The organism is Nesterenkonia sp. AN1 (genome assembly GCF_000582475.1).
GTDB classification, from domain to species: Bacteria; Actinomycetota; Actinomycetes; order Actinomycetales; family Micrococcaceae; genus Nesterenkonia; species Nesterenkonia aurantiaca.
Genome location: NZ_JEMO01000023.1, coordinates 56470 through 113646, shown reverse-complemented (window position 1 = coordinate 113646; position 57177 = coordinate 56470). Strand labels below are relative to the sequence as shown.

Sequence of the window (57177 nt, the reverse complement as noted above, 5' to 3'; positions counted from 1 at the left end):
ACACCTCGCCGGTGAGTGTCGCCCGCACCCGCGAGGGAGTGAGGCTGGAGACCTCGGCCGGTGACGCGCTGCACGTGGACGAGGCGCTCGCCGCCACGGGTCGCACCCCGCGCACCGGGGACCTGGGTCTGGAGAGCATCGGTCTGGAGTCGGGGAGCTGGATTCCGACCGATGACACCATGCGGGTCCCGGGGTTCGACTGGCTCTACGCCCTCGGCGATGTCACGCATCGGGCGCTGCTGACCCATCAGGGCAAGTACCAGGCCCGGGCGGCCGGGGACGTCATCGTCGCGCGTGCCCGGGGGGCCCAGATCGATGATGCCCCCTGGGGTGCACATGTCGCCACGGCAGATCACGCGGCCGTGCCTCAGGTGCCTTCACCGACCCGGAGGTCGCTACGGTCGGGCTCACCGCGGCGGAGGCCCGTGAGGCCGGATATGAGATCCGGGTGGTGGACCGCGAGCTGGGCGACGTCGCAGGTGCGGCACTGTATGCCGATGGGTACTCGGGCCGGGCGCGCATGATCGTCGATGAACAGCGTCGGGTGATCCTGGGGATGACCTTCCTGGGTCCCGACGTGGCTGAGCTGCTGCATGCCGCGACGATCGCGGTCAGTGCCGAGGTCCCGCTGGATCGTCTCTGGCACGCGGTCCCGGCCTATCCCACGATCAGCGAGGTCTGGCTGCGGCTGCTCGAGGCCTACGGCCGCCCCGCAAGGACGGGGACCTAGGCGTCGGATGGCTCCTGGGACGCCTTGGCCGCCTCCACGGAAGGGTCCTTCCACCTGCCCGAACGCACTCCGCGGAAGTAGATCCGGCCGACCACCAGGGAGGCGATGAACAACACGATCATCGGGATCAGGACGATATAGACATTGCCGGTGGCGACCATGATCGGGATCGCCAGGGCGGTGACCAGCCCGCCTCCGAAGAACGGCTCGAAGAACAGCTGCTTATAGCCGAAGGCTCCAGGGCTGGGGACTCGTCGTAGGGATCGGCCACTCGCAGCAGCACCAGACCGGTGGCCGTGACGCCCATGGACTGGCCGAAGTCAGCGATGCCGCGCTCGAGCCAGAACTCCGGGATGATGCGTGGGGTGCAGATCAGCAGGATCGTGGTGCAGAACAGGATCCCCGCGACCGAGAGGATCAGGAAGGTCTCCCAGAAGTTCGCGATGACCTCCAAGGAGATGGTCGCCAGTGCGGCCACGATCAGGATGTCCAGGGCGAGCCCCTGGATGCGCTTCATCGTCTCGTGGTCGACCAGGTTGGTGTTATCGGTGCGATCCAGGATCAGCTGGATGATCACTCCACCGATCATCGCCAGCGGGAACAGCGGGACGTAGCCCAGCAGGGTCAGGCCCTCCTCGGAGAAGACCGATCCCGGCTGGCCCCAGAGCTGGTCCTCGACCCAGACCAGCCCTTCCAGGAGGAGCCACCCGATGATGATGGCCAGTCCCACGATGGCCACGTGCAGCGTCAGCGGTTCGATCGAGCTGGGACGCGCGGTCATCCGGCCGGTGGAGACGTTCTCCTTCTTGCTGTAGAGCCCGCGCAGTTCGGCCTTGGACTGCTTGGAGACGTTCTTGATCACTCGGGTCCGCCCGGTGCGCACGCCCCAGTTGATGACCGAGATGCCGATCAGGATGCCGAAGACGAGTCCCACAGTGGCGATGGCCAGGGCGAGGTCTGTGGCTTCTGGGATTCCCATGTCGTCGAAGGCGGGCTGCATGCCGGCCGCGGTGCCATGTCCACCCTCGAAAGCGATCTCGAGCAGCGCACCGAAGATCGGGTCCACCCCGAGCAGCGGAGAGAGCACCAGGAGTCCCAGCGTGATGCCTACGACGTACTGCCCGGAGCCGTAGGCCACTCCGATGGAGAGCTGCGGGCCGACCAGCTTTGCTGCCCGCACCGGGGACGGAATCCTCGATCCCAGGAACAAGGTGGCGAAGACCACTGAGATCAGCAGGCCGGGCAGTTCGGCCCAGACGTCGAAGATTCCAGTGGTCAGTAGGCCCCCGTCCTCCAACCAGCCCCAGCCCAGGGGCTCGCCGAGACGGCCCAAGACCTGGGGGCCGATGATGAGTCCGATGAAACCCGCGATGATGGCGCTGGGCAGCAGGAGCTTCTGAATGAATGGCACTTTGACCCGGACGTATTTGCCGATCAGCATCACTGCTGCCAGCAGCACGATCGCAAACCCGACGACCTCTGGACTCATCCGATACCCCTCTCCGAAGTGGACCGCCCAGGACGGCCGCACGTGTGAAGAGAAGCACACCACAATTCAGGCCCTGTGGCGAGGACCTGACCGGGCCCGGCTGATGAGGGGTTGGGTTCAGTTCCCGAGTCCTGCGGTGTTCCTGGCTTCACAGGTTGTGATCGGACATACGACCTGCGCCAGGATCATGGGACCGATGTCGAACGGTGCTGTCATCCAAGACTCTTCGCAAGAGGGCGTGCCTGGAGCACAGATCCATTCCCCTCCAGACGTTTCGAAGCACGTCGCTGCAGCTGCAGCTGGCGACGGGAAGGCGCTCCCGGGCCGGTGCAGTCATGCCCCCTTGAGTTCGCGGTCTTCATCGGCGAGGTCCGCACTCTTGGTCTGTGAGGATCGATCGGGGTGTGACGGTCCTGGGCTTTGGGTGCTTTGCTCGGGTGTGGGGATATGGAAGATGGGCAGTGCCAGGTGGACCAGCGGGCCGATGAGCAGGACCACGGCGACCGTTCCAACTCCGACAGGGCCACCAAGGAGCCAGCCGAGGAGAAGAACTGTGCCTTCGATCGCGGTGCGCACGAACCAGATGGGCAATCCGAAGCGGCGGTGCATTCCAGTCATGAGCCCGTCTCTGGGCCCGGGTCCGTATTGCGCACCGATGTAGAGCCCGCTCGCCACGGCGAGGAGGATCAGGCCGCCGGCAAACAACAGGATGCGTGCCCATAGGGTCTCGGGTTCCCGGAGGACCGCCAGGCCGACCTCCGCACTGGGGCCTACGAGGAGGACATTGAGGATGGTGCCGACTCCGGGCTTCTGCCGAAGCGGGATCCACAGCAGCAGCACGATCAGGCCGATGATGTTGGTCATGACGCCGAAAGGGAGGCCTGTCTGCAGTGCGGAGCCTAGACCCAGGACGTCCCAGGGCGAGACGCCGAGGGTGGCTCTGATCATCATCGCGAGCGAGAACCCGTAGAGGAACAACCCGATCAAGAGTTGGGTGCTGCGCCACGCGCTGAGAAGACTCATGAGAGAAGTTCACCAGCCGATTGGCATTACGACAAGATGCCAATTGTGGCAGGGTGGACTGATGATGGTTCTCACTGCTCGCCGGTTGGCCGCTGAGCTCGGTGCCTGGCGCGTGGCCGGGCCCGCCTATAGCGCGCTCGCGGATCGCATCAGGCTTCTCACCCTGGATGGACGGATTCCGCTCGGCACGCGGCTGCCCGCGGAACGTGAGCTTGCCTCCGAGCTGGGGGTGAGCCGCACGACCGTCGCCGCGGCCTATGCGCGTCTTCGAGAGGCTGGGTACCTCCACAGCACCCGTGGATCGGGCAGCGTGGTCGCGATTCCGGGACGTTTTAGCCCGGTGGAGGACGTCGAGGCGCGCACCACCACCACTCTCGACTTCAGCAAGGCCGCGCTCCCCGCGGCCCCGCAGGTCGGGGAGGCCTCGCTGCGAGCCGCCCGAGCGTTGCCGGCCTACTTGAGCGGCACGGGCTATGATCCACTCGGGCTGCCACGACTCCGCCAGGCGCTGGCCGAACGGTACACGGCTAAAGGCCTACCGACCGACCCTGAGAACATCATGGTGACGCTGGGTGCCCAGCATGCGATCTCACTGATCACCAAGACCTTCCTGTCCCGTGCAGATACCGCTCTGGTGGAGGCTCCGAGCTACCCCCACGCCTACGACGCCTTGGGACTCGCTGCTCGCAAACTCGTGACCGTCACGGTCGACCCTCGACGGGGCTGGGACGATCACGGGCTCATGCAGGCTTTCCGCAGCGCGAATCCGGCGCTCGCGTATGTCATGCCAGATTTCCACAACCCCACGGGCGCCGTCATGCCGGCTTGCCAGCGCGAGCTGCTCATGGACCTCGCCACCCGCCACGACTCGCTGGTGGTCGCAGATGAGACGACGGCGGACCTGCGTATCGACGGGGCCGCGGGAGCGCCGCTGGCGGCGTATGGGCCGGCGATTCTTGTGGGGTCTATGGGCAAGACGGTGTGGGGAGGGCTGAGGATCGGGTGGATCCGCGCGCAGCCCGAGAAGATCAGACGACTCGAGCAAGCACGATACGCCCAGGACCTGGGCACCCCGATCCTCGAACAGCTCATCGCCCTTGAGCTGCTCGGGCAGTACGACGAGATCCTGCGCTTCCGGACCGTTCAGCTCACCGAGGGGCGCGATCACGTCGAGCACCTGCTCCGAGCGAACTTCCCCCAGTGGGAGGTGCCGCACGTCGCGGGTGGGCTGTGCACCTGGGTCAACATCGGAGAACCTGTCAGTTCTCAGCTCGCCCTGGCGGCGCGCGACGGCGGCCTCCCCATCGGTGCCGGCCCACGGTTCGGACTCGGGGGAGCCTTCGAGCGCTTCCTCCGCTTCCCACTCAGCTACCCCGCGGAGGAGACCAGCCTTGCGGTGGAGATCTTGGCCGAGGCCTGGCGCCGCGTGGACCAAAGCCGCGCGGTGGGAACAGAGTTCAAGCCTGCCCTGGTCTGAGGTGCGGCTGAGAGCTTCACTGCTCGCAACTCGACGACGTGGCCGAAACGATGAATCAGACAGAGTTGCCGGAATGCCGCCGTCTGCCGCTGTCATCCACAGGTCCTCTGTGCTGGAAGGGGCCGAACTTGCGAGGACGAAGAAGTCGACCTTAGAAGGGTTCAAGCCGTGGGTGAAAACCTCAATACAGTCGGGTCCTACGCCGACGACTCCTACATTGGAAGCAGGAACAGCTCCGTCGGAGCCTCTTGAAAAATGCCGCCCAGGAGCACCTTGCACACCGTCCGATACAGGTCAGGTCACCCGCAGGAGTGTCGATCCCAGCGGCGCGAGACCAGGCTCACCAACCGGCGCCGTCAGCCATGCACCGCCTGTCGAGGTGCGTCGAGGATACTGAGGATTCCACAGTGGTCGGCGCGGCTGCGCGTGTGGGTCTTCTTCGTCGTGTGCCGATCGGCGGCTAGGTGGCTAGGTGGCCGAAGGGTCTGCCCGCCGAAACGTCAGGGACCATGGTTGCTTCCCTCTGGTCAGCTGCTCCCACCCGTCTCGGGCCAGATCGTCTCGCAGCTCATCCAACGCGGCGGTGAGTCCCGGTGCCCACTGCTCCTGGGGAGGGATGGAGTTGGTTGACCCTGCCACAGGGAACGTGGAGCTCTTGTACCGCGTTTCACCATTGACCTGACCCACAAAGCGCTGTTGCGTGCTTCCGGACTGTGAGGCCAAGACGGTCAGCAGTCCGGCCCACCATGAGGTGTCCCCGACGTTCTCCAGGACCGCGGTCAGCGTCTCTGTTCCAGGAGTCATCCACCCATGGTTGTGCTGCAGCCTTGAGGCGTAAAGGCTCGCCGTCCACTCAACCCCACCAGCACCGCCCTGGCTCACTCCTCTAGTCGCGGCATCCGTACCTCAGCGAAGGGGTCGTAGCTGGCGGCGCTGGGCTGCCAGGCGGACCGGGGCATTGGCCGCGCCGTAGCCGTCGTAGGTCCCCGTGCGCTGGACCATCTCCAGGAAGAGCCCCCCGATCGTGGGGGTGTAGAAGTGGATGAACTCGCCGTCGGCGTCTCGGTCATAGAGCAGGTTCAGCGTCTTCAGCTGGGACAAGTAGTCCTCATCCAGCCCGAAGCGGGCGTGGAGATCGGCGTAATAGTTGTCCGGGATGGACAGGAAGCGCAGTCCGCGCTCCTGCGCTCGCGCGCCAGTTCAAGGATGTCCGTGCAGGTCACCGCGATGTGACGCGGGGGCAGCGGGGCAGTGGGTGGGGCCAGGTTCAGCGGCAGCCGCACCGTGGCATCGGCGGTGCGCATGACCTGGCTGCGCACCAGGCCCTGTGGGCTGGGCACGTTCTCCGGGGTCTGCGCCTGCAGCCCGAGCACGCTGTGGAAGAAGAGCACCGTCTCTTCGAACTCATGCCAGCGGTAGGACAGGTTGATGTGATCCACCGCGTGGCTGGACTCCACGGCAGCCTGCCCACCCTCGAACTCGGTGACCCAGGTGTCTTCAGCCGGCGCATCGTTGAAGTAGATGACCGTCCCGTCCGGGGCGCCGAGGGCTCGGAGCTCGTGGTCCCCGGCGTAGGTGCGGCGGAACACCACCGGCGCGCCCAGCGCAGCTCCGCGGGCAAGGGCCTGGCCGGCGTCGTCGACCAGCAGTCCGATCGCTGAGAGGTGCGGTGCCGGTTGCTGGCTCTGCTCATTGAGGATGATCCGGGTGGAGCCCAGGGTCCACAGGCGCACCTGTTTCGTGCGGTGTTTGCCGCGGAAGGTGAAGCCGAGCTGGTCCAGGGTCTCATCCGCCGCCCCGAGATCGGATCCGGTGATCTCCACGAAGTCCACGCTGCGCGGGCTCTGCGCGGAGGGGAGCCGGTCGGTGCTCCACCCATTGGCTGCCGAGGCGCGGTCCGCCAGCCAGGTCAGCGACCGTCGTGCATGGGCGGCGGTGCTGGTGACATCGGTCTGCCGAAAGGTGTCGTTGAAGACCTCGAGTGAGAGCGGACCTGTGTAGCCGGCCTTGAGCACATGGGTCAGGAAGCCGCTGAGGTCGAAGGAGCCTTCGCCGGGGAACAGTCGGTGATGCCTGCTCCAGGAGAGCACGTCCATATCGAGCTGCGGTGCGTCGGCAAGCTGGAGGAAGAAGATCTTCTCCCCGTCGATGTGCTCGATCTCCGCCGGGTCGTGGCCGCGGGCCAGGATGTGGAAGCTGTCCAGGCAGGTGCCGAGATTCGGGCGGTCGGCGAGCTGGACCAGCCGCCAGGCGTGTCGGTAGTCGTTGACGTAGCGGCCCCAGGCCAGTGCCTCATAGGCGATCCGGATTCCGTAGCCGGCGGCGAGGTCGGCCAGCGCGGCCAGTTGTTGGGCGACCACCGCGTCGTCGTCGACGGTGGCCGTGCCGGCGTTGCTGCACACCAGGATGGTCTCCGCGCCCAGGCGGTTCATCAGCTGGAACTTCGCCTCGGCGCGGCGCAGGTTCTCCGCGAGCAGCTCTTCGCTGACGCCTTCGAAGTCGCGGAAGGGCTGGAACAGGTCGATGCGCAGCCCCAGGCGCTGGCACAGCGCGCGAATCTCTTCCGGAGATTCGTAGGAGACCGTGAGGTCGGTGTCCATGATCTCGACGCCGTCGAACCCCGCATCGGCACAGGCCTGCAGCTTGTCGGTGAGACTTCCGGAGAGGCAGACGGTGGCGATTGAGGTGCGCATAGCGGCAATGTACCAAACATTACATTGCGCGGTCAGCGTTGAGAGGCGGATTCAGCGTGCATTCTGACCCGAGAACCGCGTCAACCACTCGGAGAATCCGCCCCTCAGCGAAGGGAGGGGAGGTTCAGCGGATGGATAGGATCACTGCATGGATCAGGAGCCCCCCGCGCAGCCCGGCGTCAATCGCAACGAGTTCGTTCGATCACTCTCGACCGGGCTCCGGGTCCTTGAGTCCTTCTCCGCCACGGAGCCCAGGCTGACGCTCTCCGATGTCGCCCGGCGCGCCGAGATCAGCCGGGCCACCGCACGGCGCATGCTGCTCACCCTGGTCCATGAGGGTTACGCCTATACCGATGGCCGGTTCTTCGAGCTCACGCCCAAGGTGCTCGGGCTCGGGCAGGGCTACTGGTCCGGGCGCGGCTGGCATGAGCTGCTGCAGCCCTCGCTCGGTGAGCTCTCCGGGAAGCTCGGCGAATCCTGCTCGGCGGCGCTGCTTCTCGGCGATGAGGTGATGTATGTCTGCCGGGTGCACACCCGCCGGATCATGCGGATCGACCTCGGACTGGGCACCAAGCTGCCGGCGTTGGCCACCTCGATGGGGCGGGTGCTGCTCGCCGGGCTGGGGGAGGAGGCGCTCGAGGAGCGTCTGCGCACCGCAGACCATCGGGCCTACACCTCGCGCACCGTCACCGACCCGACCCGGCTGCGCGAGATCATCGCGGAGGTCCGCGCCACAGGCTATGCGGTGGTCGATGAAGAGCTCGAGGACGGGCTGCGCTCGGTGGCGGTTCCGGTCCGCGACGCCGCCGGGAACACCGTGCTCGCGCTGAACACCTCGCTCTCGGCCGGCAGGGAGTCCGCTCAGGAGTCCTTGGCTCGGACGCTGCCTGATCTGCAGCGCTGCGCCGCGGCGGTGGAGGACCTGATCCGATCCCTGGGTGAGGACGTCCGTCGGCTCACCGTGCCCCAGGGCCTCTGACCCGCACCTCTGGAAAAACCAGGAAGCGCCGACTATGCTTCCTGGTACATAGCGCACACATGTTTGCATAGCGAACATAGGTGTGGCTTCGTCCAGGGATCAGGGAGCTCATATGCAGGACGTCTTCGTCTATCAGGGTCTTCGGACCCCCTTCGGCAAGGTCGGCGGGGCCCTGGCCGGTCAGCGTCCGGATGACCTCGCCGCGCTGGTGATCTCCGAACTGGTGGCACAGGCCCCCGGGCTGACCCCGGAGAACGCCGGGGAGGTCGTCGGGGAAGTGGTCTTCGGCAACGCCAACGGCGCCGGCGAGGAGAACCGCAATGTGGCGCGCATGGCCTGGCTGCTCGCGAAGCTGCCGGTCCACGTGCCCGCCACCACGATCAACCGACTCTGCGGATCCTCCCTGGACGCCGCGATCTCCGGGGCTCGGCAGATCGCGCTGGGGGAGACCGATGTGATCCTCGCCGGCGGTGTGGAATCCATGTCGCGGGCTCCCTGGGTGCTGCCCAAGACCGAACGCCCCTTCCCGATGGCCAACCTCGAGCTGGCCAACACCACACTGGGCTGGCGGCTGATCAACGAGCGCATGCCCAAGGAGTGGACCGTCTCGCTCGGGGAGGCCACCGAGCAGCTGCGCGAGCGCCACGGTATCGGCCGCGAACGGCAGGACGCCTTCGCGGCCCGCTCCCATGAGCTTGCCGCCCGCGCCTGGGCCCAGGGCCACCTCGCCGACCTCACCGTGGCCGTGCCCGGCGTGGACCTGGACACCGATGAGACCATCCGGGCCGGTGTCACGAGTGAGAAGCTCGCCGGGCTGCGGACGGTCTTCCGCTCCGAGAACGGCACCGTCACCGCCGGCAATGCCTCCCCGATGAACGACGGCGCCTCCGCCGTCTGGCTCGGATCCGCGGCCGGCGGAGAGAAGCTGGGCCTGACCCCACAGGTGCGGATCGCCGGCTGGGCCGCCGCCGCCAATGAGCCGCAGTACTTCGGCTACGCCCCGGTTGATGCCAGCAACAAGGCGCTGGCCCGGGCCGGGATCGGCTGGGCCGAGGTCGGTGCGGTGGAGCTCAATGAAGCGTTCGCCGCGCAGTCCCTGGCCTGCCTCGACGCCTGGGATATCGACCCGGAGATCGTCAACGCCTGGGGCGGCGCCATCGCGATCGGCCATCCGCTGGGCGCTTCGGGCACCCGTGTGCTGGCCACTCTGGCGAAGCGGATGCAGCTCAGCGGCGAACGCTGGGGCGTGGCAACACTGTGCATCGGCGTGGGTCAGGGCCTCGCCGTCGTGCTGGAGAACGCAACCACCCATCCCACCCAGAACTAGAGGGAAGAATCGATGACTGAATTCGTAGACACCGCCGCCGAGGCCGTCGCCGGCGTGCGCGACGGCGCCACGGTGCTGCTCGGCGGCTTCGGCAACGCCGGGCAGCCCATGGAGCTCATCGACGCGCTCCTGGACTCCGGCACCACCGACCTGACCGTCGTGAGCAACAATGCCGGGCAGGGGGACCGCGGTCTCGCGCTGCTGATCAAGGAGCGTCGGGTGCGCAAGGTGATCTGCTCCTTCCCGAGGCAGTCGGACTCCTGGCACTTCGATGCGGCATACCGCGCCGGGGAGCTCGAGCTGGAGCTGGTGCCGCAGGGCAACCTCGCCGAGCGGCTGCGCGCCGCCGGTGCCGGCATCGGCGCCTTCTTCACCCCCACCGGCTATGGCACAAGCCTTGCCGAGGGTAAGGAGACCCGCGAGATCGAGGGCCGGAACTACGTGCTGGAACACCCGATCCGCGGCGACGTCGCGCTGATCAAGGCGCTCAAAGCCGACGACGTCGGCAACCTGGTCTTCCGCAAGACCGCCCGGAACTTCGGCCCGGTGATGGCCGCCGCCGCCTCGCATACGGTCGTCCAGGTCGCGGAGCTGGTGCCGAGCGGCTCCCTTGATCCGGAGAATGTCGTCACCCCGGGCATCTACGTGGACACGGTGACGGCCCTGACTCCGCGCACCAGCCAGACCCAGGAAGTGAAGGAAGCATGAGCAGCCAGAACAGCACCGCCAGCCAGATGGGCCAGCAGCCGCTCTCCCGCGAAGACCTCGCGAAGCTCGTCGCGGCCGACATCGCGCCCGGCTCCTACGTGAACCTCGGGATCGGCCAGCCCACCAAGGTCTCCGACTACCTCACGCCCGAGCAGCAGGTCACCCTGCACACCGAGAACGGGATGCTCGGCATGGGCCCGCAGGCCCACGGTGAGGACATCGACGAGGAGCTGATCAATGCCGGGAAGATCCCGGTCACCGAACTCCCCGGCGCCAGCTACTTCCACCACGCCGATTCCTTCGCGATGATGCGCGGCGGACATCTCGACGTCTGCGTCCTGGGCGCCTTCCAGGTCTCGACGGGCGGGGACCTGGCCAACTGGTCCACCGGTGCGCCGGACGCCATTCCGGCTGTGGGTGGAGCCATGGATCTCGCCATCGGGGCCAAAGAGGTCTTCGTGATGATGTCGCTGTTCGCCAAGGACGGGACGCCCAAGATCGTGGCCGACTGCAGCTACCCGGTGACCGGGCTGGGCTGCGTGAGTCGGGTCTACACCGATCACGGGGTCTTCTTGATCGAGGCGCGGGACGGCGGGCCCCGGCTGGTGCTGCGCGAGGCCTACGGGATCGCACCCGAGGAGCTGGTGAAGCGGTTCGACTTCCCGGTGGTGATCGCCGGCTAGCCAGCTGGTATAGTCATCAGCTGTGCCCAGGCGAGGGGGCGACATCTGCGGATCGATCCGTGAGACGTCAGCCCCGTGATCGACGAGGCGAACTTGCAGGAGAACATCACCGCTGCTCATGCGCGGAGAGCCTGGAATTCACTTGTCGTTGGTGCCTGGATCAATACGAATCCAACCAACGAAGGACAACACCATGGCTGACAAGATTGTCATTCCCGCCACGAAGCGCACCGAGTTCGGCAAGGGCGCAGCCCGCAAGGCCCGCCGCGACGACCTGATCCCGGCAGTGGTCTACGGCCACGGCGAAGACCCCATCCACGTCGTGCTCCCCGGTCACCAGACCCACCTGGCAGTGCGTAACCCCAACGCGCTGATCACCCTGGACATCGAGGGCACCGAGCAGCTGGTGATCCCCAAGGCCATCCAGCGCGACATCATCAAGCGCTCGATCGACCACATGGACCTGCTCACCGTGCGTCGCGGCGAGAAGGTCGTCGTCGACGTCTACGTCGAGGTCACCGGCGAGCCGGCAGTCGGCTTCGAGTGGATCCTGGAGCAGGCCACCGTCTCCGTCGAGGCCGAGGCGACCCACCTGCCCGAGCACGTCACCGTGGACATCACAGACCGCGACGAGAACGCCCTCCCGGAGCACATCGCGCTGCCCAAGGGTGTCACGCTGGCACTGAGCGACATGGAGTCCCCGGTCGTCTCCATCCACGAGCCCGTCGAGCAGGACCTGGGCGAGGAGGAAGAGACCACCGAGGACGAGGCCGCTGAGGGCGAGACCGCCGAAGGCGAGTCCGAGGAGAACGCCGAAGGCGAAGACAGCTGAACAACCTCACGCTGAGACTCCACTAGGCTCGAAGCATGGCTTCAGAGACGTGGTTGGTAGCGGGACTCGGGAACCCCGGGTCCCGCTATCGTCATACCCGGCACAATATCGGGCATATGGTGCTCGAGGAACTCCTCGACCGCATGGACGCGAAATACACGCGGACCAAGGTCGGGGCCAAGGCCGTGGCGGCTCGATTGGGTCCCGGCGGACCCAAGGTGGTCTTCGCGATCTCCGAGGGCTACATGAACCTCTCCGGGAAACCGGTGCGCGGACTGATGGACTACTTCTCCGTCCCTACGCAGAACCTGATCGTGGTCCACGATGAGCTCGACCTGGACTTCGGCCGAGCCAAGCTCAAGCGCGGCGGCTCCGAAGGCGGGCATAACGGGTTGAAGTCCATCACCACCCACCTCGGCGGCGACCGCGACTACCTGCGCGTGCGCGCCGGAGTGGGCAGGCCCCCGGGACGCATGGACAGCGCGGACTACGTGCTGCAGAAGTTCAGCGCCGCCGAGCAGAAGGAGCTGGGGATCTTCATCTCCCGCCTGGCCGATGCGGTGGAGCTGCTGGTCTCCGATGGACTGCCGGCCGCGCAGAACGCCGTGCACTGATCCTGACCCCTGGGCCCGGACCCCTTGCACTGACCGTGGTCACTGGCTCTGAGCATGACCGTGCGCCCTGACCCCTTGCACTGACCGACGGCGTCCCGCCCGTGCCCAGCCCCGGGGCGACAGATTCGAGCTCACGCCGCGGGTTTCCACAGCTGGTTTCCACAGCTGAGGCGAACCGCTTGCGCAACGCCGGGAACCTCTGTAGGACCTAAGGCCCTACATCTGGCACGCCGAGCGGGAGAGGCTGGTCACAGCTCGTCAGACGGCGAGCAGCGACGAGGAGGCCCGCCTGTGATTATTGCTACCAGAACGCGTTCAGACCACAAGATCCACTCGCTGGTCCTCGCCGAACTCGACTGGACTCCTGATCTCGACGCCTCGGAGATCCAGGTCGAGGTGGAGGCGTCTGTCGTCACGCTCTCGGGGGCGGTGGGGGATTACTTCGAACTCCTCGCGGCCTCGCGCGCCATGCGCCGGGTCCACGGCATCGCGGGCGTGACGAACCACCTCATCGTGAACCCACGGTCGGCCAAATGGGTCACCGACGCCGACATCGCCCGGGTCGCGGAACGCGCACTGACCTGGTCTGCGAACATCCCGGCCAGCGTGCGGCCACAGGTGGACTCCGGGTGCATCACGCTCACCGGGCAGGTCGACTGGCACTTCCAACGTGATGCCGCCGAGCGGGCCGTGGAGAACATTCGCGGGGTCCGGTCGGTGCTCAACGAGATCAGGCTGATCTCCCGCCCAGGCGCCGAAGACGCCGCAGAACGCATCCGCACCGCGCTGTTTCGCAACCCACAGGTCGACGCCAGCCATATCAACGTCACCGTGGTCGAGAACACGGCGGTGCTCACCGGCTATGTCACCACCCTGGCGCAGAAGAACCAGGCCGGGGCGGCCACCTGGTCCTCCCCGGACGTCACCCAGGTCGACAATCGGATCAACGTTCGACCCTACTGAGCGGCACGCGGCCGGGCCGCGGGAGCCGGTCGATCCCGATCGAGGACGGTCATCCGAAGCGCTGACCGATCTCAGTTCCACAGAACCACAGCGCAGGGGGCGCATGATGTTCGATTGGCTCTATCTCTGGAATCTGATCTGGTCCTTCTTCCTGATCCTATCCCTGGTCTTCGTGCCGGCCTTCATGGTGCTCGTCTACTTCATCACCCGGGAGTCCAGGGCGCAGGAGACCCTCGCGCAGACCCGCAGGCCTGCCCGAGGATCCTCTGAGAAGAACACCGCAGCGACCACGGGTGTGGTCGGTGCGCCGTCGATCCCGCCGCTCGCGCGGCCCTCGATCCCGCCGCTGGGTCGTCGCGCCGCCCGCCACCAGGGCAGGAGGGCCGCGTGACGCCCGCAGCAGGTGCAGGCGCGCTTCGGCCCGTCGGCCACAGCGGCAGCCGGATCAGCTGCGGCTGGAGATCCAGGCGCTGACCTCGCGGGCCTGCAGGTCCACGAACTTGCGCATATACGGCTCCGCGGCTGCCTTGATCTTCTTGCCCACGATCGGGATGCTGACGTTGACGTCGCCACGGACCGTGGAGAGCGTCTCGGTGGCCCCGCGCACATGCAGGTTCTGCGCGGACTGCGCGGAGACCGGAGCCGAGGAGATCTTCACCGCAGTGTCGGCCCGGCGTGAACCCGCGGCGTCGGGTGCGCCCCAGGAGTGGGTCACGTGCACGCTGACCTCGCCCTTGATGACCTTCTTGGCGATCTCCGGCAGCTTCTCGGCCGACATCGACTGCTCGGTGATGATCTCGAAGGGACCCTCCAGCGGACCGACGACCTCGAAGCTCACCAGCTTCGCACCGACCTTCTTCGAGAGGTGCTCATTGAAGTCTCGATCGGCGTAGGCCTTGATGATGTCCTGCGCGCTGTGCGGAATCACGAGCTCTGATTCAAGTGCCACTGGTGGTCTCCTCGTTGACGTCTTGCTGAAGGCGTTCGGCGACGGCGGTCACGGAACTTTCCCATTGTAAAGTTGCGCGAGTGACCATCATGACTCTTCTCCTGCTCCTGGGCGGTTTCGTCCTGCTCGTCGGCGGTGGCGAGGCCCTGGTTCGAGGGGCTGCCTCGCTGGGCCGCACCGTCGGCCTGTCCTCCCTGATCGTCGGCCTGACCGTGGTCTCCTCCGCCACCTCGGCCCCCGAGCTGGCCGTGAGCACCGGCGCCGCGCTCAGCGGCTCACCCGGACTCGCCCTGGGCAACGTCGTGGGCAGCAACATCGCCAACATCCTCTTCGTCCTCGGACTCACCGCGATCTTCGGGGCGCTGGTGGTCAAGGTCCAGCTGATCAAGGTCGACATCCCGATCATGATCGGGTTCTCCGTGATCGCGCTGCTGATGGCGCTCGACGGCGGCGTCAGCACCCTTGAAGGCTCCGTGCTGGTGGGGCTGCTGGTGGTCTACCTCGCGGTCACCGTGGTGCTCGCCCGGCGTCAGACACGGCGCGAGCAGGCCGCTTCGAGCGAGCAGGCCATCTCGAGCCAACAGGGCACGCTCGACGTCGACCGGGCGGTCGGCGGCGGCTCGGTGAAGCTGACCAAGGGGCTGCGCACCACGAAGCGGCGCTCGATCATGGTGGACCTGGGGCTGCTCGCCGTGGGCATCGCGCTGCTCGTGGTCGGCGCACAGATGCTGGTCTCGGCGGCGAGCAGCATCGCGCTGTCCCTGGGGGTCAGCGACCTGATCATCGGGCTGACCATCGTGGCCATCGGCACCTCGCTGCCGGAGCTCGCCACCAGCGTCATCGCGGCGCTGCGCGGAGAACGTGACATGGCGGTGGGTAACCTGGTGGGCAGCAACATCTTCAACATCGGTGCGGTCCTCGGGCTGACCTCGATCATCTCTCCCGAGGGGGTGGAGGTCGCCTCCGCCGCCGTGAACTTCGACCTGCCGGTGATGATCGCCACCGCGATGGTCCTGCTTCCGCTGGCGTTCACCGCCCAGGCGATCGGACGCTGGGAGGGACTGGTCCTGGTGACGTTCTACAGCGCGTATGTGGTCTACCTGGTGCTCTACGCCGCCGGTCACGCCGCGCTGCAGCCCTTCAGCTCCGCGATGCTCTGGTTCGTGCTGCCGATCACCGCGCTCTGGATCACCGCCCTGGTCGGCTACGAGATCGGGGTGCTGCGCACCCGCCGCGCGGCCCGGACCGGGAAGCTCCCGGGCGGCGGGTCATCCGCGGAGGAGCCCGGCAGGACCGGGGCACCCTAGCCGGATCAGCGAGTATCCTGTGGGAGGCCCGAACTCACGAATCTCCCACCGCGCCGAAACCCCACCGCGCCGAAAACCCCGCCCGCGGATCTCCGGCATCGTCCTGTATGCGAAATGAGGCGTCACTCTTCTATGGCTCTGTCAGGTCTGCGCGCAGCGCTCACGGCGAACTCCTCCTATAAGCGGGTCGCCGCGGCCGCCGCCCACCCGGCAGGGGAGCGCACCGAGGAGCTGCAGATCGCCTCGACCACCGGGCTGCGTCCCGCGCTGATCGCGGAGATCGCCACCACGCTGCGCCGCACCAGCTCCACCGGCACGCTGCTGGCCGTCACGGCCACGGACCGCGAGGCGGATGAGCTGGCCACCTCGCTCGCCGCCTACGCCCCTGACGCCGCCGTGGCGCACTTCCCCTCCTGGGAGACCCTGCCCCACGAGCGGCTCTCCCCACGTTCCGACACTGTCGGACGCCGGCTCGGGGTGCTGCGCCGGCTCGCCCACCCGGATCAGGCCGGAGGGGTGCTCGACGTCGTCGTCGCCCCGGTCCGCGCGGTGGTGCAGCCGCTGGTCGCCGGGCTGGGCGACCTCGCGCCGGTGCGGCTGAAGGTCGGTGAGTTCGCGGACTTCGACCAGACCGTCGCGCAGCTCGCCGACGCCGCCTACTCCAGGGTGGACATGGTCACCCGGCGCGGCGAGTTCGCCGTGCGCGGCGGGATCCTCGACGTCTTCCCGCCCACCGAGCCGCATCCGGTGCGCATCGAGTTCTTCGGCGACGAGGTCGAACAGATGCGCTGGTTCGCCGTGGCCGATCAACGCTCGCTGGACACCGAGTCCACCGAGCACCCCGAGGTGCTCGACGCCGCCCCCTGCCGCGAACTGCTGATCACCGAGGCCGTGAAGGCCCGCGCCAAGGAGCTCATCGCGCAGATGCCGCACGCCGCGGATCTGCTCACCAAGCTCGCGGAGGGGATCGCGGCCGAGGGCATGGAGTCCCTGGCTCCGGTGCTGGTGCCCGAGATGGTGCCCTTCGTGGACCAGCTGCCCGCCGGTTCGCTCACCGTGGTGATCGAACCCGAGAAGACCCGTGGACGCGCCCATGACCTGGCCGCCACCAACGAGGAGTTCCTCGCCGCCGCGTGGTCCGCAGCCCCCGACGGCGCGGCCGCACCGTTGGACCTCAGCGGCACCCAGATCGGCAGCGAGCAGCAGGGCCTGGCCTCTGGGGGCTTCGCCAGCCTCGCTGAGACCCGGGACGCCTCGATCGCCCACGGGGCCGGCTGGTGGTCGATGACCTCGCTGGGACTGGACGAGGAGCTGGAACAGGACGCCGACATCGTCTCGATCGCCTCCCGCGAGCCGATCGGCTACCGCGGCAGCGTCGAAGACGTGATGACCTTCCTGGGCGAGCGGGCCAAGGCGAACTGGTCCGTGGTGGTCACCACCGCCGCCGCCGGTTCCGCCCAGCGGGTCCAGGAGCTGCTCAACGAGCACGAGGTGCCCTGCGTCCGGGTCGAGACCCTGGACCAGCCCCCGGCCCAGGGCACGATCACAATCTCCACCGCGAACGTCTCCGAGGGCTTCGCCGTGGACCCGCTGCAGCTGGCGCTGCTCACCGAGTCGGAGATGCTCGGCCGCGCGATCCGGCAGGACTCCGGCTCCGCCCGGAAGGTCCCGGCCCGGCGTCGTCGTCACGTGGTGGACCCGCTGGCGCTGAAGCCCGGAGACTATGTGGTCCACGAGCAGCACGGCATCGGGCAGTTCGTGGAGCTGATCCAGCGCAAGGTCGGCTCCCCGCAGGCGATCAAGGCCGGCACCGCGGGCATCCGCGAGTACCTGGTCCTTGAGTACGCCGCCTCCAAGCGCGGCGGCGCCAAGGACCGGCTGATGGTCCCCACCGACCAGCTGGACCAGGTCTCGCAGTATGTCGGCGGAGAGGCGCCCTCGCTCTCCAAGATGGGCGGCAGCGACTGGTCCCAGACCAAGCGCAAGGCCAAGAAGGCGGTCAAGGAGATCGCCGGCGAGCTGATCAGGCTCTACGCGGCACGCATGGCCTCGCGCGGGTTTTCCTTCGGCCCCGACACACCCTGGCAGTCGGAGCTGGAGGACGCCTTCCCGTATGCCGAGACCCCGGACCAGCTCACCGCCACCGATGAGGTCAAGGCCGATATGCAGCGCGAGATCCCGATGGACCGGCTGATCTCCGGCGACGTGGGCTACGGCAAGACCGAGATCGCGATCCGCGCCGCGTTCAAGGCGGTGCAGGACGGCAAGCAGGTCGCCGTGCTGGTGCCCACCACACTTCTGGTCTCCCAGCACTACGAGACCTTCACCGAGCGCTACGCCGGGTTCCCGGTGCGGGTGGCCCCGCTCTCGCGGTTCCAGACCGCCAAGGAGTCCAAGGAGACGATGGCGGGTCTGCGCGAGGGCAGCGTGGACATCGTCATCGGCACCCACCGGCTGCTCTCCAAGGAGGTCGACTTCCACGACCTGGGCCTGGTGATCATCGACGAGGAGCAGCGCTTCGGCGTCGAGCACAAGGAACAGCTCAAGAAGATGCGCACCAACGTGGACGTGCTGGCCATGTCCGCCACCCCGATCCCGCGCACCCTGGAGATGTCCATGGCCGGGATCCGGGAGACCTCCACGCTGGCCACTCCGCCGGAGGAGCGGCACCCGGTGCTCACCTATGTCGGGCCCTACACCGATAAGCAGGTCTCGGCCGCGATCCGCCGCGAGCTGATGCGCGAGGGCCAGGTCTTCTTCGTGCACAACCGGGTCGCCTCCATCGACGCCACCGCCGCGAGGATCCGCGAGCTGGTCCCCGAGGCACGCGTGGAGGTCGCCCACGGTCAGATGAGCGAGACCCGGCTGGAGCAGATCATCCAGGACTTCTGGGAGAAGCGCTTCGACGTGCTGGTCTCCACCACGATCATCGAGACCGGCCTGGACATCTCCAACGCCAACACCCTGATCGTGGACCGGGCCTCCACCTACGGGCTCTCGCAGCTGCACCAGCTGCGCGGACGCGTCGGGCGTTCCCGAGAGCGGGCCTACGCCTACTTCCTCTACCCGGCGGAGAAGCCGCTGGGCGAGGTGGCTCTGGAGCGGCTGCGCGCGGTGGCGGCGAACAACGAGCTCGGTGCCGGCTTGCAGCTGGCCATGAAGGACCTCGAGATCCGCGGCGCCGGCAACATGCTGGGCGGGGAACAGTCCGGGCACATCGCCGGGGTCGGCTTCGACCTGTACCTGCGCCTGGTCGGTGAGGCGGTGGCCGACTATCGCGGGGACACCGAGGAGACCTTCACCGAGGTCAAGATCGAGCTTCCGATCAACGCCCACCTGCCCCACGACTATGTTCCGGGGGAGCGGCTGCGCCTGGAGGGCTACCGCAAGCTCGCCGCGGCGGACACCGAGGAGAAGATCGCCGAGGTCATCACCGAATGGCAGGACCGCTACGGCGACCTGCCCGACCCGGTGACCAACATCGTGGAGGTGGCCCGGTTCCGCAACCGCGCCCGGGCCGCGGGCATCCACGACGTCGGCACCCAGGGTCAGTCCATCCGGTTCGCCCCGGTGGCCGAGCTCGCGGAGTCCAAGGCGATGCGTCTGGAGCGGATGTATCCGGGCAGTCAGCACAAGGTCACCATGAAGCAGGTGCTGATCCCCAAGCCCAAGACCAGCGGGATCACCGGCGTGGAGCTCACCGACGGGGAGCTGCTGGCCTGGCTGAATCAGGTCTTCGAGGCGATCTTCCCGCCGGTCTGAGCCGCGCCGGGGCGGCGCAGCGCCGACCGCGGCAGTCCGTTGAGCGGCAGCGCCAGCGGGGTGCGGTTGACGATCGTGCCCAGCGCCCAGCAGATACCCAGCGCGATCACGGTGCGCAGCACCGGGTTCTCCAGATCGAAGAGGCGCAGCAGCAGATAGAGCACCAGCGCGTGCGAGAAGACCACGAAGGTCGCGGTCTGCACCAGCTCAGAGATGACCAGGCCCAGGACGCGCCCGCGCCGCGGCTGGTGCGAGGGATCCGCCCGCTGCGGCTGCTGGCCGCCGAGCAGCGCATTGACCGCGGTGGAGAAGAGCAGCACCAGGCCTATGCTGATCAGCACCGAGACTGCGGGGGAGAGCAGGAATGTGCCGAAGCCAGACCATTTGATGTTCATCGTCGGCACGCCGCTGGCCACGGCGCCGAAGCCTATGCCCAGGCAGAGCAGCCCCCACCAGGGTTTGGCCGGCAGGCCCTGCCCGCGCGGTGAGCGCATGAAACGGCCGAACCAGTGTCCGGCCAGCATGAAGGCCATACAGGCCGGCACCAGACCGATCCCCAGCGGGGTGTAGGCCATGGCGGAGTCGGGCAGCTGAGCCAGGGCGAACCCGGAGACACCGACGAGCACCCCGACCCACCAGGGCAGGGCGAGCACCGCGCGCAGCAGCAGCGCGGCGAAGAAGAGCACCGAGATGAACCAGAAGGCCAGGAACGGCATATCGGTGCGGGCCCCGCCGATGAAGGCACCGCTGATGGTGCCGGGTTCGAAGGGCCAGGGGGTGTGCGCCATCGCCAAGACAGCGGAGCTGAGCAGCAGCAGCCAGACGAGGTAGGGCAGCGCCAGGCTCTTGCTGCGGGCCTGCAGCTCCCCGGTGAGGCTGCGCGAGGTGGAGAAGAAGAACCCGGCCAGGAAGAAGAACAGCGGCATCCGCCAGATCTGCAGGTACTCGGCTCCGGGCATCCCGGCCCAGGCATGCCCGATGACCACCGCGGCGACCGAGATGACCCGCAACAGGTCGATCCCGAGATTCCGAGCGCGCACGGGTCGCAGTGCCGAGGTGGTCATCACGGTCCGGGCGGGGAGATCAGCGGACGTGCGGCTCCGCAGCCGACTCTCGTGAGGAGCTGGCCCGTGAGGCCATGGCGTCGAGCGGCTCGCCGTGCTCACCGTGGAGGTCCTGCATGTCCAGGGAGTCCGAGCGGCCGATGATCTCCTTGGCGGCGTAGAACGAGCCGGTGTACAGCAGGATGAAGATAATCCCCGGCAGCCACACCTGATCCAGATCCCAGAAGTACAGCGCGACGATCGATCCTACGAGCATGAAGAAGACCGCGAGGAACGCGACGAAGTTCCCCACGAAGTTCCCCTGGCCCGAATAGGCCTTGACCTTACCGTTGCTGATCATGTGCTCCCCTTAGGTGCGGTGCGGTCTGCGCGACGCCCATCTCAGTAACCGCCGGCAGCACCCGATGTGCTGGAATCTCTAGGCTCCACGATATCAAGAGAGGAGCTCGCTCCGATGCGTGTGGCGCCGGCGGCCACCATCGCGGCCGCGTCGTCATAGCTGCGCACGCCGCCGGAGGCCTTGATGCCCAGTCGACCGCCGACCAGGGAGTGCATCAGCGTGATGTCCGCGAGCGTGGCGCCGCCCCCGCCGAAGCCGGTGGAGGTCTTTACGAAATCCGCACCGGCGGCTTCTGCGGCCCGGCAGACCAGCTCCTTCGCGGACTCCTCCAACAGTGCCGTCTCCAGGATCACCTTCAGGATCGCGCCGCCGGCATGGGCGGCGTCGGCCAGCGCCCGGATCTGCGCCTCGACGTAGCTGTGGTCACCGGCGTTGGCCGCGGCGATGTCCACCACCATATCGACCTCCTGGGCGCCGAGCTGGACCGCTTCCACGGTCTCGGCGAGCTTCGACGCGGTGGTGGAGGCTCCCAGCGGGAAGCCGACCACGGTGCAGGTCTTGACCTCGGTGCCGGCGAGCTCTGCGGCGACCAGCGGCACCCACCGCGGGTTGATGCAGACCGCGGCGAAGCCATGGGTGCGCGCCTCATCGACGATCCGCCGGATGGTGGCCTCATCGGTGTCGGGCTTCAGGGCGGTGTGATCGATCAGCGGGGCCATCTCGGCGGGGGTGGGGGTGTGGCTCACGGGCGTGCTCCTCAAGGGTCAGCGGGAAGGTCAGGGTGACCGCGCGGCGGTCCGGCAGATGGTCCGATCGGCGGTCAGGTCGGTCTGGTGGGTGGTCGGCTCGGCGGGTCAGCCCAGCATGGACTCCATCGAGGTGCGCAGCTGCTGGAGACGCGCGGTCGCCTGGGCGCGGGCGGCGCCGATGGCCTCGGGATCGGCGTTGACGCCGGGAGTGTCCGCCACAGCCTCGAGGTAGCACTTGACCTTCGGCTCGGTGCCGGAGGGCCGGACGATCACCCGGTCTCCTTCGGCGGTGAGATAGATCAGCGCATCGGTCTTGGTGGCCTCGCTCAGCTGCGCGCCGGGCAGCGGATCCTGGGTCAGGTCCAGGGATTCAACCACGGCCGAGCCGGCGATCTCCTCGGGAGGCTGCGCGCGCAGGCCAGCGGTGACCTTGCCCAGCTCGGAGAGGTCGCTGACCCGGATGGTGACCTGGCCGGTGACGAAGACGCCTGCCTCGGCTGCGATCTCATCCAGGGCGGCGATCAGGCTGACCCCGCGGGCCTTCAGCGAGGCGGTCATCTCGGCGAAGATCAGCGCGGCCGAGACGCCGTCCTTGTCCTTGACGTGCTCGGGGTCCACGTTGAAGCCGATGGCCTCCTCATAGCCGAAGCTCATGTGCTGGACTCGAGCCAGCCACTTGAACCCGGTGAGCGTCGCGGCGTGGCCGACGCCGCGGACCTGGCAGAGTCGTTCCAGCAGCCGGGAGGAGACGATCGAGTTCGCCAGCACCGGGGCGCCGCCGTCGGCCTGGGGGCGCAGCGGGCCGCGCTCGAGCAGGTGCCGGCCCAGCAGTGCGCCGATCTCATCCCCGGAGAGCTGACGCCAGGCACCGGAGGATCCGTCGTAGACCGCCGCGGAGAGCCGATCGGCGTCCGGGTCATTGGCGAGCACCAGGTCCGCGTGGTTCGCCTCGGCGGCCTTCAGCGCGAGGTCCAGGGCGCCGGGCTCCTCCGGGTTCGGGAAGTCCGCGGTGGGGAAGTCGGGGTCGGGTTCGTGCTGCTCCGCCACCGGGGTCACGGTGAATCCGCCGGCGCGCAGCAACGAGGTGACCATCTCCCCGCCCACGCCGTGCATCGCGGTGTAGACCACGTGCAGGTCCCGGTGTGGATAGGTCTTCGGGTCCAGCAGCTCCAGAGCCTCGCGCTCATAGCTGCTGCGGGCCTCATCGGTGATCGGGTGGGTCTCCGTGCTGGCGCCATCGCTGCCGCCATCGGCGCCACGGTGGGTGGCGCCCTCGGTGCTCGAGGGTGTGTCGGCGTCGACGAGCTCTGCGATCCGGGCGGCGATGTCTTGATCCACCGGGGGTACGATCTGCGCGCCGACCCCATGGCCCTCGGGCTCCAGGAAGCGGGAGAGCTCTCCGCCGAGGTAGACCTTGTACCCGTTGTCCTGGGGCGGGTTGTGGCTGGCCGTGACCATCACCCCGATCTCGGCGTCGAGCACCAGCACCTGGCGGGCCAGCAGCGGGGTGGGCCCGGGGCGGGTGAACAGGTGCACCTCCCAGCCGGCGGCGGAGAAGATCTCCGCGGTATCGGCGGCGAACTCGTCGGACTGGTGGCGGGCATCGAAACCGATCACGATCTTCGGCGCCTCGCTGCGCATCGGATCCTGGGAGCTGTCCGCCTTCTGCTGGGCGCGGGCAAGCTGCTCCTGGGCGTAGCTGAGCATCCCGGCAGCGGTCTGGCGCACGACCAGGCGGTTCATCCGCAGCGGTCCTGGACCGAGCTCCGCGCGCAGCCCGGCGGTGCCGAAGGCGAGCCGGCCGGCGAAGAGCCGCTTGAGCTCCGCGCTCGCCGAAGCGTCGGAGGCCTCGGCGCGCTGCAGCAGCTGCGCAAGTCCGGACCGGGTCTTGGCGTCGGGGTCATTCTCGATCCAGCGGCGCACGGCGCCGAACAGCTTCTCGGTCATGGCGGTCTGCTCCCTCATATCGGTCGGGGTAACGGGTCTGCGTGGGTCATCGGTGGCTGCCGGTCGGAGTCCAGGTTCACTCAGCCAGGAGGCGCCCGATGACCTTCGCCAGCAGGGCAGAGATCCGCGGGGCCGCTTCGCGTCCAGCCTCGAGCACCTCCGTGTGGCTCAGCGGCTCCGGGGAGATCCCGGCGGCCTGGTTGGTGACCAGAGAGATGCCGAAGACCTCCATGCCGGCCGCGCGAGCGGCGATGGCCTCCAGTGCGGTGGACATGCCGACGAGATCCGCGCCCAGGACTCCGGCCATCCGAACCTCGGCGGGAGTCTCGTAGTGCGGGCCGGGGAACTGTGCGTAGACGCCCTCGGGCAGGTCCGGGTCGATCTCTCGGGCCACGGCGCGCAGCCGGGGGGAGTAGAGATCGGTCATGTCCACGAAGTGCGCGCCGCGCAGCGAGGAGGTGCCGGTGAGGTTCAGGTGATCGGAGATCAGCACCGGGGTGCCCGGCCTCCACTGCGGGTTCAGCCCGCCGCAGCCGTTGGTGAGCACCATGGTGGTGGCGCCCGCGGCGGCGGCGGTGCGCACCCCGTGGGCGACGGCGTCCACCCCGCGGCCCTCGTAGTAGTGGGTGCGCGCCCCGATGACGAGGACATGGGCTCCGGAGGCGGAGCGGATGACCTTCAGCGTCCCGCTGTGGCCCGAGACGCCGGAGGAATGGAAGCCGGGCACCTCCTCGGCGTCGATCTCCGCGACGAGCTCACCGAGCTGGGCGGCGGCCTCGCCCCATCCCGAGCCCAGCGTGCAGGCCAGGTCGATGGAGTCCACCCCCGACTGGTCAAGCAGCGCACGGGCTGCCGCTTCGGCGCGCAGATTCGCCGGGGCGGTCGGGTCATTGGTGGGGGTCAGCTCAGGATGCGGGACCAGGCGGTCTCCGATTCCGTCGTCGGTCGGGGCGCTGTGCTGGGTCTGGACTTTGTCATGGCTCACATGGATCAATCTACCGTCTGGGCGGGAGACCGCGGCAGGCTGACGCGGCCGGGCTGTTCCGAACATCGGTGCCGCATCTGATCCGGGAGCAGGCCAAGCGGACTCAGCCTCCCCGACCGATGCGGTCCTCCTGCGGAGTCACATCCCCGTGTGGCGTATGACATTGCCGCGCCGACTCGGCAGAATGGGCCCGTGACTCCAACTAATCTGCAACGACGCTTCGCCCCTGACCGCATCGCCATCCTCGGCGGAGGCCCCGGAGGCTACGAAGCCGCTATGGTCGCCGCCGACGCCGGCGCGGAGGTCACGATCATCGAGGAAAAGGGCCTCGGCGGTTCTGCAGTGCTCACCGACGTGGTCCCTTCCAAGACGCTGATCGCCACCGCGGACGCGATGCGCCGGGTCAACATCTCCACCGCCTTCGGCGTGCGCTTCGGGGAACACGCCAACGGCCTCCGAGGCGGGCAGGGCGAGGACGTCCAGGAGGCGGAGGCCTGGGCCGACTTCTCCAAGGTCAACGAGCGTCTGCTCAAGCTGGCGCACAGCCAGTCCCGCGACATCCGCGCCACCCTGGAGTCCTACGGAGTGCGGGTGATCATCGGGCGGGGCAAGCTGGTGCTGCCGCACAGCATCGAGGTCACCTCTGGAGAACAAGCCGGCGAGGTGGTCGTCGCCGACGCGATCATCGTGGCCACCGGTGCCCACCCGCGGGAGCTCGGCTCCGCCAAGCCCGACGGGGAGCGGATCTTCAACTGGACCCAGGCGTATAACCTCACCGAGGCGCCGGAGCACATGATCGTCGTCGCTCCGGGGTCACCGGAGCCGAGTTCGCCTCGGCGTACCGTCGGCTCGGCGCCGAGGTCACGCTGGTCTCCTCCCGCGACCAGGTGCTGCCCGGGGAGGACGCCGATGCGGCCACGGTGCTGGAGAACTCCTTCGCACGTGTCGGAGTCCACGTGGCCTCGCGGACCCGCGCCGAGTCCGTGGAGCGCACGGAGCACGGTGTCGAGGTCCGGCTCAGCAACGGGGAGGTGCTGCGCGGCTCGCACTGCCTGATGGCTGTGGGCGGGATCCCCAACACCGCCGGCCTGGGGCTCGAGGAGGCCGGGGTGGAGATCTCCGAATCCGGTCACATCCAGGTGGACACCGTCTCGCGCACCACGGCGAACAACATCTACGCCGCCGGGGACTGCACCGGGGTGATGCCGCTGGCCTCCGTCGCGGCGATGCAGGGCCGGGTGGCCGTGGCCCATATGCAGGGCGAGAGCGTGAAGCCGCTGAAGCTGCACCAGGTCGCCTCCAACGTGTTCACCTCTCCGGAGATCGCCACGGTCGGGGTCACCCAGGAGCAGGTCGACTCCGGCAAGTACCAGGCCGACGTGATCAAGCTTGACCTCGCCACCAACGCCCGGGCCAAGATGATGAACATCCGTGAGGGCTTCGTGAAGATCTTCTCGCGCAAGGGATCCGGCACGGTGATCGGCGCCGTCGTGGTCGCCCCGAGGGCATCCGAGCTGATCTTCCCGCTCGCGCTGGCGGTCACGCACAAGCTGCACGTCGACGACGTCGCCACCACCTTCACCGTCTACCCCTCGCTGACCGGTTCGATCTCCGAGGCCGCCCGTCGACTCCACCTGCACGTCACCGATCCGGAGGACTGACCCGCATGAGCAGCTCGACGCCGGCCACGCCGCCCGAACCCGCTACACCCGAAGCCACGCAGCCCGAATCCGCGACACCCGAACCCGCGGCACCCGAACCAGCGCGTCCCGGGCCCCGCACGTCGACGGCGGTGGACGCCTTCGCCGAGGACTACTTCGAGCGGCTGCTCGCCCTGGCCCCGGAGGAGGCCACGGTGCTGGGCCGCCCCGGAGTCGAGACCGAATACGCGGACTACTCCCCGGCCGGACGTGAAGAGGTCGCCCAGCTGCAGCGTGAGACCCTGGCTCAGCTGGCCGGGATGACACCGGAAGACCGCATCGATGCGGTGACCCTGCATGCGATGGCGGAGCGGATCGGACTCGACGTGGCGCTGCACGAGTCCGGGCGCACGGAGCTGAACAACCTGGCCTCGGCACCTCAGACAGTGCGGATGGTGCTGGAGCTGATGCCCGCGCAGAGCGAACAGGACTTCGTGCACATCGCCGGGCGGTTGCACAATCTCCCGGCCGCGCTCGAAGGCTACTGGGCCTCGCTGGTGAACTCCGCCCAGGCGGGTCAGGTGCCCGCCCAGCGACAGGTCCACGCGGTGGCGGAGCAATGCCGCAGCTACGCCCTCCCCGAGGGTGCGCTCGCCGGGTACGCGCTCAGCGGCCGCCAGGCGCAGGTCAGCTCCGCCACACAGGAGGCGCTCGCCGCCGGGACCCACGCCGCGCAGCAGGCCTACCTGCGCCTGGCGGAGCGTCTGGAATCAGAGCTGCTGCCGCAGGCGCCTGCCGCCGACGCGGTGGGCACCGAGGCCTACCGGCTGCACAGCCAGTTCTTCACCGGCACCATGCTGGACCTCGAAGAGACCTACCGCTGGGGGCTCGAAGAGCTCGCCCGGCTGGTCGCGGCGCAGGAAGTCGTGGCCCACCAGATCAGCCCAGGCGCCTCCGTGGAGGAGGCCAAGGCGATCCTGGACGCGGATCCCGCACGGCAGCTCTCCGGGACCGCGGCGCTGCAGGAATGGATGCAGCGACTCTCGGACGAGGCGCTCGCGGCGTTGAAAGACGTGCACTTCGACATTCCGGCCCCGATGGACGTCCTGGAATGCATGATCGCGCCGACTCAGGACGGCGGGGTCTATTACACCGGACCCAGTGATGACTTCTCCCGGCCGGGCCGGATGTGGTGGTCGGTTCCCGAAGACGATGAACATTTCACCACCTGGACCGAGACCACCACCGTCTACCACGAGGGGGTCCCGGGGCATCACCTGCAGATCGCCACCGCGACCCTGGTCAAGGACCGGTTGAACTCCTGGCGCCGTCACGGCAGCTTCGTCTCCGGCTTCGCCGAGGGATGGGCGCTCTACGCCGAGCAGCTCATGGCGGAGCTGGGCTTCCTCGCGGACCCCGGAGATCTGATGGGGATGTATGACATGCAGCGGATGCGCGCGGCCCGGGTGGTCTTCGACATCGGAGTCCATTGCGGCTTCGAGGCTCCGCCGGAATGGGGCGGGCAGACCTGGACCCCTGAACAGGGCAAGGAGTTCCTGCGCGCTCACCTTCCGATCTCCTCAGCACAGCTGGACTTCGAGTTCACCAGGTATCTGGGCTGGCCCGGGCAGGCGCCGTCCTACAAGGTCGGGCAGCGTGTCTTCGAGGAGCTCCGTGCCGAATGCGAGGCGGCTGCTCGCGAGGCCGGGGAGCCCTTCGACCTGCGCGCCTTCCATACCGAGCTGCTTGGACTCGGCATGATCGGGCTGGACACACTGCGCTTCGCGATGCGCCCATGAGGCTGCTCCCCGGCCGGAACCGAGACTGGCCGGCGAGCCCCGCCGGGCAGATCCCCGCCGGACGGGTCGAGCTGCGCCCGCTTGGAACCGAGGATGAGCATCGCTATATGGCGCTGCGCGTGCTCAACAGCGCCTGGCTCCAGCCCTGGGATGCCACCACTCCTGAGAATCCGGATCCCCGGGACTCCTCGGCCAGCTTCCGGCAGATGGCCCGCAGTCTGGGCCGCAGCGCCCGGTCCGGCATCCATCTGCCCTGGCTGATCTGGTTCACCGCCCAGGGCGGGACGCCCCAGATGGTCGGACAGCTGACCGTGGGCCCGATCATCGGCGGCTCCGCTCGGAGCACTTCCCTGGGCTACTGGCTCGACGAGGGGCACGCCGGGCGCGGGATCACTCCCTTCGCGGCGGCGCTGGCCGTGGACCACCTCTTCTTCGAACGTGGACTGCATCGGGTCGAGGTCGCCGTTCGTCCGGAGAATGTGGCGAGCCTGCGCGTGGTGGAGAAGCTGGGCTTCCGGGAGGAAGGAGTCCGCCTGCGGTTCCTGCACATCCATGGTGCCTGGCGGGACCACCGGTGCTTCGCGCTGACCCGCGAAGAGATCGGTGAGGGTCTTGTGGCGCGTTGCCGCGGATCACAATCCGGTATCGGATAGGCTCGGCCTGTACTTCATGAAGGGCAAGGGGGTCAGGGATGCTGGGCATGGAACACACCGAGAGCGCGTTCCTCTCCACGGTGCAGGGCCTGCCCATCCCCTCCTCCGCGCTCATGGCCCTGATCGCCGTGCTGTTTCTGGGCACCCTGGTCCTGCGCGGACAGCGCCAGGCGACCAGCCTCGCGGATGCCGCGCCCGCCGCGCATCCGGCTCCGACCCGCGCCGCGGCGTCCTCCCTGGCGGCCACGCCGGCGTCCACGGAGCCGATGATCGGCCCCACCGCTCAACCCGACACCCACCGAGGGGCGACCATGTCCTCCAGCACCGACCTGCCCAGCAGCGCGAGTTCATCGCACCGCACCGATTCCACACGTTCGGATTCCGCACGCACCGGTTCCACGCCTGCCGGGTCTTCGTCTCAGCCCGGCTCCGGGTTCCACCTGCACTGGGGACGCACCGTGGTCGCACTCCTGGGAGCGATCGCCGCGCTGAGCGCCGTCGTCACCGGGATCCTGGCCCCGCTGACCGCCGTCCCGGCCGCGGTGCCGCTCAGCGCCGCCGTCGTCTTCCTGCTGGCACTGGTGGCCCTGCGGACCATGGCGGTGCTGCGCCGACGCAGCCTCCGCCGGGCTCGGGTGCAGTCCGCCATTGACGAGGCGATGAACCCGCTGCAGGGCACCGACTGGGTGAACCCGACCGAGGCTGGGCTCTTCGACGCGCTGAGCGCCGACGGCCGCGGCACCGGAGGCCCAGACTCCTTGCAGCAGACCGACGAGGACGGACTTCCCGTGGGTTTAGAACGAACCTTCGACGCCGAGGTGCAGGCCTCGGGCCCGGTCCTGGGCGAGGCCGCTGAACCGGTCGGGCCCTGGCAGCCGCGAGCCGTGCCGCGCCCGAAGTACCTGGACCTGGACAAGGCGCAGCGGATCGAGCCGGAGGCGCTCGCGGGACAGACCCCGGCCCCGCGCAGCGACGTCAAGCTCACCCAGCGCCGGTTCCTGGACACCACGCCTCCCGCGGAGCAGACCCCCGCAGCCGAAGAGGCCGCAGTGCAGCACCCCACCGCTTCGAGGTCCCAGGTCAAGGCGCCGAAACGTGACTCGATGAACCTCGATGAAGTGCTGAAGCGCCGGCGCGCCTGATGTCTCGCGGCATGACCCCGGCAGAGCTGGAGGCCAGGCAGCTGGCGTTCATGGAGTCCTTCGACGCGCACCCCCCGATCGCCGAGGCGATCCAACACACCGGGGTCTACGCGACCAGCGTGCACCTGGAATCGCTGCAGCACCGCCCGGGGGCCGGGGTGACCGGGGTCTACCGGGTCTCGACCGGACGTCCCGTGATGCCGCGCGGCGGACCGGCGGGGTCCTATACCGAGACCTCTGACCACGTGGACGAGCTCTACGTGGGCATGACCACCGAACCGGTGTCCGCCGAAGCAGACGGGGTCGTGCAGTCCCACAGCCCCTACGGTCGACTCTCGATCTGGCAGCATCCGCTGGACCCCGCGCTTCCGGGTCTGCGCATCGCCGCCGACCCGGATTCGGTCCGCAATGTCTGGGGGGCCGGCCGCGACCTGGTCAGCCTGGAGACCATCAGCTACCGTCCGCTGCGCCGCGCGGTGATCGCCGCAGAGTTCGACGACGGCACCCGCCTGTTCCTGAAGGTGCTGCGCGCTCGGCGCGCCCAGCACCTGCACACCCGGCACCAGCTGCTGCTCGACGCCGGCGTCCCGGCCGCCGTGCCGGTCCGGGAGCCGGTGCTCGACGTGGTCGCGCTGCGAGAAGGTTCGGGGGAGTCCCTGGCCGAATACTTCCTTGCGGACGGCGCCGCCGCAGCTGGGCCGGAGCGGTTCATCGATCTGCTCGAGAAGCTCCCGGCCGAGGTGATGACGCTCCCGGCACGGGAGGCCTGGACCGACCGGCTCTCCGCCTATGCCTCGGCGGCGACCTCGGCGCTGCCCGGGGCCACCGAACGCATCTCGGCGCTGGTGGAACATATCAGCACGGTGCTTCCGCTGACCGACCGTGGTCCGGTGGTGCCCACCCATGGGGACTTCTACGAGGCCAACCTGCTGATGCGCGGCGGGGAGGTCTCCGCGCTGTTGGATGTGGATTCCCTGGGCCCGGGGTACCGGGTAGATGACCTCGCATGCTTCCTGGGACACCTCGCGGTGCTGCCGGCGGTGGACCCGCGCTATGTCCATGTCCCGGCGGCGTTCCAACGCTTCGCCGCTGGCTTCGCCGCCACGGTGGACGCGCACGCGCTGCGGGTGCGCACCGCCGCAGTGGCGCTGTCGCTGGTGGCCGGAGCCCGGGACACCCGCCGGGCGCAGTGGCAGGCTCAGGCTGAGCAGCGGCTCGCCTGCGCCGAGGCCGTGGTGGGTCTGCGTTCTGCGGGCCCGGCGCTGCCGCAATGGCCGCAGCTCTAGAGGTACCTCCGCGAGAAGTCCTGGCTCAGGTGCTCGGCCAGCAGATCCGGGTGTGCCATTTCGCCGGATCGGGCTCGAGCGCCGGATCGGTGAGGTAGCTCTCCCACATCACCGGGCCGGGGCTGATCCCGGCCTCCGCGAAGTACCGTTCGACCTCGGAGTAGGTGCGCTCAAGCGTGTCGTAGGACCCGATGTGGATCGCCTCCACCAGGCGGCCGCCGGGCAGGAGGCCCGGGGCCACGTCCCCGTCCGGGGTGATGGTCGAGGGGACCGGGAAGCCTGCCTCGACATCCACCGATTCTCCCGGGGAGCCGTGGTACTTGCCGAACGGCGGGCCCGCCGGGCTGAGCCCCTGCGCAACCAGCGCCTGCATGGTCTCCTCGAACGCCCGAGAGAAGAAGTCGGTCAGACCTGCCATGGGGACCCGGTCCCGGATCCCGGCGGTGTGCTGTTCAGGGCTCTGGATGATCTTGATATCGGTCATGCAGTGATGCTCCTGCGCCAGACGCGGCTCCGGTAGAGCCGAACGTCCCTGCGCGGATGTGGCGGGTCAGCTGCGCATCCGACGCTTGAGCCGGGTGAGCTTGCGGCGCAGGTCCGCTGCGGCTTCAGCCTTGCCCTGCCGCATCAGTGCCTCGATCTGACCCTCCAGGCGTCTGCCATCAGGGAGGGGCTGGCCTCGCGCTCGTCGGTGGACATCCGGAAGATCGTCTCGGCCTCGTCGGCTCGCCCCATCTCCAGCAGCACCTTGGCCGCGAAGACCTCAGCGTCCCCGGCGGCGTCCTCGTCCCCGGCCTCGGCGAAGAGGTCCGCGGCCTCCAGTCCCGCGGCCACTGCCTTGGTCCCCTCGCCCAGCGCCGTCCAGCCGCGGGCCAGCGAATCCGTGATGTCCGCGCGCTGCCAGGTCGTCCCGTGTTCCCGGGCCAGCTCCAGGGCCCGATCCAGGTGGCCGATCCCGGTCTCGTCCTCGGCGCGGGTGAGCAGGTGTCCCAGCGAATGCAGCGCCTGCAGCAACACCTGCGGGTCGAGGTCCTCGCTGTGCTCGACCAGTTCGAGTCCACGCTCGTAGTGCCCGCGGGCGACCTCGAGGCGGTCCAGCGAGGCGGCCAGCGCCCCGGCGGCGAGATGGGCACGCGCCGCCTCATCGGTCTCGTCGATCTCGCCGAAGAGCTCCGCTGCCTCGTTCCAGTGCACCATGGCCTCCAGCGGTCGTTTCAGATGGGTCACGGCATGGCCGAGCCCCATCAGGGCCCTGGCCCGGGTGGACCGGTCCTCCTCGGAGCCGCCCAGGCGGACCGAGAGGGCATCGAGCACCTTCTCGGCCTCGGGGTAGTCGTCGAGCTCCAGCAGCTGCTGGCCCAGGGCCAGACTCAGGAGCCGCGATTCGCGGAACTCCCCGAGCTCGGCCTGCTGCACCGCGACCCGCCAGGCCAGGACCGAGGCGTCGCCGTCGTCCTCTTCTCCGGTGAGCCCGGCCAGCAGCGCGGCGGCCGAGGCGGCGCCCTTGCGCACCCGGGCAGCGGCGTAGAGCTCCACCGAGTGCAGCGCGGCGTCGATGGCGGCGAGGTTGCGGTCTTCGTGATGGTGGATGGTGGCCTGCAGCATCGCCATCGCGCCGTGCACCGCCCGGTTCGCGTGGGAGGCGAGCACCAGTTCCGCCGTGCGCAGCGCCTGGGTGGTCTCCCCGGAGAGCAGCAGCGTATGAGCCAGGAACATTCTGGCCCCGGCCAGCGCCTCGGTACGGTCCAGGCTGGTCAGGATCGTGCAGGTCTCTTGGACGATCGGCAGAGCCGATTCTGGTCCCTCATCCTGAAGTCGGCGGACCGCCAGGGAGGAGAGCACATCGGCAAGCTCCACCGTGACGTCGCCGCGCGCCTGGTCCTCCCGGCGCAGGTCATCGGCGACCCGGGAGAGGATCTCGGCCTCCACCCGGTCCGGCTCGCGCAGCAGCATCGCGCCGAGCTCGTCCTCCACCCGTGCCTGCCGGAAGCGGCCCAGCTCGCGCAGCAGACGCAGACGCGCCGCGATGAACGGCGCCGAGGCCGCGGAGTCCCCGCGCATCTCGTGGACCCCGGCCAGGATGCGCAGCAGCATCAGCCGGTTCTCCGGGTCCTCCCCGCCGGGGGCACGCAGTCCGGCCTCGGCGGCTTCAGCGGCCGAACGGAACCGTTCGCCGTAGGCGCCCTCGTAGGCCAGGTCCAGCCAGCCCGCCGCGGTCTGTGCGGGCACAGTCGTCCCACCGGCGGCCTCGAGGAGTGCCGTCAGACGCGGAATCAGCGGACTCGTCATCTGCACCAGACTAGCGCCGATCGGGTGCCGCCGTAGAATGACGCTCATGACTTTTTCCCCTGTGGCGCCCTGGCGCGTCCGCCGCGTCACGGGGTGCACCGCAATCACCGCCGCCGCGGTCCTGGTCGCCACGGGCTGTTCACCGCCGCCGTCGGCGGAGGAGCCCACCGGTAGCGCGGCAGAGCGAGCCTGGACGATCGCGGTGGGGGAGCACCCGTTGGATCAGACCATCGCCAATGTCTACGCCCTGGCGCTGAGCTCCCGGGACACTCCTGCGGTCGTGGATGCCTCCGATCGCGGCCCCGGGGAGCTGGTCCTTGAGGATCAGACCGACCTGGTCCTCGGCCGCTCTGAGACGTTCGCCCGGCAGCTGGACCCCGAGGCGTTCGCCGAGCTGGAGCAGCCGAGCCCGGCGGAGCTGCTGGGCGTGATCGAGGAAAGCCTTGGTGAACAGGCCGAGCTGCTGGAGCCCACCTCGGCGGTGCTCGGCAGCTCCCTGGTGATCACCTCGATCACCGCCGAGCTCAATGAGATCACCACCGAGGGGGAGGTCGAGGATTCCGCCTTCGCCGAGGCCTGCGACGAGCTGCGCATCGGGGCGCGCCTGGACCTGCCCGCCCCGGAGCCGCTGCTGGCCGAGGTCTATGACTGCGAGCCCGCGGAGATCGTCCTGGCGGAGGAGGCCGACCTGCTCGACGCGCTGATCACCGCGCAGCTCGATGCGGTGATCCTCACGACGACACAACCGGGCATCGAGGAGCAGGGACTGATCGCGCTCAGCGACACGGAGCGCGCCTTCCCGCAGGAGCAGTTCGTCCCGGTGGTCTCGGCGGAGATCGCCGAAGAGGTCCCCGGTGTGGCGGTGGAGCTGGCTCAGGCGTTGAACGAGGACGCCCTGGTCACGCTGCGCCGACTCATCGACGGAGACCAGGGGCTGAGCCCCCAGGAGGCGGCGGAGTACTGGCTGGTCCAGGAGGGCTTCGTCGCGGAGCCAGAAGACTGGGGCTGAGACCTCCGGGCAACTCGCCGAACAGGTTCTGGGCTGTAACGTCCCGACAGGACCGTGGCATAAGGCACAATCTGGTCATGGAGGAATTCGAGGACTTCACTCAGGCCCAGAAGCTCCGCAACGTGCGGTACGACGTGCGCGGACCCATCGCAGTGGAAGCCGCGCGACTAGAGCGCGCGGGCCACCGGATCACCAAGCTGAACATCGGCAATATGGCGCCCTTCGGCTTCGACGCCCCGGACTCGATCCTGGTGGACATGATCAAGAACCTGCCCAGCTCGCAGGGCTACTCCGAGTCCCAGGGCATCTACTCGGCGCGGACCGCGGTGGCGCAGTACTACCAGTCCCGAGGCATGCGCGACGCCGAGGTCTCGGACGTGATCCTGGGCAACGGGGTCTCCGAGCTGATCACCATGGTGCTGCAGGCGCTGATCAATCCCGGCGACGAGGTCCTCATCCCGGCTCCGGACTACCCGCTGTGGACCGCGATCACCACCTTGTGCAGCGGACGTGCGGTCCACTACATCTGCGACGAGGAGAACTACTGGTGGCCGGACCCGGAGGAGGTCGAGTCCAAGATCACGGACCGCACCAAGGCCCTGGTGCTGATCAACCCGAACAACCCGACCGGGGCGGTCTATCCCCGCGAGATCCTCGAGGCGATGGTGGACATCGCCCGGCGGCACAACCTGATCCTGCTCTCCGATGAGATCTACGAGAAGATCACCTTCGACGACGCCGAGATGATCAACGCCTGCACGCTCTCTGACGACGTCTTCACGATCACCTTCTCCGGGCTCTCCAAGACCTGGCGCGTGGCGGGCTTCCGCTCCGGCTGGCTCTACATGTCAGGACCCAAGCACCGCGCGAAGAACTACATCGAGGGCCTGAACCTGATGTCGAACCTGCGCATGTGCCCCAACGTCCCGGCGCAGCACGCGATCCAGACCGCACTCGGCGGCTACCAGTCCGTGGAGGAGTTCATCCGCCCCGGCGGCAGGCTCTACGAGCAGCGCAACGTCGCGCATAAGCTGCTCTCCGAGATCGAGGGGGTCGACGTCCATCAGGCCGACGGCGCGCTGTATCTCTTCCCGCGGCTGGACCCGAAGATCTACCCGATCCAGAACGACGAGGCCTTCGTGATGGAGCTGCTGCGCCAGCAGAAGATCCTGGTCTCCCACGGGCGGGCGTTCAACTGGATCGACGACAACCACTTCCGGCTGGTCTCGCTGCCGCCGGTGGAGGAGCTCGAAGAGGCCATCGCCGGGATCGCCGACTTCCTCGCCTCCTACCGAGACGCGTTCGCTCGAGCCTGAGCGCCGGGCAGGAGCGAGACCGAGGCCGCGACCCACCGGGGCCTCGATCGACAGAAACCTCGACCAGGAGAGACCGCGACCGACCGAGCGCGCGCAGGACTGTTCCCGTCAAGACCGGCGCCGGAACACGCTCAGCATGTGAAACAGGGGCGTTCTTTCACCCCGGAAGGTGCAGGATAGGACAGTGCGTAACTCCAGGATGCAGGAATTCGAAGACTTCACCCAGTCGCCCAAGCTTCAGGACGTCCGGTACGACGTTCGTGGACCCATCGCCCAGGAGGCCGCCAGGCTGGAGCGCGAGGGACACGCGATCACCCGGCTGAACATCGGCAACCCCGCGCCCTTCGGCTTCGAGGCTCCGGACTCGATCCGGATGGCGATGATCAGCAACCTCCACGACGCGCAGGGCTATTCCGACTCCCAGGGCATCTATTCCGCCCGGATCGCGGTGGCCCAGTACTACCAGGCGCGCGGAATGACCGATGCCGACCCCGCAGACATCTATCTGGGCAACGGGGTCTCCGAGCTGATCTCGATGGTGCTCCAGGCGCTGCTCGCCCCCGGGGACGAGGTGCTGATCCCCGCCCCGGACTACCCGCTGTGGACCGGCGCCACCACCCTGGCCGGCGGTCGGGCGGTGCACTACATCTGCGATGAGGACAACAGCTGGTGGCCGGACCCGGCCGAGATCGAGTCCAAGGTCACCGACCGCACCAAGGCCCTGGTGATCATCAACCCGAACAACCCCACCGGGGCGGTCTACCCGCGCGAGATCCTCGAGGCGATGGTGGACATCGCCCGGCGGCACAACCTGATGCTGCTCTCCGATGAGATCTACGAGAACATCACCTTCGACGACGCTGAGATGATCAACGCCTGCACGCTCTCTGACGACGTCTTCACGATCACCTTCTCCGGGCTCTCCAAGACCTGGCGGGTGGCCGGCTTCCGTTCGGGCTGGATCTACGTCTCAGGACCCACACATCGGGCGAAGAACTACATGGAGGGCCTGACCCTCCTGATGAACATGCGCATGTGCGCCAACGTCCCGGCCCAGCACGCCATTCAGGCCGCCCTGGGCGGGCACCAGTCGATCCAGGACCTGATCGACCCGGGCGGGCGGCTCTTCGAGCAGCGCGAGACCGCCTACCGGCTGCTGCGCGAGATCGAGGGGGTGCAGGTCCACCAGGCCGACGGCGCGCTGTATCTCTTCCCGCGGCTGGACCCAGAGATCTATCCGATCGAGAACGACGAGAAGTTCGTCATCGAGCTGCTGCGCCAGCAGAAGATCCTGGTCTCCCACGGACGCGCGTTCAACTGGATCGACGACAACCATTTCCGGCTGGTCACCCTGCCCGGCGTGGAAGACCTCGAACACGCGATCGCTGGGATCGCCGAGTTCCTCGCGGACTACCGCGACGCCGCACTCCGCGCCTGAGGCGTCCCGCCGGGGCCTGCACCCCGGGTCTTGAATTGGAGCAGGTCTCTGTGGTCTGGAACGCTCTGGCCTCATGGAGACCAAGGCGAGGCCAGCGGAACGGACGCGGCTGCTGAGCCGACGTCGTGTGGGCCTGGTGCTGGGCCGGCGCTCTTCGCGCTGTTCTACTTCGTCCCGGTGACCACCGGTCTCGACGACGCTCCCAGGGCCGTGCTCGCGGTGACGCTGGGGGTCGCCTCCTGGTGGATCACCGAGGCGCTGCCGACCCCGGCGACCTCGCTGCCCCCGCTCTTCTCGCTGCCGATGACCGGCGGGACGGACGAAGAGACGGCCGCGGTGGCCTATGCGAACCCGATCGTCTTCATGTACATGGGCGGCTTCACCATCGCCCTCGCGGTCCAACAGTGGAACCTGCACAGGCGGATCGCGATGACCATCATCCGGATGGTCGGCACGAAGGGCAACCGCCTGGTGCTCAGAGTGATCCTCGCGACCGCTGGATTGTCGATGTGGATCTCCAACGCGGTCACAGCTCTTCCGGCTCGTCTCCCAGGCTGAGATCTCACCAGACTTCGCCCGGGACCAGCTGCGGGTGCTGGGTCCGATGTACTACGAGGAGAAGACGGTGCTGGCCATCTTCGTGTTTGTCGGCGCGATGTGGATGACCGTCGGATTCATCCCCGAGGAAAGGGGGGATCCCGCTCACGGACACGACGATCTCCATGATCGGTGCCACCGCGATGTTCCTGCTGCGCGCTCGGGCCACCGACGAGGACGGCAAGCGCGGCGGAAGCCTGGTCCGGAAGGACATGCCGGCCCTGCCCGGGGGCATCCTGCTGCTGTTCGGAGGTGGGCTCTCGCTCGCGGCGGCCTTCGACGACTCCGACCTCACCCCGTGGTTCGGTGGGATCCTCGGTGGGCTCGACGTGTTGCCCTACGTCCTCATCGTGGTCGTGCTGGGAGCGATCGTGCTCTTCATGACCGAGGTGATGTCCAATACCGCGGTCTCGAACATGCTGATCCCGGTCAGCGTGGGGCTCGCCCTGGGCATGGGAGTGGATCCCTTCGCGATCATGGCGCTGGTCGCGCTGACCTCCAGCTGCGCATTCATGCTTCCGATCTCCACTCCTCCCAACGCCGCCGTGTTCTCCTCCGAGTCCTTGGACATGGATGACATGGCCAAGGCCGGCTTCTGGATGAACATCATCGCGCTGAGCCTGATCTCGGTCTTCATCCTGGTGTGGCAGCCGATCGTCCTTGCCAGCGGCGTCTGATCGGGAGCTTCGAGCGCTGGACTAGCTGTCCTCGGTCAGCTCCGCGCGGACTTCCTCCAGGCGGGTCCTGGCGCCGTCGAGCCACCGTTCGCACCGGTCGGCCAGCGCCTCGCCGCGCTGCCACAGGGCCAGTGACTCCTCCAGCGGAGCGCCGCCGGTCTCGAGCTTGGTCACCACAGAGATCAGCTCCTCCCGGGCTCGCTCATAGCTCATCGTCTCGATGTCCTCGGTCTGCGCGGTGCTGAACTCGGTGGACCTCGCGGTCGAGGCCTCGGTGCTGCTGGCGTTCTCGGTCATGGAGCTGCCTCTCAGTTCTGGGTCTGTGCGGTCTGTGCAGTCTTCGGAGTCCGTGCGGACTCTTCGGTCTGCGTCCCGGGCTCGGCGGGAGCGGATCTGCGGTCCTTGGGGTAGATCTCCTCGGCACGGGCGGTGAGCTCCCCGGAGGCGACCATGATGCTCAGCTGATCCCCGATCGCCACGGTGCCGGCGTCGCGCAGAACGTCCCAGCCGGCCTGGCCCCGGGTCTGCACCACGGCGTAGCCGCGGTCCAGGGTGGACTGAGGGGAGAGTGACCGGACCCTCGCCCGGGTCTGGGCGACCCAGTCTGTGCCGCGGCGCACCGCAGTCTCCATACCGAAGAGCGCCCGACGACGCAGCATCAGCAGCTCCTGGGCGCGACCGGTGATCATGTCCTGCGGCTGGGCCAGCACCGGCCGGGAGCGCAGCGTGGTCAGCCATTCGGACTCCCGGCCGATGAGCCGTTCGACTCCGGCCGACATGCGTGCCCGGGCGTGGGTGAGCGCCTCGCGTTCCTGGGCCTCATCGGGAACCAGCAGCTTCGCGGCGCCGGTCGGAGTGGAGGCGCGCATGTCGGCGACCTCGTCGAGCAGCGGGCGGTCCGCCTCGTGCCCGATGGCCGAGACCACCGGGGTATGGGCCGCGGCCACGGCGCGGATCAGTCGCTCGTCGGAGAAGGGCAGCACCACCTCCTCCAGGGCGCCGCCGCCGCGGGCGATCACGATCACCTCCACGGCCGGGTCGGCGTCGAGCTCCGTCAATGCCGCGGTGACCTCCGCGGGTGCGCTGGGCCCCTGGGTCGCGACCTCTCGGATCTCGAACTGCGCGGCGGCCCAGCGGGCATGGGTGTTGCGCAGGATGTCCTTCAAGGCGTCGGAGTTCCGGCCGGTGATCAGTCCGATCCGCAGCGGCAGCACCGGCAGCGGCTGCTTCCGGTCCACCCGGAAGAGGCCCTCGGCGGCCAGGCGCTGCTTGAGCTGCTCGATCCTCGCCAGCAGGTCACCGAGCCCGACCGGCTTCATCTGCTGGGCCACCAGCGAGAGCCGACCGGACTTTTCATACAGGTTCGGCTTGACCAGTGCCACCACCCGGGACCCCGGCTGCACGGTGCCGTTGAGGCTCCCGGCCACGCCGCGCCAGGCCACCGTGGAGAACGAGACCTCCTGCTCCAGGTCCCGCAGGGTCATCCAGGCGTTGCCGTTGCGCAGGTTGAACTCCACCAGCTGGCCCTCGACCCAGGTGGGCGGTGCCGCTTCGATATGGGCCTTGAGCTTCCCGGAGTAGGTGCTCAGCGCCCAGGGGGTCTCTGCCGAGGTGTCCTGCGCCTGTGCCGGCTCGCTCATGTTCTGCCCTTGATCTTCGACGGTCTCACGGAAGGTTCGCTATGGTGCATACAGCCTATGCCACCCCCTTGACATGGCTGAAGGAGTTATCCACATGCGCCAGGCGCTCAGTGTCCTCTCGCTGCTGCTGGCCGCGGTGCTGGCGGCAGCGTCCCTGGCCGGGTTCCAGATCAACCAGCTGCTGCGCGAGGAGGAGCCGATCGCGCAGATCGCCGGTGAGCTGCCTGCGCAGCAGGGGTTCAGCGAGCTGGTCTCCGAGACGCTGCTGGACCGTCTGGAGTCCGAGCTGCCCGGAGGGGTGTCGGATCTGCTTGGTGACCGGGCCGACTCCGCGGTGGATTCCCTCGTGGCCTCGATGCTGGAGAACGAGGAGGTCGACGCGGCCTGGAACGAGACCCTGCAGGGCACCCGGGCGGACTACACCGCGCAGCTGGAGGCCATGTTCGATCAGGGCACCACCGGAGACGCCAGCGACCTCGACCTCGCCGTGGACCTGAGCCCGATGGCGGAGGCGATGACCGGGCCGCTGCGCGAGGGCCTGGACTCCGCGCTGGGCTGGCTGCCGTTCCTGGACACCTCCAGCTTCGAGTTCCTCGCCCCCGAGCTGGTGGTCGACATCGAGGCCAGCACGGGAGAGGACGCCGATCCCTACACCTGGGCGCTGCTGGTCGAGCTCAGCAAGCACTGGCTGGTGCTCGCCGTGCTGTCCGGGATCATGGTCGCGGTCGGACTGCTGCTGGGGCCGGGTCGCAGCCGATGGGTGGCGCTGACCCTCGGCGGCCTGCTCGGCCTGGGGCTTGGGCTCTGGGTCGCACTCACCGTCGCCGCGCCGGAGTTCGGCGCGGTCTCCGATGCGGCCACTCAATCCCTGGTGGAGCATCTCGAGAGCCAGATCACCGCCTGGGCCCAGCCGGCCTGGTGGATCTTCAGCGGTGCGGCGGGCGCCGCCGTCGTCCTCGGGCTGCTGGGCAGCGCGGCGGCCGGCAGCGGAGCCTCGCGCGGCCGGCGAGATGCCGGCGTCAACCAGGGACACGGTGTGACGGCTCCAGGCACCCGCCGGTAGACTCGGGGCATGACTTCCACTGCCACCGCCCCCGACGCTCCGGCCCGGCGACAGCACATCGCGGTCCCCATGCCGATGGTGCCCCGCAGGCGCCGCAGTCCCGAGGAGGTGGCCGCAGAGTCCACGTTCACCGGTCCGCGCAAGGTGCTGCTCGCGGCACCGCGCGGCTACTGTGCCGGCGTGGACCGTGCGGTCGTCGCCGTGGAGAAGGCCCTGGAGACCTACGGCGCCCCGGTCTACGTGCGCAAGGAGATCGTGCACAACCGTCACGTGGTGGAGACCCTGCAGGAGAAGGGTGTGATCTTCGTCGAGGAGGCCGATGAGGTGCCCGAGGGCGCGCTGCTCGTCTTCTCGGCCCACGGCGTCTCCCCGGCGGTCAAGGACCTGGCCGAGAGCCGGAGTCTGCAGACCATTGACGCGACCTGCCCGCTGGTCACCAAGGTCCACCGCGAGGCCGTGCGCTTCACCCGGGACGACTACGAGATCCTGCTGATCGGCCACGAAGGCCACGAAGAGGTCGAGGGCACCTACGGCGAGGCCCCGGACAACATCACGATCGTCAACGGTCCCTGGGAGGTCGATGACCTCCAGGTGCGCAACCCCGAGCAGCTGATCTGGCTCTCCCAGACCACGCTTTCGGTGGACGAGACCATGGAGACCGTGCAGAAGCTGCGCGAGCGCTTCCCGAAGCTGCAGGATCCGCCCTCGGATGACATCTGCTACGCCACTTCCAACCGGCAGGCGGCGATCAAGAAGGTCGCCCCGCAGTCGGACCTGGTGATCGTGGTGGGCTCGGAGAACTCCTCGAACTCGGTGCGGCTCAAAGAGGTCGCCAAGGAGTACGGGGCTGCCCGGGCCGAGCGCGTGGACTACGCCAACCAGGTCGATGAGGCCTGGTTCCAGGAGGCCGCGACCATCGGGGTCACCTCCGGAGCCTCGGTCCCCGAGGTGCTGGTCGACGACGTGCTGCGGCTGCTCGCCGACTATGGCTACGGCAAGGTCGAAGAGGTCGTCACCGCCGAGGAGGACATCGTGTTCTCGCTGCCCAAGGAGATCCGCAAGGCGCTCACCCAGGCCGGGCACGACGACGTCGGCGTCGGCGGCCGCAAGCGCAGCGCCTGCTCCACCTCCTGAGCTCCACAGGGCCCCGGGGTTCTGAGTCCCGGGTCCGGGGTACCCGTCTGCCGGTCTGCTTCTAGCGCCCCGCCCACGTTTGTCGCATCTCTATGCCCTGTCCCATCGCTATGTCCGTGCATAGCGATGGGACATGGCATACAGATGCGACAGTTGCGCGCAGCGGGGGTCGGGCCGGGCGCGCGCAGCGGGTGCCGGGCCGGGCGCCGAACCGGGCGAGGGTGCTCGCGATTTGGGCATGACCTGGGCTGACATACGATGAGTCCATGACGGTGCTGGGCATGACTGCGGTGATCGCGGCCGCGGTGTTGATCGGCACCATCCTGCAACGGGTCTCTGGGACCGGGGTGGGCCTGGTGGTCGCCCCGGTGCTCTCGATACTGCTCGGCCCGGCCTTCGGCGTGCTGATCACCAACATGACCACCTTCGTCTCCGGTGGCCTGATCATGATCGCGGTCTGGTCCCATGTCGACTGGCGGCGCTTCTGGCTGATCATGCCCGCCGCGGTGGTCGGCGCGATCCCCGGCGCCTGGGTGGTCGGACAGCTCAGCGCCGGCTGGCTCTCGATCATCGTCGGCGCGATCGTGGTCTTCGCCCTGCTGGTGACCTTCGCCCTGCCGAGGCTGCCACATCTGCCCGGCCGCGGAGCAGGGCTCGTCGCCGGGCTGCTCGGCGGGTTCTTCAACACCACCTCCGGCGTCGCCGGACCGGTGATGGTCATCTACTCCCGCGTCTCGCGCTGGGAACATCGCAGCTTCGCCGCCACCCTGCAGCCGATCTTCATGACCATGGGCGCGGTCTCGGTGATCACCAAGCTGCTGATGGGCTCGGTGCAGGTCAACGGCCAGGCCGGGCCGCCGCTGGGCTGGCTGTTCCCGGTGATCGTGGTGACCGTGATCGCCGGCATCCTGCTCGGCACCCAGCTGGCGAAACGCGTGTCCATACCCACCGCCAGGACGCTGGCGATGACGCTCGCAGGACTCGGTGGAGCAGGTGCGATCCTCCGCGGCACCATGGACGTCCTGGCGTGACGGCGCAGAGCGCGCACAGCCGCCGGCTGCTGATCGCGCTGTTCTTCATCGGGGTGGCCACCTTCGCCCAGCTCTACTCGCCCCAGGGGCTGCTGCCGCTGATCGCGGCGGAGCAGGAGGTCTCCGCAGACCGGGCCGCGCTGATGATCTCCACCGCCACCCTCGGGCTCGCCCTCGGCGTGATCCCCTGGTCCTATATCGGCGACGCCCACGGGCGGAAGAAGGCGATGATCTGGGCGATCAGCCTCGCCTGCTTCTTCGGCCTCCTGGCGGTGCTGATGCCCGCGCTGTTCGTCAGCCAGGGCTTCGAGCTCGCTCTGGTGATGCGCTTCATCGAGGGGTTCATGCTGGGCGGTGTCCCGGCACTGGCCGTGGCATATCTCAACGAGGAGGTCAGCCCGAAGATCGCAGTGGCTGCGGCCGGCACCTACATCTCCGGGACCTCACTGGGCGGACTGACCGGGCGCATCGTGGCGGCCCCGGTGGGGGAGCAGCTCGGGTGGAAGATCGGGATGCTCACCGTCACGGTCATCGCCGTGGCCTGCGTCCTGGTGTTCCTGCGGTTGGCGCCCACTGCGCTGAACTTCACCCCGCGTCGGACCCGGTGGCGGGCGATCGTGCCGGCACTGACCGGGAACCTGCGCTCACCGACCCTGTGGACCCTCTACCTGCAGGGCTTCCTCACCATGGGCGGGTTCGTGGCGATGTACAACTTCCTGGGCTTCCACCTCTCCGCGCCGCCGTATTCGATCCCGCTGTGGATCGCCTCTTTCGTCTTCCTCGCCTACCTCGCCGGAACCTGGTCCTCACCGCGCGCCGGGCGACTGGCGGCCCGCTACTCGCGCAAACCGGTGCTGCTGGCGGGCAACCTGATCATGATCGCCGGCGTCGCCCTGACCCTGGTGCCGCACCTGTGGGTGATCATCCTGGGCACGGTGGTGCTCACCGCGGGGTTCTTCGCCGCCCACGCGGTGGCCTCGGGCTGGGTGGGAGCGGCGGCGACGGCGGGCCGCGCCCAGTCGGCCTCGCTGTACAACCTCGGCTACTACGGCGGCTCCTCGCTCTTCGGCTACCTCGGCGGCACCGCGCTCAACGCCGCGGGCTGGTCCGGGACGGTGCTGATGGTGCTCGGGCTCGCCGGAATCGCGACCGTGCTGGCCGCCGTCGTCCTGCCCAAGGACTGAACGCACCGTCCCTCGCGCCCTCGTTTCGGTTGTAGCTGGCAACTTATCGCGGGGCCCCGTAGACTCTGTGAGCCCTATCACCCGGTAGCGCAGAATCCCATACCGCACCAGCAGGAGTACGGCAATGACGACGCCTCCGCGTTCCCGCGTCTCAGGTGACCACCTGAAGAAATACGACCCCCGCACACAGTCGGAGGCCGAGTCCCAGGAGCTCTCGGTCGGCGCCCGCGCCGAGGGCCTGGACCGACCCGCCCTGCTGCGCCGGATGGTCGGACTGATCGGCGGCGTCGCCCTGGCGCTGCTGGTCTACACCGTGATGCCCGGGGACATGGAAGTCTGGCCCCGGCTGACCGCCGCCACCGCCGTGCTGATGGCCGTGTGGTGGATGACCGAAGCGATCCCGATCCCGGCCACCGCGCTGCTGCCGCTGATCATCTTCCCGCTGCTGGTCCCCGCCGGGGACTTCGGCAGCGCCGAGGAGGCCGTGGGCGGAGTCTCGGTGGACGACGTCGGCGCCAGCTACGGCAACAACATCATCTTCCTGTTCATGGGCGGCTTCATGCTCGCCCTGGCGATGCAGCGCTGGAACCTGCACCGCAGGATCGCGCTGATGACCCTGCGCGCCATGGGCTCCAAGCCGGTGAACCTGATCGCAGGATTCATGATCGCCACCGGGTTCCTCTCCATGTGGGTCTCCAACACCGCGACCGCGGTGATGATGCTGCCCATCGGCGTCTCGGTGCTGATGCTGGTCAGCAAGATCATGAAGGGTGAGGACCCGGCCACGGCCAAGCACGCCGACGACGAGGAGACCAACAACGCGCTGAAGTCCAACTTCGGCACCGCCCTGATGCTCGGCATCGCCTACGCGGCCTCGATCGGCTCCCTGGGCACCATCATCGGCACCCCGCCCAATGCGCTGCTGGCCGGACACATGGCGGCCAACCACGACCTGACCATCGGCTTCGGCCAGTGGATGCTCGTCGGCGTGCCGATCTCGATCATCATGCTGGTCATCGCCTGGGTCCTGCTGACCCGGGTGCTCTTCCGCCCCGAGATCGACGACATCCCCGGGGGCGGTGACCTGATCCGCGGGGAGCTGCGCAAGCTGGGGCCGATGTCCGCCGCAGAGGTGCGCGTGCTGATCATCTTCGTGCTCGCCGCGCTCTCCTGGGTCTTCATCCCGCTGATCTCCACAGAGATCCTGGACATGGAAGATCCGTTCATCTCCGATGCCGGCATCGCCATGGTCGTGGGACTGCTGCTCTTCCTGCTGCCCGGCGGCGCCGCCAAGGGCGTGCGCCTGCTGGACTGGGAGTATGCCGCGAAGCTGCCCTGGGGCGTGCTGCTGCTCTTCGGCGGCGGACTCGCGCTCTCCGCGCAGTTCGGCAACTCCGGGCTCTCCGTCTGGCTCGGCAGCCAGGTCGAGGGCCTCGCCGGGATCCCGGTCTGGATCCTGGTGCTGGTCGCCGCGGTGGGCATCCTGGTGCTCACCGAGATGACCTCGAACACCGCGACGGCGGCCACTTTCCTCCCGGTGGCCTCCGGGGTGGCGATGGGCACCGGAGTGGACCCGCTGATCCTCGCGGCTCCGGTGGCGCTCGCCGCGACCTGCGCCTTCATGCTGCCTGTGGCAACGCCGCCGAACGCGATCGCCTACGGCTCCGGCTATGTCACGATCGGCCAGATGATCAAGGGCGGCGTCTGGCTCAACGTGGCCGGCGTCGTGATCATCACCGCGGTGTGCATGACCATCCTGGTCTGGGTCTTCGGACTGACCCTGTAAGCACGGTCATCGACGAAGGGGGGCAGCAGCCGCACATCGCGGCTGCTGCCCCCCTTCGTGATGTGGGGAGATTTCTCGCGCCGGTGTGGCAGTCCGGGTGCTACAACTCCTGCGTGCGTTCGGCCTCCAGCCGGGGACCCAGCGGATTGACCTCGGTGGTCACGGTGGTGGCACTCAGGGTCTCGCCGAGGTCCTCCAGCAGCCCCTCGGTGGAGGTCGCGGTGGGATCACCCACCTCCAGCCGGCTCATCGCCTCCACCTTGGGCAGCACCTGACGTTCGATGTTGCCGATCAGCGAGTTGTACGCCGTCACGGCCTGGCGCAGCCGGTCCCCGGTCCGGGCCAGGTGTTCGCTCATCTTCGCCAGCCGGCGGTAGAGATCCCGGGAGTGGTCCACGACCTCGCGGATGTTCTGCGCCAGCCGCTCCTGCCGCCAGGCCGCGGACACCGCCTTCAGCGAGGCCAGCAGCGAGGCGGGAGAGACCAGGGTGACGCCCTTGGAGAGCGCGTCATCGAGCAGCATCGGGTCCGCCTCCATCGCCGCCGAGAGCAGCGACTCGGCCGGGACGAAGCAGAACACCACATCGGGGGAGAGGTCCACGGCCTCCCAGTAGCGCTTCTTCGCCAGCTCATCGACCCGGGAGCGCAGCGCCTTGGCCTGCGCCTTGGGGTCGGTGGCGTTCAGCGGCGCCTTCGCATCCAGCACCAGCTGGCGCCCACCGGGCAGGTGCACCACCATGTCGGGGATCAGCAGCTGCCCGTCGGCGCCGCGTCCGCTGAACTGTTCGGTGAAGTCCACGTGCGGGAGCATCCCGGCGGACTCCACGACGCGGCGCAGCTGCACCTCGCCCCAGTGCCCGCGCGCCGAGGTGGAATGCAGGCTCCCCAGCAGCGCCTGGGTGGATTCGATGATCCGCGCGTCGGTCTCCGCGGCGGAGGTCAGCTGTTGCGAGAGCCGGGAATGCTGCGCGGCCCGCTCGGTCTCGAGCTCCTGGACCCGGCGGTGCATCTCGGTGACGCCCTGGCGCACCGGGTGCAGCATCTCCACCAGCGTCTCGCGCTCCCGCTCGGCCTCGGAATCCTCCTCGCGCCGGCGCTCGAGCTCCCAGAGCCGGCCTTCCGCGGTGGCCAGCTCCTGCTGCACCCCCACGAGCCGCTGCTGGGAATCAGCCAGCTCTGCCTGCGCGCCGTGGAGCTGGCTGCGCAGCTGCGCCGCGTCCTCGGTGCCGCGGCGCAGCAGGTAGAGCACCAGCATGGTCCCCAGGACGCCGAGCAGCACGCCGAGCAGGAGAACGGAGATGAAGTACGGAAAGGTCATGGCACCAGCATGTCACCGGGCACTGACATAGTCTGGCGCGAGAGAACCTGAGGTTGAACCTCCCCAGTGAGAACCCGATCGCGAGAAATCCCGAGGAGATCCATGATTCGCATCCTGTTGGTCCGCCATGGCGAGACCGAGTGGAACAAGGCGCACCGGCTGCAGGGCCACTCGGACATCGAGCTGTCCGACTCCGGGGCGCTGCAGGCGCGCACCACCGGCGCCTTCATCCGCGCCCAGCAGCCCTCACAGGCCCACGTCTCCAGCCTGGTGCGCACCCAGCAGACCTTCGCCGAGTTCGGCCTGGACCTGACCCCGCGCATCTGGGACGAGCTGCGCGAGCAGAACCTGGGGGAGTGGGAGGCGCCTACGCCGCCGCGATCCGCGACGCCGAGCCGGAGAACTTCGAGGGCTGGCGCGCCGGCAGCTACACCCCCGCCGGCGGGGAGACCCACCAGGCGCTGCAGGCCCGGATGACCGGAGCGTTCGCCGACATCGTGCGGGCCACCGCGGAGACCGCCCCCACCGCCTCGGCGGACCTCGGCTTTCAGGTGCGCACCGCCGTCGCCGTCTCCCACGGGGCGGCGCTGCGGGTGCTCTTCGAGGGGCTCGGGCTGATCGATCGAAGCCAGTTCATCCCGCTGACCCCGGCCTCGGTCACGGTGCTCGACATCCCGCTCACCAAGGGCCCGGTGTCCTCCTCGCTGCCGAACTCCGGGCTGGACGAGGACCACGACGACGACGCCGAGGCCCGCGCGATCCGCGCGCTGACCGATGAGCAGATCGCCGATCATGCCAGGCTGCGGCTGATCAACCTCTCACCGGAGCTGCTGAACCCCGAGCGCTCCCACCCGGGGGCGCCCACCGCGATCTGAGCTCCATTCCCGCACCTCCCTGCAGGCAGGGTGACGTCCATCTCCACCGTCTTGTCATGGTGGGATGGGCAGCACCGCATAGACCCGGCCGCCCTGGGGAGTGCCCTCGGCGATGAGCATTCCGCCGAGCTCGGCCGCCCGCTCGCCCATGGAGGTCATGCCGACCCCGGCCCGCCACGGCGTTCCGGTGCTCCCGTCGTCGGTGACCTCGATCTCGAAGGACTCCTCACTGAGTGTGAGGCTGACCGTCGCGTTGGTCGACGTGGAGTGCCTGGCCGCGTTGGTCAGCGCCTCGACGACGATGCGGTAGGCGGCCACCTCCACGGCCGCGGGCAGCGCCGGCCAGCTCTCTGCCCGCAGCTCGACCCGCAGCGGTGTCCCGTCAGGAGCTCGCAGCGCCCGCGCCTGCTGACGCAGGGCGGTGACGAGGCCGAGCTCGTCGAGCGCGGGTGGTCGCATCGCATAGACCAGCTCCCGGATGTCCTCGATCGCGGTCACGGTCTCCTGGCGCAGGGTCCGCAGCAGGTCCTCGGCTGCGGAAGGGTCGTCGTTGCGCAGGGTGTTGCGCAGGGCGTCCGCGGTGAACGCGATCCCGGACAGCCGGGGTCCGAGGCCGTCGTGGAGGTCGCGACGCAGCCGACGGCGTTCCTCCTCGATGGCGGTGATGGCTTGGCCCCTTGACTCCCGCAGCTCCTCGGCCAGTGCCCGGGCGCGCAGGGTCTGGGCCAGCAGCGGCGCGACCAGGCTGAGCACGTGGTCGTCACCCGCGGACAGCGTCAGATCACCGGGTCGGACCCCCACCGCGAGCTCTCCGGTCCGGTCCGCGCCGAGGGCGAGCGGGAGGGTCCGGGTGTGGGTGACCTCCGCTCCGGACTCGGCGATGGTCTTCCCGTCCAGGCGCAGCGCGGCGTAGGGGAGGACCAGTGCCTCGCGAATCGCCCGCAGTGCGAGCACCGGGTCGTCACCGATGTGGCCGACGACCCGGCTGGCGGCTCCCAAGGGGTCCGGACGCGCGCCGAAGAGGAGTTCGTCGACGACCGTCCGCAGAACGACCTGCAGGGGATGGAAGGTTGTCGCCGCGACGGCCCCGATGACGGCCAGCGTGCCAGCACGCGGGACACTGCCTCCCAGGATCTCGATCAGCGACTCGAGGGTCATGAAGAGGGCCACGTAGCCGACCGCGGCAGTCGCGAAAACCACGAACCGCACCACCAGGCCCCTGACGTCGACGACTTCGGGCCAGCGAACCCCGATGTACAGGGCGGGTGCGACGGTGCTCCAGGCAAGGCAGGCAGTCACCTCTCCGACCGTGCCGAGCTCCATGAAGGCCGCAATGAACACGATCGTCCCTGCCAGTGAACCCGCGAGCACCATCCAGGTCAGGGCCCACCGGTCGCGCTCCGTGGCGCGTTCGATCTTCCACCAGGTGTGTGCGATCAGGGTGCAGCCGTTGACCAGGCCCATCGCGCTGATGGTCGCGTCGCTCCCGGCCCAGACCACCGCCAGGACGCCAGAGCCTCCGATCACGACCAGCGAGACGAAGTCCACCGGGTGACGCCAGGTGATCGCCGGGTACGCGGTCAGTGCCAGTGGCGCCAGCAGCGCGCCGCCGATGACGAACGCCAGGCGCGACGCGGCGCCTCCGCCGGTGGCTTCGAGAACGGCCCCCGAGAGGGTGGCCAGTCCTGCGAACACCAGGAGTGCAGCGCTCGGTCGGACGCGCTGCACGCGGAGCATCGCCAACCCGCTGATGCCAGAGCTCACGCCGAGGCCGGCCAGCGCGAGCAGTGCCGAGGAGGCGCTCACCTGCCGAGCCCGCCTTCACGGGCGCGGATGATCGCGGCGGCACGGTCGAACACCTCAAGCTTGGCGAAGATGCTGGTCAGGTGATTGCTGACCGTCTTGGGGGACAGGAACAGCGCTTCGGCGATCTGCGCCGTACGCCGTCCGGAGGCAAGCAGGTCAAGGATCTCGCGCTCACGCTCGGTGAGTTCTGGAAACGGGGCGGGCGTTGGTGAGGGCGGGGCCGTGAAATGGCGCAGTATGCGGGCCGCCACGCCCGGCCCGAAGATCGCCTGCCCCGTGACGACCGCGCGGATGGCCGTGTCGATCTCTTCCTGCTCGGCTCCCTTGAGCAGGTAGCCACGGGCTCCGGCCTGCATGGCGGTGAACACGGTCGCGTCGTCGTCGTACATGGTCAGCATGAGCACGGCCGTCTCCGGCGCACCGGCACGGATCCGGCGGGTGGCCTCCACGCCGTCGAGACCCGGCATCCGGACGTCCATGAGCACCACGTCGGGGCGCAGGATCTGGGCCTCGCGTACGGCGCTCTCGCCGTCGGCAGCCTCGCCGGCCACCTCGAGTCCTTCCAGGGTCTCGATCAGCGCCCGCAGGCCGAAGCGCACCACGGGATGGTCGTCCGCGATCAGCACCCTCAGGTTCATAAACCCATTATGACCGCGTCCGCTCCGGGCTCACCCAGGAACTTCTTCCTGCGCACGGGGATCCGCGGGAACATGGCCGGGCATGCCGTCCCTGGTGCAGGGAAGCGGCGCGGGGCGAGAGTGGAGTGGTCTACTTCACCGGACCCATCCGAGGAGCAACCATGAACACCACATCGAAGCGACAGAAGGCCGGTCTCGTGCTGGCCGGCGTGTACAGCGCGACGAGCATCCCGAGCGTGCTGTTCCCCGTTTCGGAGGGCGAAGTGGGTCCGCCGATCGGCATCCTCGTCATTGGCAGCGTGCTCGGCCTGGTCGGCCTGGTCGCCGTGATCGTCGCCTGGCGCACTGGCAGCCGCGCCGCGCTCCGCGTCGCGGCCGGCGCGGTCATCATCGTGACCCTCACCGGACTGCCGGCGTTCTTCGTCGACGTGTCAGCCGGCGTCAAGCTGCTGGTTGGGGTGTCGGTGCTGTTCACGATCGCGGCCGTCGTCCTGGTGTTCTCGCCGGAGCGTCGTCCGACGCCGGTCCTGGACTGAGGGGTGTGCCATGATCGCCGTCGTCACGATCCTGATCGCCTTCCCAGTCGGCTATCTCCTCCATTCGCGGCTGGCCGCCAACACCGCGTACGCCGTCGCCTACCTGTGGGCATTCGTGTTCCAGACGCTCTACCTGACCCTCGACTCGATCAGCCCCAGCGCCGAGCCCGCCTTCATGCCCGGGGAGTTCCCGCTCTCCTACGGGGCCGTGACCCTGGGGGTCTTCGGCGTCGGCTTCGGGCTGGTGGCGCTCGGTCACTTGTACCGGGCGCGGCAGACGTCGCACAGAGCTCAGGCTGCGACGCTGGGCGGTTGATGAGGATGAGATAGCTTCGACCCACCGATGACCCACCCTCATCTGAGAAGAGCCTTCAAACACATCGAGTGGGCGATTTTCGGGATTTTCCCGCCCCTAGGGGCCGGAGATTTCCCTCAAATCGCCCACTGATGTGGGAGCGCCCGGCAGGAACCGGGCAGAGCGAGGACCTAGGCGTGGGCCGCCTTGATCAGGTCCGCGCAGCGCTCACCGATCATCATGGTGGTGATGTTCGGGTTCACCGTGGTCAGCTCCGGCATCACCGAGGCGTCGGCCACGCGCAGACCCTGCACGCCCTTGACCCGCAGCTGCGAGTCCACCGGTGACATCGCATCGTCATCGGCGCCCATCCGCACGGATCCGGCCGGGTGGTAGACCGTGTTGTGCGTGCGGGTCACGTAGTCGGCCAGGTCCTCATCGGTCTGCGTCTCCTGGCCCGGGAACAGCTCCTGCCCGGCCCAGTCGGCCATGGCGGGCTGCGCGGCGATCTGGCGGGCCAGCTTGATGCCCTCCACCGCCACGCGCATGTCGTGGCCCTCGGCGTCGGTGAAGTAGCGCGGGTCCACCTTGGGCTTGTCCCGGTAGTCCTTCGAGCGCAGCCGCACGGTTCCGCGGGACTTCGCGTGGGTGACGTTCGGGGTCAGGCAGAAGGTGTTGTCCGCGCTGGGGTAGCCCTGGCGCAGCGTGTGCATGTCGAAGGGCACCGAGCCGTAGTGCATCATCAGGTCCGGTCGGTCCAGTCCCTCACGGGTGGTCGAGAAGATCCCGATCTCCCACCACTGGTAGGAATCATCCGTCATGGGCTGCTTGGCCTCCCAGGCGATGACCGCCTCGGGATGGTCCTGCAGGTGCTCGCCCACGCCGGGGGAGTCCACGCGGGCCTCGATGCCGAACTCCGCCAGGTGCTGCGCCGGGCCGATCCCGGAGAGCATCAGCAGCTTCGGGGAGTCGATCGCGCCCGCGGAGAGCACGACCTCCTTGGTGGCGCTGATCCGATGGGCCCGGCCGAACGCGTTGTTGACCGCGTCCACGCCCACGGCGCGGTCACCTTCGAAGATGATCTCGCGCACCCAGTTGTCGGTGAGGATGCTCAGGTTCGGCCGCTCCAGGATCGGGTGCAGGTAGGACACCGAGGAGGAGGAGCGGGTGCCGTCGGGCCTGCGGTTGATCTGGAAGAAGTTCGCGCCCTTGAGTGCGGTCTCTCCGGTGTTGAACGCCACCCGCGGGATGCCCTGTTCCTCACAGGCGTCCAGCAGCGCCACCCCGCAGGGGTCCTCCGGCGGGATGGTCATCAGGTTCACCGGACCGCTGCGGCCATGGTGGTCCCCGGGGGCGTCATTGGTCTCGAGCCGCTTGAACAAGGGGTAGGTGGACTCGGCGTTCCAGCCGGTGGCGCCCATCGCCTCCCATTCGTCCATGTCCTCGCGCAGCGCCCAGAAGGCGATGCAGGAGTTGTGCGAGGAGCAGCCGCCGAGCACCTTGGCGCGCGCGTGGCGCATGAAGGAGTTGCCGTTCTCCTGCTCCTCGATGGGGTAGTCCCAGTCGTAGCCGGATTCCAGGAGCTCCATCCAGCGGTTGAGCTGCAGGATCTCTGGCTTGTCGGCGTCGGTGGGGCCCGCCTCCAGCAGGGCGACCGTCACGTTGTGGTCCTCGGACAGGCGGGCGGCGACGGCGGCGCCGCCCGAGCCGCCGCCGATCACGACGTAGTCGAAAGTGGTGTTCTCCACAGGGTCTCCTTATTTCTCCGGCATGCTGAACCAGCCGGTGACGGCGGGCTCGGTGTTCTCGTAGATGTGCTTGGCCTCGCGGTACTCATCCAGTCCCATGTGGCCCAGCTCGCGGCCGACACCGGACTGCTTGAATCCGCCCCACTCCGCCTGCGGCAGGTAGGGGTGGTAGTCGTTGATCCAGATGGTGCCGTGACGCAGCCGTGAGGACACCCGGTGCGCGGTGCCGCGGTCCGAGGTCCAGACCGCTCCGGCCAGGCCGTAGATGGTGTCGTTCGCGGTCTCGATGGCCTCGGCCTCGGTGGTGAAGGTCTCCACGGTGATGACCGGGCCGAAGCCCTCCTCCACCACCACGGACATGCCGCGCTTGACGTCGTCGAGCACGGTCGGGGCGTAGAAGTACCCGTTGCGGTGCTCCTCGCCGCCGAAGTGGTGCCCGGTGCGCAGCGTGGCGCCCTCCTCGATGCCGCGCTGGGTGTAGTCATACACCTTCTGGCGGTGCTCGGCGGAGATCAGTGGTCCGGTCTCGGCGGTCTCCTCGAAGGGCCCGCCCATCCGGATGTGCTCCGCGCGACGGACCAGCTCGGCGACGAACTTCTCCTTGATCGACTCCTCGATGATCAGCCGGGTGCCTGCCGAGCAGACCAGCCCGGAGTCCACGAAGCCGGCGTTGAGCGCGTTGTCCACCGCGGCGTCGAAGTCGGCGTCGGCGAAGACCACGTTGGGGTTCTTGCCGCCGAGCTCCAGGGCGACCTTCTTCACGGTCTCTGCGGCGGTGGCGGCGATCTTGCGCCCGGTGACCACGCCTCCGGTGAAGGAGACCATGTCCACATCCGGGTGGGAGGACAGCGGCGCACCGGCGGTGGCGCCGGCGCCGGTGATCAGGTTCGCCACACCCGCGGGCAGGCCCAGGGAGTCATAGACGTCCATGATCAGCATGCCGGTGTGCGGGGTCAGCTCCGCGGGCTTGAGGATGAAGCTGTTTCCCGCGGCCAGGGCGGGGGCCATCTTCCAGGCCGCCTGAAGCAGCGGGTAGTTCCACGGGGTGATCATCCCGCAGACCCCGACCGGCTCATAGACCACCCGGGAGACCACGGTGGGGTCCCCGGCGTCGACCAGGCGGCCGGACTCGGCGTCGGCCAGCTTCCCGAAGTGCCGGTAGCAGCCGATGATGTCGTCCATGTCGATCTGCGCCTCCACGAAGCGCTTGCCGGTGTCCAGCGCCTCGGCGCGGGCGAATTCGTCCTTGCGCGCCTCGATGGCATCGGCCACGGCCAGCACGAAGGCTCCGCGCTCAGCCGCGGGGGTGTCCGACCAGACGTGGGAGTCGAAGGCCTTGCGGGCGGCGGCGATCGCGGCCAGGGTGTCGGCCTCACCGGCTTCGGAGACCACACCCACGTCGGAGCCGTCTGCGGGGCAGTGGATGGTGCGCGTTTCGCCGGACCGGGCTGCGACCCATTTCCCGTCGATGAACAGCGTGGTGACCTGTTCTGCTGTGCTCATGTGTGATCCTCAGCTTCCATTGGTGCGGTCGTGGTCCCAGTCGTCTGGGATGTTGCTGCCGGTGTGCAGCGAGGAGGACTGCCCGCCTTCTTCACTCATGGTGAGGAAGGCCAGGTGCCGTTCGTAGGAGTCCAGGACATCGGCGATGACCTGCTCCCGGGTGTAGCCCATGAGGTCATGACCTTCCGAGCCGGTGGCGGAGAACGTCTCCACACGGTAGTAGGTCTCCTCGGTGGGGCGCATGCTACGTGCGAAGCTCGGCACCGAGTAGGCGATCGGGTAGACCTGGTACTTGAACTCGGTCTGCTCGCCGAAGTAGACGTGCAGATCGATGTGCGGGATCTGGGTGTCCGGGACCAGGCCGCGTTCGCAGCTGACCTCGGCTCCTTGTTCTCGCAGCTCGGTGGCGACATCTTCGACTGCCGGTGCGGCCACGGTGTTGACGAACTCGGTGGCCTGCTTCGCGGAAGGGAAGTGCATGCCACGGGCCAGACGACGGCGCCAGCTCAGCCCGCCACGCTCGCCGGAGTCCTGGCTGCGCTCGGAGACCATCCAGGGCAGGGTGGCCTCGCGGGACTCCCGGTTATAGCGCTCCATCTGCAGCGCTCGCCAGATGCCCACCATGAGCAGATACATCACCACCGAGAACGGCAGTCCGATGATGACCGTGGCCATCTGCAGGGTGTAGACCCCGTCGAGCATCAGCACCGCCAGCGTGAGCGCACCGGTGGCCAGGGCCCAGAAGACGCGGAGCCACGGGGCGCCGTCGTCGGAATGGCTCAGCGGCTTGGAGGTGAAGTTCGCCATCACCAGGGCCCCGGAGTCGGCGGAGGTGATGTAGAACAGCAGGCCGGTGATGACCGAGAGGCCGATGGTGAAAGTGGCACCGGGGTACTGCTCCAGCAGCAGGTAGTAGCTGGACTCGGGGCTCTCCACCGCGGCGGTGATGAACTCGGTGTTGCCGCTGAGGAACTCCCAGATCGCCCCGTTGCCGAAGATCGAGATCCACAGCAGGATGAAGCCGAACGGGATGATCAGCGTGCCGATGACGAACTGGCGCAGCGTACGGCCGCGAGAGATCCGGGCCAGGAACAGTCCGACGAACGGGGCCCAGGCGATCCACCAGGCCCAGAAGAACAGCGTCCACCATTCCAGCCACTCACCTTCGGGCGGGTCGTAGGCGAAGGTGTTCAGCAACATTGAGGGGAACTGGGCGGCGAAGTCGCCGGCGTTCTTGACCAGTGCGTTGAGCAGGTAGGTGGTCTCGCCGGCGATCAGCACGTAGAGCATGAGCACCACGGCGAAGACCACGTTGAGCTCGGCCAGGCGACGGATGCCCTTGTCAACGCCGGAGACGGAGGAGGCGATCACGACGATCACCGCGAGCACGATCAGCCCGATCTGGGCGCCGGTGCCCTGCTCTATCCCGAAGAGCCATTCCAGGCCGTAGTTCAGGAAGACCACGCCGATGCCGAGGCTGGTGGCGATGCCGAAGATGGTGCCGATGACCGCGGCGATCTCGATGCCGTCGCCGGTGGCGCCCTGAGCGCGCTTGCCGATGATCGGGTACAGCGCGCTGCGGATGCTCAGCGGCAGGTGGTAGCGGTAGGCGAACAGGCCGAAGGCCATACCCATCAGCGCGTACATCGCCCAACCGGGGATGCCGTAGTGGAAGAGGGTCCACAGCACTGCCATCTCGGTGGCCGCGGAGGAGCCGGCTTCCACCCCGGGGGCGGTGGTGAGGTTCGTGGCGGGTCCGGAGATCGCGAAGAACATCAGGTCCACACCGATTCCGGCCGCGAAGAGCATCGCGGTCCAGGTGAACAGGTTGTACTTAGGGGTGGAGTGGTCCGGTCCCATCTTGGTCCGGCCCACGCGGGAGAAGGCGACGATCAGCACGAAGATCACCACGACGCCGGCCGTGAGGATGTAGTACCAGCCGAGGTTCGCGCCGATCCAGAGGAAGACGGATTCCAGCGTGGTGTAGGCGGTGTCCGGTGCGAGCCATGCCCACAGGGTGAAGGCGATGATGATCGCCGCTGAGCCGATGAAGACCGGCAGGTTTACCTTCGAGCGTGCAGGAGTACCTTGTGGCGCGTCCCCCTGGACATCGCTCGGGACGTCACTGGGGACGTCTTGCGTGGCCGATGCCA

Annotated in this window: 50 protein-coding genes and 2 pseudogenes (2 of these 52 cut by a window edge); 31 read left to right on the top strand and 21 right to left on the bottom strand. The window is 68.4% G+C overall.

Annotation, left to right across the window (positions count from 1 at the left end; all coding sequences use genetic code 11):
• Window positions 1-730: pseudogene (locus tag BG28_RS12235) on the top strand (NAD(P)/FAD-dependent oxidoreductase) (it extends 739 nt beyond the left edge of the window).
• Here the strand turns inward: BG28_RS12235 and BG28_RS16350 are convergent.
• From BG28_RS16350 to BG28_RS12225, 3 genes are all read right to left on the bottom strand, one after another.
• Complete coding sequence (locus tag BG28_RS16350) at window positions 727-891, bottom strand: hypothetical protein (protein ID WP_235181099.1); 165 nt, start codon at window positions 889-891, stop codon at window positions 727-729. The pseudogene BG28_RS12235 and the gene BG28_RS16350 overlap by 4 nt on opposite strands.
• Entirely contained in the window at window positions 858-2219 is a 1362-nt protein-coding gene (locus BG28_RS12230) for a sodium/glutamate symporter (protein ID WP_235181098.1), read from the bottom strand. The genes BG28_RS16350 and BG28_RS12230 overlap by 34 nt, the downstream gene beginning before the upstream one ends.
• Window positions 2220-2552: 333 nt before the next feature.
• Window positions 2553-3242 (bottom strand): YitT family protein, encoded by a 690-nt coding sequence (locus tag BG28_RS12225; RefSeq protein ID WP_235181097.1) that lies wholly within the window; start codon window positions 3240-3242, stop codon window positions 2553-2555.
• 61 nt (window positions 3243-3303) lie between these two features.
• Here BG28_RS12225 and BG28_RS12220 point away from each other — a divergent pair, with 61 nt between their 5' ends.
• The gene (locus tag BG28_RS12220) at window positions 3304-4719 is read left to right on the top strand and encodes a PLP-dependent aminotransferase family protein (protein WP_036477272.1); all 1416 of its coding nucleotides are present in this window, start codon (window positions 3304-3306) and stop codon (window positions 4717-4719) included.
• A gap of 906 nt (window positions 4720-5625) precedes the next feature.
• Here BG28_RS12220 and BG28_RS16860 read toward each other — a convergent pair.
• Together BG28_RS16860 and BG28_RS12210 are read right to left on the bottom strand one after the other, a co-directional pair.
• Window positions 5626-5820 carry a hypothetical protein gene (locus BG28_RS16860; RefSeq protein ID WP_369797236.1) on the bottom strand — a complete coding sequence of 65 codons (195 nt, stop codon included), beginning with the start codon at window positions 5818-5820 and terminating at the stop codon, window positions 5626-5628.
• The gene (locus BG28_RS12210) at window positions 5808-7412 is read right to left on the bottom strand and encodes a TIM barrel protein (RefSeq protein WP_369797235.1); all 1605 of its coding nucleotides are present in this window, start codon (window positions 7410-7412) and stop codon (window positions 5808-5810) included. The genes BG28_RS16860 and BG28_RS12210 overlap by 13 nt, the downstream gene beginning before the upstream one ends.
• Before the next feature lie 148 nt (window positions 7413-7560).
• On the opposite strand from BG28_RS12210, the gene BG28_RS12205 reads away from it, so the two are divergent.
• The 8 genes from BG28_RS12205 to BG28_RS12170 all read left to right on the top strand — a co-directional run bounded on the left by BG28_RS12205 (window position 7561) and on the right by BG28_RS12170 (window position 13909).
• Window positions 7561-8391, top strand: a complete 831-nt coding sequence (locus tag BG28_RS12205) for an IclR family transcriptional regulator C-terminal domain-containing protein (protein WP_051501408.1) — start codon at window positions 7561-7563, stop codon at window positions 8389-8391.
• Between the two features lie 112 nt (window positions 8392-8503).
• Complete coding sequence (locus BG28_RS12200; protein WP_036477269.1) at window positions 8504-9718, top strand: thiolase family protein; 1215 nt, start codon at window positions 8504-8506, stop codon at window positions 9716-9718.
• Between the two features lie 12 nt (window positions 9719-9730).
• Window positions 9731-10426: a 3-oxoacid CoA-transferase subunit A gene (locus BG28_RS12195; RefSeq protein ID WP_036477267.1), complete on the top strand. Its 696-nt coding sequence runs from the start codon at window positions 9731-9733 to the stop codon at window positions 10424-10426.
• Entirely contained in the window at window positions 10423-11109 is a 687-nt protein-coding gene (locus tag BG28_RS12190; RefSeq protein ID WP_036477264.1) for a 3-oxoacid CoA-transferase subunit B, read from the top strand. Before BG28_RS12195 ends, BG28_RS12190 begins: the two co-directional genes overlap by 4 nt.
• 193 nt (window positions 11110-11302) lie before the next feature.
• Window positions 11303-11941 (top strand): 50S ribosomal protein L25/general stress protein Ctc, encoded by a 639-nt coding sequence (locus BG28_RS12185; RefSeq protein WP_036477262.1) that lies wholly within the window; start codon window positions 11303-11305, stop codon window positions 11939-11941.
• A 35-nt stretch (window positions 11942-11976) separates the two neighbouring features.
• Entirely contained in the window at window positions 11977-12555 is a 579-nt protein-coding gene (gene pth, locus BG28_RS12180) for an aminoacyl-tRNA hydrolase (protein ID WP_036477259.1), read from the top strand.
• A gap of 291 nt (window positions 12556-12846) precedes the next feature.
• Entirely contained in the window at window positions 12847-13518 is a 672-nt protein-coding gene (locus BG28_RS12175) for a BON domain-containing protein (RefSeq protein ID WP_036477257.1), read from the top strand.
• Window positions 13519-13621: 103 nt separating this feature from the next.
• Window positions 13622-13909, top strand: a complete 288-nt coding sequence (locus tag BG28_RS12170; protein WP_036477253.1) for a hypothetical protein — start codon at window positions 13622-13624, stop codon at window positions 13907-13909.
• Between the two features lie 54 nt (window positions 13910-13963).
• Here BG28_RS12170 and BG28_RS12165 read toward each other — a convergent pair whose 3' ends face one another.
• Window positions 13964-14467, bottom strand: coding sequence for a DUF2505 domain-containing protein (locus BG28_RS12165; protein WP_051501407.1), 504 nt, complete (start codon window positions 14465-14467; stop codon window positions 13964-13966).
• An 89-nt stretch (window positions 14468-14556) separates the two neighbouring features.
• Between BG28_RS12165 and BG28_RS12160 the strand changes: the two genes are divergently transcribed.
• Complete coding sequence (locus BG28_RS12160; RefSeq protein ID WP_341802709.1) at window positions 14557-15774, top strand: calcium/sodium antiporter; 1218 nt, start codon at window positions 14557-14559, stop codon at window positions 15772-15774.
• A gap of 132 nt (window positions 15775-15906) precedes the next feature.
• Window positions 15907-19536, top strand: coding sequence for a transcription-repair coupling factor (mfd, locus tag BG28_RS12155; protein WP_036477247.1), 3630 nt, complete (start codon window positions 15907-15909; stop codon window positions 19534-19536).
• On the opposite strand, the gene BG28_RS12150 is transcribed toward mfd, so the two are convergent.
• From BG28_RS12150 to BG28_RS12130, 5 genes are all read right to left on the bottom strand, one after another.
• Complete coding sequence (locus BG28_RS12150) at window positions 19503-20600, bottom strand: acyltransferase family protein (protein WP_051501406.1); 1098 nt, start codon at window positions 20598-20600, stop codon at window positions 19503-19505. The genes mfd and BG28_RS12150 overlap by 34 nt on opposite strands.
• A 19-nt stretch (window positions 20601-20619) precedes the next feature.
• The gene (locus tag BG28_RS12145) at window positions 20620-20940 is read right to left on the bottom strand and encodes a hypothetical protein (protein WP_051501405.1); all 321 of its coding nucleotides are present in this window, start codon (window positions 20938-20940) and stop codon (window positions 20620-20622) included.
• Between the two features lie 41 nt (window positions 20941-20981).
• Window positions 20982-21686 carry a deoxyribose-phosphate aldolase gene (gene deoC / locus BG28_RS12140; protein WP_084479702.1) on the bottom strand — a complete coding sequence of 235 codons (705 nt, stop codon included), beginning with the start codon at window positions 21684-21686 and terminating at the stop codon, window positions 20982-20984.
• Between the two features lie 108 nt (window positions 21687-21794).
• Window positions 21795-23636, bottom strand: coding sequence for a phospho-sugar mutase (locus BG28_RS12135; RefSeq protein ID WP_133726051.1), 1842 nt, complete (start codon window positions 23634-23636; stop codon window positions 21795-21797).
• A gap of 76 nt (window positions 23637-23712) precedes the next feature.
• Entirely contained in the window at window positions 23713-24540 is an 828-nt protein-coding gene (locus tag BG28_RS12130; RefSeq protein WP_036477393.1) for a purine-nucleoside phosphorylase, read from the bottom strand.
• Between the two features lie 357 nt (window positions 24541-24897).
• On the opposite strand from BG28_RS12130, the pseudogene BG28_RS12125 reads away from it, so the two are divergent.
• From BG28_RS12125 to BG28_RS12105, 5 genes and pseudogenes are all read left to right on the top strand, one after another.
• Window positions 24898-26282: pseudogene (locus tag BG28_RS12125) on the top strand (NAD(P)H-quinone dehydrogenase).
• A 5-nt stretch (window positions 26283-26287) separates the two neighbouring features.
• Window positions 26288-28060, top strand: coding sequence for a DUF885 domain-containing protein (locus BG28_RS12120; protein ID WP_084479700.1), 1773 nt, complete (start codon window positions 26288-26290; stop codon window positions 28058-28060).
• Complete coding sequence (locus BG28_RS12115; RefSeq protein WP_051501403.1) at window positions 28057-28713, top strand: GNAT family N-acetyltransferase; 657 nt, start codon at window positions 28057-28059, stop codon at window positions 28711-28713. The genes BG28_RS12120 and BG28_RS12115 overlap by 4 nt, the downstream gene beginning before the upstream one ends.
• 47 nt (window positions 28714-28760) lie before the next feature.
• A complete protein-coding gene (locus BG28_RS12110; protein ID WP_133726052.1) occupies window positions 28761-29855 on the top strand; it encodes a hypothetical protein in 1095 nt (364 codons plus the stop codon).
• Between the two features lie 11 nt (window positions 29856-29866).
• Window positions 29867-31141 (top strand): aminoglycoside phosphotransferase family protein, encoded by a 1275-nt coding sequence (locus tag BG28_RS12105; protein ID WP_152539289.1) that lies wholly within the window; start codon window positions 29867-29869, stop codon window positions 31139-31141.
• 25 nt (window positions 31142-31166) lie between these two features.
• Here the strand turns inward: BG28_RS12105 and BG28_RS12100 are convergent, their stop codons facing one another.
• Both BG28_RS12100 and BG28_RS12095 read right to left on the bottom strand, forming a co-directional pair.
• On the bottom strand, window positions 31167-31625 hold the full coding sequence (locus BG28_RS12100; RefSeq protein WP_036477241.1) for a GyrI-like domain-containing protein: 459 nt from the start codon (window positions 31623-31625) through the stop codon (window positions 31167-31169).
• Between the two features lie 143 nt (window positions 31626-31768).
• Entirely contained in the window at window positions 31769-33478 is a 1710-nt protein-coding gene (locus BG28_RS12095) for a hypothetical protein (RefSeq protein WP_161634841.1), read from the bottom strand.
• Between BG28_RS12095 and BG28_RS12090 the strand changes: the two genes are divergently transcribed.
• The 5 genes from BG28_RS12090 (at window position 33477) to BG28_RS15895 (ending at window position 38467) form a co-directional block, all read left to right on the top strand.
• Window positions 33477-34439 carry a glycine betaine ABC transporter substrate-binding protein gene (locus BG28_RS12090; protein ID WP_161634840.1) on the top strand — a complete coding sequence of 321 codons (963 nt, stop codon included), beginning with the start codon at window positions 33477-33479 and terminating at the stop codon, window positions 34437-34439. The genes BG28_RS12095 and BG28_RS12090 overlap by 2 nt on opposite strands.
• A gap of 77 nt (window positions 34440-34516) precedes the next feature.
• Window positions 34517-35755, top strand: a complete 1239-nt coding sequence (locus BG28_RS12085; protein WP_036477235.1) for a pyridoxal phosphate-dependent aminotransferase — start codon at window positions 34517-34519, stop codon at window positions 35753-35755.
• A 199-nt stretch (window positions 35756-35954) separates the two neighbouring features.
• Window positions 35955-37193 carry a pyridoxal phosphate-dependent aminotransferase gene (locus tag BG28_RS12080; RefSeq protein ID WP_036477233.1) on the top strand — a complete coding sequence of 413 codons (1239 nt, stop codon included), beginning with the start codon at window positions 35955-35957 and terminating at the stop codon, window positions 37191-37193.
• 30 nt (window positions 37194-37223) lie between these two features.
• Complete coding sequence (locus BG28_RS15900; protein ID WP_255342488.1) at window positions 37224-37751, top strand: SLC13 family permease; 528 nt, start codon at window positions 37224-37226, stop codon at window positions 37749-37751.
• 137 nt (window positions 37752-37888) lie between these two features.
• Window positions 37889-38467, top strand: coding sequence for an SLC13 family permease (locus tag BG28_RS15895; protein WP_369797245.1), 579 nt, complete (start codon window positions 37889-37891; stop codon window positions 38465-38467).
• A 21-nt stretch (window positions 38468-38488) separates the two neighbouring features.
• Here BG28_RS15895 and BG28_RS12070 read toward each other — a convergent pair whose 3' ends face one another.
• The gene (locus BG28_RS12070) at window positions 38489-38764 is read right to left on the bottom strand and encodes an exodeoxyribonuclease VII small subunit (protein WP_036477230.1); all 276 of its coding nucleotides are present in this window, start codon (window positions 38762-38764) and stop codon (window positions 38489-38491) included.
• A gap of 11 nt (window positions 38765-38775) precedes the next feature.
• Window positions 38776-40107 carry an exodeoxyribonuclease VII large subunit gene (gene xseA / locus BG28_RS12065; RefSeq protein WP_036477228.1) on the bottom strand — a complete coding sequence of 444 codons (1332 nt, stop codon included), beginning with the start codon at window positions 40105-40107 and terminating at the stop codon, window positions 38776-38778.
• A gap of 94 nt (window positions 40108-40201) precedes the next feature.
• Between xseA and BG28_RS12060 the strand changes: the two genes are divergently transcribed.
• The 5 genes from BG28_RS12060 to BG28_RS12040 all read left to right on the top strand — a co-directional run bounded on the left by BG28_RS12060 (window position 40202) and on the right by BG28_RS12040 (window position 46305).
• Complete coding sequence (locus BG28_RS12060; RefSeq protein ID WP_036477225.1) at window positions 40202-41170, top strand: hypothetical protein; 969 nt, start codon at window positions 40202-40204, stop codon at window positions 41168-41170.
• 9 nt (window positions 41171-41179) lie between these two features.
• Window positions 41180-42304, top strand: a complete 1125-nt coding sequence (locus BG28_RS12055) for a 4-hydroxy-3-methylbut-2-enyl diphosphate reductase (protein WP_036477223.1) — start codon at window positions 41180-41182, stop codon at window positions 42302-42304.
• Window positions 42305-42570: 266 nt separating this feature from the next.
• Window positions 42571-43335 (top strand): sulfite exporter TauE/SafE family protein, encoded by a 765-nt coding sequence (locus tag BG28_RS12050; protein WP_036477221.1) that lies wholly within the window; start codon window positions 42571-42573, stop codon window positions 43333-43335.
• Window positions 43332-44519 (top strand): MFS transporter, encoded by a 1188-nt coding sequence (locus BG28_RS12045; RefSeq protein WP_036477219.1) that lies wholly within the window; start codon window positions 43332-43334, stop codon window positions 44517-44519. The genes BG28_RS12050 and BG28_RS12045 overlap by 4 nt, the downstream gene beginning before the upstream one ends.
• A 124-nt stretch (window positions 44520-44643) precedes the next feature.
• Complete coding sequence (locus BG28_RS12040) at window positions 44644-46305, top strand: DASS family sodium-coupled anion symporter (RefSeq protein WP_036477217.1); 1662 nt, start codon at window positions 44644-44646, stop codon at window positions 46303-46305.
• A gap of 100 nt (window positions 46306-46405) precedes the next feature.
• Here the strand turns inward: BG28_RS12040 and rmuC are convergent, their stop codons facing one another.
• Window positions 46406-47623 carry a DNA recombination protein RmuC gene (gene rmuC / locus BG28_RS12035; protein ID WP_051501399.1) on the bottom strand — a complete coding sequence of 406 codons (1218 nt, stop codon included), beginning with the start codon at window positions 47621-47623 and terminating at the stop codon, window positions 46406-46408.
• Window positions 47624-47725: 102 nt separating this feature from the next.
• On the opposite strand from rmuC, the gene BG28_RS16345 reads away from it, so the two are divergent.
• Together BG28_RS16345 and BG28_RS15505 are read left to right on the top strand one after the other, a co-directional pair.
• Entirely contained in the window at window positions 47726-48100 is a 375-nt protein-coding gene (locus BG28_RS16345; RefSeq protein ID WP_152539288.1) for a histidine phosphatase family protein, read from the top strand.
• Complete coding sequence (locus BG28_RS15505) at window positions 48097-48498, top strand: hypothetical protein (protein ID WP_369797243.1); 402 nt, start codon at window positions 48097-48099, stop codon at window positions 48496-48498. Before BG28_RS16345 ends, BG28_RS15505 begins: the two co-directional genes overlap by 4 nt.
• Before the next feature lie 54 nt (window positions 48499-48552).
• On the opposite strand, the gene BG28_RS12020 is transcribed toward BG28_RS15505, so the two are convergent.
• Window positions 48553-50304 carry a sensor histidine kinase gene (locus BG28_RS12020; RefSeq protein WP_051501398.1) on the bottom strand — a complete coding sequence of 584 codons (1752 nt, stop codon included), beginning with the start codon at window positions 50302-50304 and terminating at the stop codon, window positions 48553-48555.
• Entirely contained in the window at window positions 50301-50930 is a 630-nt protein-coding gene (locus tag BG28_RS12015; protein ID WP_235181096.1) for a response regulator transcription factor, read from the bottom strand. Before BG28_RS12015 ends, BG28_RS12020 begins: the two co-directional genes overlap by 4 nt.
• A gap of 173 nt (window positions 50931-51103) precedes the next feature.
• On the opposite strand from BG28_RS12015, the gene BG28_RS12010 reads away from it, so the two are divergent.
• Window positions 51104-51478 carry a hypothetical protein gene (locus BG28_RS12010; protein WP_036477206.1) on the top strand — a complete coding sequence of 125 codons (375 nt, stop codon included), beginning with the start codon at window positions 51104-51106 and terminating at the stop codon, window positions 51476-51478.
• A 10-nt stretch (window positions 51479-51488) separates the two neighbouring features.
• A complete protein-coding gene (locus tag BG28_RS12005; RefSeq protein WP_036477203.1) occupies window positions 51489-51794 on the top strand; it encodes a hypothetical protein in 306 nt (101 codons plus the stop codon).
• Between the two features lie 170 nt (window positions 51795-51964).
• Here the strand turns inward: BG28_RS12005 and BG28_RS12000 are convergent, their stop codons facing one another.
• The 3 genes in view from BG28_RS12000 to betT are tightly spaced (at most 9 nt apart) and all read right to left on the bottom strand, a layout consistent with a single transcriptional unit that may run on beyond the window.
• Complete coding sequence (locus BG28_RS12000; protein ID WP_036477199.1) at window positions 51965-53521, bottom strand: GMC family oxidoreductase; 1557 nt, start codon at window positions 53519-53521, stop codon at window positions 51965-51967.
• Window positions 53522-53530: 9 nt separating this feature from the next.
• A complete protein-coding gene (locus tag BG28_RS11995) occupies window positions 53531-55024 on the bottom strand; it encodes an aldehyde dehydrogenase family protein (RefSeq protein WP_036477196.1) in 1494 nt (497 codons plus the stop codon).
• A 9-nt stretch (window positions 55025-55033) separates the two neighbouring features.
• On the bottom strand, window positions 55034-57177 hold the 3' portion of the coding sequence (betT, locus tag BG28_RS11990; protein WP_084479697.1) for a choline BCCT transporter BetT. The gene runs 1 nt beyond the window's last position; only the last 2144 of its 2145 coding nucleotides appear in the window; its start codon straddles the right edge of the window (only 2 of its three bases are visible, at window positions 57176-57177); it ends in the stop codon at window positions 55034-55036.

What these genes read in the sequence shown, in the direction of transcription:
- BG28_RS15505 (WP_369797243.1), top strand. Translation starts at nt 48,097, where the DNA reads ATGACCGGAGCGTTCGCCGACATCGTGCGGGCCACCGCGGAGACCGCC.
- BG28_RS12060 (WP_036477225.1), top strand. Translation starts at nt 40,202, where the DNA reads ATGCGCCAGGCGCTCAGTGTCCTCTCGCTGCTGCTGGCCGCGGTGCTG.
- BG28_RS12105 (WP_152539289.1), top strand. Translation starts at nt 29,867, where the DNA reads ATGACCCCGGCAGAGCTGGAGGCCAGGCAGCTGGCGTTCATGGAGTCC.
- BG28_RS12100 (WP_036477241.1), bottom strand. Translation starts at nt 31,625, where the DNA reads ATGACCGATATCAAGATCATCCAGAGCCCTGAACAGCACACCGCCGGG.
- BG28_RS11995 (WP_036477196.1), bottom strand. Translation starts at nt 55,024, where the DNA reads ATGAGCACAGCAGAACAGGTCACCACGCTGTTCATCGACGGGAAATGG.
- BG28_RS12145 (WP_051501405.1), bottom strand. Translation starts at nt 20,940, where the DNA reads ATGATCAGCAACGGTAAGGTCAAGGCCTATTCGGGCCAGGGGAACTTC.
- BG28_RS12195 (WP_036477267.1), top strand. Translation starts at nt 9,731, where the DNA reads ATGACTGAATTCGTAGACACCGCCGCCGAGGCCGTCGCCGGCGTGCGC.
- BG28_RS12190 (WP_036477264.1), top strand. Translation starts at nt 10,423, where the DNA reads ATGAGCAGCCAGAACAGCACCGCCAGCCAGATGGGCCAGCAGCCGCTC.
- BG28_RS12160 (WP_341802709.1), top strand. Translation starts at nt 14,557, where the DNA reads ATGACTCTTCTCCTGCTCCTGGGCGGTTTCGTCCTGCTCGTCGGCGGT.
- BG28_RS12150 (WP_051501406.1), bottom strand. Translation starts at nt 20,600, where the DNA reads ATGACCACCTCGGCACTGCGACCCGTGCGCGCTCGGAATCTCGGGATC.
- BG28_RS12095 (WP_161634841.1), bottom strand. Translation starts at nt 33,478, where the DNA reads ATGAGCGTCATTCTACGGCGGCACCCGATCGGCGCTAGTCTGGTGCAG.
- mfd (WP_036477247.1), top strand. Translation starts at nt 15,907, where the DNA reads ATGGCTCTGTCAGGTCTGCGCGCAGCGCTCACGGCGAACTCCTCCTAT.
- BG28_RS12170 (WP_036477253.1), top strand. Translation starts at nt 13,622, where the DNA reads ATGATGTTCGATTGGCTCTATCTCTGGAATCTGATCTGGTCCTTCTTC.
- xseA (WP_036477228.1), bottom strand. Translation starts at nt 40,107, where the DNA reads ATGAGCGAGCCGGCACAGGCGCAGGACACCTCGGCAGAGACCCCCTGG.
- BG28_RS12080 (WP_036477233.1), top strand. Translation starts at nt 35,955, where the DNA reads ATGCAGGAATTCGAAGACTTCACCCAGTCGCCCAAGCTTCAGGACGTC.
- BG28_RS12090 (WP_161634840.1), top strand. Translation starts at nt 33,477, where the DNA reads ATGACTTTTTCCCCTGTGGCGCCCTGGCGCGTCCGCCGCGTCACGGGG.
- BG28_RS12055 (WP_036477223.1), top strand. Translation starts at nt 41,180, where the DNA reads ATGACTTCCACTGCCACCGCCCCCGACGCTCCGGCCCGGCGACAGCAC.
- BG28_RS16350 (WP_235181099.1), bottom strand. Translation starts at nt 891, where the DNA reads ATGGTCGCCACCGGCAATGTCTATATCGTCCTGATCCCGATGATCGTG.
- BG28_RS12205 (WP_051501408.1), top strand. Translation starts at nt 7,561, where the DNA reads ATGGATCAGGAGCCCCCCGCGCAGCCCGGCGTCAATCGCAACGAGTTC.
- BG28_RS12200 (WP_036477269.1), top strand. Translation starts at nt 8,504, where the DNA reads ATGCAGGACGTCTTCGTCTATCAGGGTCTTCGGACCCCCTTCGGCAAG.
- BG28_RS16345 (WP_152539288.1), top strand. Translation starts at nt 47,726, where the DNA reads ATGATTCGCATCCTGTTGGTCCGCCATGGCGAGACCGAGTGGAACAAG.
- BG28_RS12085 (WP_036477235.1), top strand. Translation starts at nt 34,517, where the DNA reads ATGGAGGAATTCGAGGACTTCACTCAGGCCCAGAAGCTCCGCAACGTG.
- BG28_RS12040 (WP_036477217.1), top strand. Translation starts at nt 44,644, where the DNA reads ATGACGACGCCTCCGCGTTCCCGCGTCTCAGGTGACCACCTGAAGAAA.
- BG28_RS12120 (WP_084479700.1), top strand. Translation starts at nt 26,288, where the DNA reads ATGAGCAGCTCGACGCCGGCCACGCCGCCCGAACCCGCTACACCCGAA.
- BG28_RS12070 (WP_036477230.1), bottom strand. Translation starts at nt 38,764, where the DNA reads ATGACCGAGAACGCCAGCAGCACCGAGGCCTCGACCGCGAGGTCCACC.
- BG28_RS12230 (WP_235181098.1), bottom strand. Translation starts at nt 2,219, where the DNA reads ATGAGTCCAGAGGTCGTCGGGTTTGCGATCGTGCTGCTGGCAGCAGTG.
- BG28_RS12210 (WP_369797235.1), bottom strand. Translation starts at nt 7,412, where the DNA reads ATGCGCACCTCAATCGCCACCGTCTGCCTCTCCGGAAGTCTCACCGAC.
- BG28_RS12005 (WP_036477203.1), top strand. Translation starts at nt 51,489, where the DNA reads ATGATCGCCGTCGTCACGATCCTGATCGCCTTCCCAGTCGGCTATCTC.
- BG28_RS12010 (WP_036477206.1), top strand. Translation starts at nt 51,104, where the DNA reads ATGAACACCACATCGAAGCGACAGAAGGCCGGTCTCGTGCTGGCCGGC.
- BG28_RS12135 (WP_133726051.1), bottom strand. Translation starts at nt 23,636, where the DNA reads ATGACCGAGAAGCTGTTCGGCGCCGTGCGCCGCTGGATCGAGAATGAC.
- rmuC (WP_051501399.1), bottom strand. Translation starts at nt 47,623, where the DNA reads ATGACCTTTCCGTACTTCATCTCCGTTCTCCTGCTCGGCGTGCTGCTC.
- BG28_RS12220 (WP_036477272.1), top strand. Translation starts at nt 3,304, where the DNA reads ATGATGGTTCTCACTGCTCGCCGGTTGGCCGCTGAGCTCGGTGCCTGG.
- BG28_RS12115 (WP_051501403.1), top strand. Translation starts at nt 28,057, where the DNA reads ATGAGGCTGCTCCCCGGCCGGAACCGAGACTGGCCGGCGAGCCCCGCC.
- BG28_RS12110 (WP_133726052.1), top strand. Translation starts at nt 28,761, where the DNA reads ATGGAACACACCGAGAGCGCGTTCCTCTCCACGGTGCAGGGCCTGCCC.
- BG28_RS12225 (WP_235181097.1), bottom strand. Translation starts at nt 3,242, where the DNA reads ATGAGTCTTCTCAGCGCGTGGCGCAGCACCCAACTCTTGATCGGGTTG.
- pth (WP_036477259.1), top strand. Translation starts at nt 11,977, where the DNA reads ATGGCTTCAGAGACGTGGTTGGTAGCGGGACTCGGGAACCCCGGGTCC.
- BG28_RS12050 (WP_036477221.1), top strand. Translation starts at nt 42,571, where the DNA reads ATGACGGTGCTGGGCATGACTGCGGTGATCGCGGCCGCGGTGTTGATC.
- BG28_RS12185 (WP_036477262.1), top strand. Translation starts at nt 11,303, where the DNA reads ATGGCTGACAAGATTGTCATTCCCGCCACGAAGCGCACCGAGTTCGGC.